Annotated in this window: 53 protein-coding genes and 7 tRNA genes; 23 read left to right on the top strand and 37 right to left on the bottom strand. The window is 29.0% G+C overall.

What is annotated here, in order from left to right; translation table 11 throughout:
* Window positions 1-38: 38 nt before the first annotated feature.
* The 8 genes from arfB to J2127_RS02130 all read right to left on the bottom strand — a co-directional run bounded on the left by arfB (window position 39) and on the right by J2127_RS02130 (window position 5,766).
* Window positions 39-824, bottom strand: a complete 786-nt coding sequence (gene arfB, locus J2127_RS02165) for a 2-amino-5-formylamino-6-ribosylaminopyrimidin-4(3H)-one 5'-monophosphate deformylase (protein ID WP_209731855.1) — start codon at window positions 822-824, stop codon at window positions 39-41.
* A 252-nt stretch (window positions 825-1,076) separates the two neighbouring features.
* Window positions 1,077-1,244, bottom strand: a complete 168-nt coding sequence (locus J2127_RS02160) for an RNA-protein complex protein Nop10 (protein WP_209731777.1) — start codon at window positions 1,242-1,244, stop codon at window positions 1,077-1,079.
* 48 nt (window positions 1,245-1,292) lie between these two features.
* Window positions 1,293-2,084 carry a translation initiation factor IF-2 subunit alpha gene (locus J2127_RS02155; protein WP_209731776.1) on the bottom strand — a complete coding sequence of 264 codons (792 nt, stop codon included), beginning with the start codon at window positions 2,082-2,084 and terminating at the stop codon, window positions 1,293-1,295.
* Between the two features lie 313 nt (window positions 2,085-2,397).
* Window positions 2,398-2,583 carry a 30S ribosomal protein S27e gene (locus J2127_RS02150; RefSeq protein WP_013180703.1) on the bottom strand — a complete coding sequence of 62 codons (186 nt, stop codon included), beginning with the start codon at window positions 2,581-2,583 and terminating at the stop codon, window positions 2,398-2,400.
* A gap of 62 nt (window positions 2,584-2,645) precedes the next feature.
* Window positions 2,646-2,927, bottom strand: coding sequence for a 50S ribosomal protein L44e (locus J2127_RS02145; RefSeq protein ID WP_013180702.1), 282 nt, complete (start codon window positions 2,925-2,927; stop codon window positions 2,646-2,648).
* Window positions 2,905-3,678, bottom strand: a complete 774-nt coding sequence (locus J2127_RS02140) for a DNA replication complex GINS family protein (protein ID WP_209731775.1) — start codon at window positions 3,676-3,678, stop codon at window positions 2,905-2,907. The genes J2127_RS02145 and J2127_RS02140 overlap by 23 nt, the downstream gene beginning before the upstream one ends.
* 101 nt (window positions 3,679-3,779) lie before the next feature.
* On the bottom strand, window positions 3,780-4,595 hold the full coding sequence (locus J2127_RS02135; RefSeq protein ID WP_209731774.1) for a DNA polymerase sliding clamp: 816 nt from the start codon (window positions 4,593-4,595) through the stop codon (window positions 3,780-3,782).
* A 280-nt stretch (window positions 4,596-4,875) separates the two neighbouring features.
* Entirely contained in the window at window positions 4,876-5,766 is an 891-nt protein-coding gene (locus tag J2127_RS02130; RefSeq protein ID WP_209590045.1) for a selenium metabolism-associated LysR family transcriptional regulator, read from the bottom strand.
* Window positions 5,767-6,105: 339 nt separating this feature from the next.
* Between J2127_RS02130 and J2127_RS02125 the strand changes: the two genes are divergently transcribed.
* Window positions 6,106-7,146: a hypothetical protein gene (locus J2127_RS02125; protein WP_245326412.1), complete on the top strand. Its 1,041-nt coding sequence runs from the start codon at window positions 6,106-6,108 to the stop codon at window positions 7,144-7,146.
* A gap of 37 nt (window positions 7,147-7,183) precedes the next feature.
* Here the strand turns inward: J2127_RS02125 and J2127_RS02120 are convergent, their stop codons facing one another.
* The 3 genes from J2127_RS02120 to J2127_RS02110 all read right to left on the bottom strand — a co-directional run bounded on the left by J2127_RS02120 (window position 7,184) and on the right by J2127_RS02110 (window position 11,902).
* A complete protein-coding gene (locus tag J2127_RS02120; RefSeq protein ID WP_245326411.1) occupies window positions 7,184-8,254 on the bottom strand; it encodes a class I SAM-dependent methyltransferase in 1,071 nt (356 codons plus the stop codon).
* A 4-nt stretch (window positions 8,255-8,258) separates the two neighbouring features.
* A complete protein-coding gene (locus J2127_RS02115) occupies window positions 8,259-8,576 on the bottom strand; it encodes a helix-turn-helix domain-containing protein (protein WP_209590791.1) in 318 nt (105 codons plus the stop codon).
* Window positions 8,577-9,184: 608 nt separating this feature from the next.
* Window positions 9,185-11,902 carry a hypothetical protein gene (locus tag J2127_RS02110; RefSeq protein ID WP_209731772.1) on the bottom strand — a complete coding sequence of 906 codons (2,718 nt, stop codon included), beginning with the start codon at window positions 11,900-11,902 and terminating at the stop codon, window positions 9,185-9,187.
* Window positions 11,903-12,195: 293 nt separating this feature from the next.
* Between J2127_RS02110 and J2127_RS02105 the strand changes: the two genes are divergently transcribed.
* Window positions 12,196-14,031 (top strand): hypothetical protein, encoded by a 1,836-nt coding sequence (locus tag J2127_RS02105; protein WP_209731771.1) that lies wholly within the window; start codon window positions 12,196-12,198, stop codon window positions 14,029-14,031.
* 130 nt (window positions 14,032-14,161) lie between these two features.
* Here the strand turns inward: J2127_RS02105 and J2127_RS02100 are convergent, their stop codons facing one another.
* The 8 genes from J2127_RS02100 to J2127_RS02065 form a co-directional block, all read right to left on the bottom strand.
* A complete protein-coding gene (locus J2127_RS02100) occupies window positions 14,162-15,385 on the bottom strand; it encodes an NAD(P)-binding protein (RefSeq protein ID WP_209731770.1) in 1,224 nt (407 codons plus the stop codon).
* 288 nt (window positions 15,386-15,673) lie between these two features.
* Window positions 15,674-16,720: a tungstate ABC transporter substrate-binding protein WtpA gene (gene wtpA, locus J2127_RS02095; RefSeq protein WP_209731769.1), complete on the bottom strand. Its 1,047-nt coding sequence runs from the start codon at window positions 16,718-16,720 to the stop codon at window positions 15,674-15,676.
* 228 nt (window positions 16,721-16,948) lie between these two features.
* Window positions 16,949-17,527, bottom strand: a complete 579-nt coding sequence (gene pdxT, locus J2127_RS02090; protein WP_209731768.1) for a pyridoxal 5'-phosphate synthase glutaminase subunit PdxT — start codon at window positions 17,525-17,527, stop codon at window positions 16,949-16,951.
* 240 nt (window positions 17,528-17,767) lie between these two features.
* Window positions 17,768-17,842 (bottom strand) — tRNA-His (locus J2127_RS02085).
* A 19-nt stretch (window positions 17,843-17,861) separates the two neighbouring features.
* Window positions 17,862-17,946, bottom strand: a tRNA-Leu gene (locus J2127_RS02080).
* A 20-nt stretch (window positions 17,947-17,966) separates the two neighbouring features.
* A tRNA-Glu gene (locus tag J2127_RS02075) sits at window positions 17,967-18,041 on the bottom strand.
* A gap of 16 nt (window positions 18,042-18,057) precedes the next feature.
* Window positions 18,058-18,132, bottom strand: a tRNA-Ile gene (locus J2127_RS02070).
* Between the two features lie 55 nt (window positions 18,133-18,187).
* A tRNA-Asn gene (locus tag J2127_RS02065) sits at window positions 18,188-18,264 on the bottom strand.
* 142 nt (window positions 18,265-18,406) lie between these two features.
* Here J2127_RS02065 and J2127_RS02060 point away from each other — a divergent pair.
* A tRNA-Phe gene (locus J2127_RS02060) sits at window positions 18,407-18,480 on the top strand.
* A 233-nt stretch (window positions 18,481-18,713) separates the two neighbouring features.
* Entirely contained in the window at window positions 18,714-19,922 is a 1,209-nt protein-coding gene (locus tag J2127_RS02055; RefSeq protein ID WP_209731767.1) for a bis-aminopropyl spermidine synthase family protein, read from the top strand.
* 206 nt (window positions 19,923-20,128) lie between these two features.
* On the opposite strand, the gene J2127_RS02050 is transcribed toward J2127_RS02055, so the two are convergent.
* Both J2127_RS02050 and pyrB read right to left on the bottom strand, forming a co-directional pair.
* Window positions 20,129-20,515, bottom strand: coding sequence for a 30S ribosomal protein S8e (locus J2127_RS02050; RefSeq protein WP_209731766.1), 387 nt, complete (start codon window positions 20,513-20,515; stop codon window positions 20,129-20,131).
* A gap of 248 nt (window positions 20,516-20,763) precedes the next feature.
* On the bottom strand, window positions 20,764-21,672 hold the full coding sequence (pyrB, locus tag J2127_RS02045; RefSeq protein WP_209731765.1) for an aspartate carbamoyltransferase: 909 nt from the start codon (window positions 21,670-21,672) through the stop codon (window positions 20,764-20,766).
* A gap of 145 nt (window positions 21,673-21,817) precedes the next feature.
* Here pyrB and J2127_RS02040 point away from each other — a divergent pair, with 145 nt between their 5' ends.
* Window positions 21,818-22,033 (top strand): hypothetical protein, encoded by a 216-nt coding sequence (locus J2127_RS02040; RefSeq protein ID WP_209731764.1) that lies wholly within the window; start codon window positions 21,818-21,820, stop codon window positions 22,031-22,033.
* Between the two features lie 61 nt (window positions 22,034-22,094).
* On the opposite strand, the gene cobM is transcribed toward J2127_RS02040, so the two are convergent.
* Entirely contained in the window at window positions 22,095-22,862 is a 768-nt protein-coding gene (cobM, locus tag J2127_RS02035; protein ID WP_209731763.1) for a precorrin-4 C(11)-methyltransferase, read from the bottom strand.
* A 218-nt stretch (window positions 22,863-23,080) separates the two neighbouring features.
* Window positions 23,081-24,355, bottom strand: coding sequence for an aconitase X catalytic domain-containing protein (locus tag J2127_RS02030; protein ID WP_209731762.1), 1,275 nt, complete (start codon window positions 24,353-24,355; stop codon window positions 23,081-23,083).
* Between the two features lie 284 nt (window positions 24,356-24,639).
* Between J2127_RS02030 and J2127_RS02025 the strand changes: the two genes are divergently transcribed.
* On the top strand, window positions 24,640-25,566 hold the full coding sequence (locus J2127_RS02025; protein ID WP_209731761.1) for a coenzyme F420-0:L-glutamate ligase: 927 nt from the start codon (window positions 24,640-24,642) through the stop codon (window positions 25,564-25,566).
* 148 nt (window positions 25,567-25,714) lie between these two features.
* Here the strand turns inward: J2127_RS02025 and J2127_RS02020 are convergent, their stop codons facing one another.
* Window positions 25,715-27,493: a hypothetical protein gene (locus tag J2127_RS02020; protein WP_209731760.1), complete on the bottom strand. Its 1,779-nt coding sequence runs from the start codon at window positions 27,491-27,493 to the stop codon at window positions 25,715-25,717.
* Window positions 27,494-27,933: 440 nt separating this feature from the next.
* Between J2127_RS02020 and J2127_RS02015 the strand changes: the two genes are divergently transcribed.
* From J2127_RS02015 to flaJ, 12 genes are all read left to right on the top strand, one after another.
* Entirely contained in the window at window positions 27,934-28,590 is a 657-nt protein-coding gene (locus J2127_RS02015) for a flagellin (RefSeq protein WP_209731759.1), read from the top strand.
* 643 nt (window positions 28,591-29,233) lie between these two features.
* Complete coding sequence (locus J2127_RS02010; protein ID WP_209731758.1) at window positions 29,234-29,890, top strand: flagellin; 657 nt, start codon at window positions 29,234-29,236, stop codon at window positions 29,888-29,890.
* A gap of 66 nt (window positions 29,891-29,956) precedes the next feature.
* Entirely contained in the window at window positions 29,957-30,607 is a 651-nt protein-coding gene (locus J2127_RS02005; protein ID WP_209731757.1) for a flagellin, read from the top strand.
* Between the two features lie 52 nt (window positions 30,608-30,659).
* Window positions 30,660-31,379: a flagellin gene (locus J2127_RS02000; protein WP_209731756.1), complete on the top strand. Its 720-nt coding sequence runs from the start codon at window positions 30,660-30,662 to the stop codon at window positions 31,377-31,379.
* Between the two features lie 10 nt (window positions 31,380-31,389).
* The gene (locus J2127_RS01995; protein WP_209731755.1) at window positions 31,390-31,956 is read left to right on the top strand and encodes a flagella accessory protein C; all 567 of its coding nucleotides are present in this window, start codon (window positions 31,390-31,392) and stop codon (window positions 31,954-31,956) included.
* Window positions 31,946-33,025 (top strand): FlaD/FlaE family flagellar protein, encoded by a 1,080-nt coding sequence (locus tag J2127_RS01990; RefSeq protein WP_209731754.1) that lies wholly within the window; start codon window positions 31,946-31,948, stop codon window positions 33,023-33,025. Before J2127_RS01995 ends, J2127_RS01990 begins: the two co-directional genes overlap by 11 nt.
* A 68-nt stretch (window positions 33,026-33,093) precedes the next feature.
* Window positions 33,094-33,501 (top strand): FlaD/FlaE family flagellar protein, encoded by a 408-nt coding sequence (locus J2127_RS01985; protein WP_013180676.1) that lies wholly within the window; start codon window positions 33,094-33,096, stop codon window positions 33,499-33,501.
* On the top strand, window positions 33,491-33,889 hold the full coding sequence (locus J2127_RS01980; RefSeq protein ID WP_209731753.1) for a flagellar protein F: 399 nt from the start codon (window positions 33,491-33,493) through the stop codon (window positions 33,887-33,889). Before J2127_RS01985 ends, J2127_RS01980 begins: the two co-directional genes overlap by 11 nt.
* A gap of 184 nt (window positions 33,890-34,073) precedes the next feature.
* Complete coding sequence (locus tag J2127_RS01975) at window positions 34,074-34,526, top strand: flagellin (protein WP_209731752.1); 453 nt, start codon at window positions 34,074-34,076, stop codon at window positions 34,524-34,526.
* Between the two features lie 164 nt (window positions 34,527-34,690).
* On the top strand, window positions 34,691-35,383 hold the full coding sequence (locus J2127_RS01970) for an ATPase domain-containing protein (RefSeq protein WP_209731751.1): 693 nt from the start codon (window positions 34,691-34,693) through the stop codon (window positions 35,381-35,383).
* A gap of 15 nt (window positions 35,384-35,398) precedes the next feature.
* Window positions 35,399-37,057 carry a type II/IV secretion system ATPase subunit gene (locus J2127_RS01965; protein WP_209731750.1) on the top strand — a complete coding sequence of 553 codons (1,659 nt, stop codon included), beginning with the start codon at window positions 35,399-35,401 and terminating at the stop codon, window positions 37,055-37,057.
* Window positions 37,058-37,066: 9 nt separating this feature from the next.
* Entirely contained in the window at window positions 37,067-38,743 is a 1,677-nt protein-coding gene (gene flaJ / locus J2127_RS01960; protein ID WP_209731749.1) for an archaellar assembly protein FlaJ, read from the top strand.
* Window positions 38,744-38,867: 124 nt separating this feature from the next.
* On the opposite strand, the gene J2127_RS01955 is transcribed toward flaJ, so the two are convergent.
* From J2127_RS01955 to glmS, 6 genes are all read right to left on the bottom strand, one after another.
* A complete protein-coding gene (locus tag J2127_RS01955) occupies window positions 38,868-40,568 on the bottom strand; it encodes a phosphoadenosine phosphosulfate reductase family protein (protein ID WP_348635402.1) in 1,701 nt (566 codons plus the stop codon).
* Window positions 40,569-40,793: 225 nt separating this feature from the next.
* A complete protein-coding gene (recJ, locus tag J2127_RS01950; protein WP_209731748.1) occupies window positions 40,794-42,200 on the bottom strand; it encodes a single-stranded-DNA-specific exonuclease RecJ in 1,407 nt (468 codons plus the stop codon).
* A 164-nt stretch (window positions 42,201-42,364) separates the two neighbouring features.
* Window positions 42,365-43,027, bottom strand: a complete 663-nt coding sequence (locus tag J2127_RS01945; RefSeq protein WP_209731747.1) for a metallophosphoesterase — start codon at window positions 43,025-43,027, stop codon at window positions 42,365-42,367.
* 51 nt (window positions 43,028-43,078) lie between these two features.
* A complete protein-coding gene (locus J2127_RS01940) occupies window positions 43,079-43,288 on the bottom strand; it encodes a class III signal peptide-containing protein (RefSeq protein ID WP_209731852.1) in 210 nt (69 codons plus the stop codon).
* Window positions 43,289-43,524: 236 nt separating this feature from the next.
* Window positions 43,525-43,639 (bottom strand) — tRNA-Trp (locus J2127_RS01935).
* Between the two features lie 147 nt (window positions 43,640-43,786).
* Window positions 43,787-45,688 (bottom strand): glutamine--fructose-6-phosphate transaminase (isomerizing), encoded by a 1,902-nt coding sequence (gene glmS / locus J2127_RS01930; RefSeq protein ID WP_209731746.1) that lies wholly within the window; start codon window positions 45,686-45,688, stop codon window positions 43,787-43,789.
* 354 nt (window positions 45,689-46,042) lie between these two features.
* Between glmS and J2127_RS01925 the strand changes: the two genes are divergently transcribed.
* Window positions 46,043-46,483 (top strand): UPF0179 family protein, encoded by a 441-nt coding sequence (locus J2127_RS01925; RefSeq protein ID WP_209731745.1) that lies wholly within the window; start codon window positions 46,043-46,045, stop codon window positions 46,481-46,483.
* Window positions 46,484-46,546: 63 nt separating this feature from the next.
* On the opposite strand, the gene J2127_RS01920 is transcribed toward J2127_RS01925, so the two are convergent.
* Complete coding sequence (locus J2127_RS01920) at window positions 46,547-47,407, bottom strand: TIM barrel protein (RefSeq protein ID WP_209731744.1); 861 nt, start codon at window positions 47,405-47,407, stop codon at window positions 46,547-46,549.
* 231 nt (window positions 47,408-47,638) lie between these two features.
* On the opposite strand from J2127_RS01920, the gene J2127_RS01915 reads away from it, so the two are divergent.
* Window positions 47,639-48,481: a UbiA family prenyltransferase gene (locus J2127_RS01915; RefSeq protein ID WP_209731743.1), complete on the top strand. Its 843-nt coding sequence runs from the start codon at window positions 47,639-47,641 to the stop codon at window positions 48,479-48,481.
* 56 nt (window positions 48,482-48,537) lie between these two features.
* Here the strand turns inward: J2127_RS01915 and J2127_RS01910 are convergent, their stop codons facing one another.
* The 3 genes from J2127_RS01910 to J2127_RS01900 all read right to left on the bottom strand — a co-directional run bounded on the left by J2127_RS01910 (window position 48,538) and on the right by J2127_RS01900 (window position 52,011).
* Window positions 48,538-50,115 carry a COG1361 S-layer family protein gene (locus J2127_RS01910; RefSeq protein WP_209731742.1) on the bottom strand — a complete coding sequence of 526 codons (1,578 nt, stop codon included), beginning with the start codon at window positions 50,113-50,115 and terminating at the stop codon, window positions 48,538-48,540.
* A gap of 110 nt (window positions 50,116-50,225) precedes the next feature.
* Window positions 50,226-51,395 (bottom strand): MMPL family transporter, encoded by a 1,170-nt coding sequence (locus tag J2127_RS01905; RefSeq protein ID WP_209731741.1) that lies wholly within the window; start codon window positions 51,393-51,395, stop codon window positions 50,226-50,228.
* A 79-nt stretch (window positions 51,396-51,474) separates the two neighbouring features.
* Window positions 51,475-52,011 (bottom strand): GbsR/MarR family transcriptional regulator, encoded by a 537-nt coding sequence (locus tag J2127_RS01900; protein ID WP_209731740.1) that lies wholly within the window; start codon window positions 52,009-52,011, stop codon window positions 51,475-51,477.
* 199 nt (window positions 52,012-52,210) lie between these two features.
* On the opposite strand from J2127_RS01900, the gene J2127_RS01895 reads away from it, so the two are divergent.
* The 3 genes from J2127_RS01895 to J2127_RS01885 all read left to right on the top strand — a co-directional run bounded on the left by J2127_RS01895 (window position 52,211) and on the right by J2127_RS01885 (window position 54,405).
* Window positions 52,211-53,221: an RNA-guided pseudouridylation complex pseudouridine synthase subunit Cbf5 gene (locus tag J2127_RS01895; protein ID WP_209731739.1), complete on the top strand. Its 1,011-nt coding sequence runs from the start codon at window positions 52,211-52,213 to the stop codon at window positions 53,219-53,221.
* 78 nt (window positions 53,222-53,299) lie between these two features.
* Window positions 53,300-53,509 carry a 4Fe-4S dicluster domain-containing protein gene (locus tag J2127_RS01890; RefSeq protein ID WP_209731738.1) on the top strand — a complete coding sequence of 70 codons (210 nt, stop codon included), beginning with the start codon at window positions 53,300-53,302 and terminating at the stop codon, window positions 53,507-53,509.
* A 131-nt stretch (window positions 53,510-53,640) separates the two neighbouring features.
* Window positions 53,641-54,405 carry a hypothetical protein gene (locus tag J2127_RS01885; RefSeq protein WP_209731737.1) on the top strand — a complete coding sequence of 255 codons (765 nt, stop codon included), beginning with the start codon at window positions 53,641-53,643 and terminating at the stop codon, window positions 54,403-54,405.
* Window positions 54,406-54,487: 82 nt separating this feature from the next.
* On the opposite strand, the gene comE is transcribed toward J2127_RS01885, so the two are convergent.
* From comE to J2127_RS01870, 3 genes are all read right to left on the bottom strand, one after another.
* Window positions 54,488-55,057, bottom strand: a complete 570-nt coding sequence (gene comE / locus J2127_RS01880) for a sulfopyruvate decarboxylase subunit beta (protein ID WP_209731736.1) — start codon at window positions 55,055-55,057, stop codon at window positions 54,488-54,490.
* 158 nt (window positions 55,058-55,215) lie between these two features.
* Window positions 55,216-55,950: a HisA/HisF family protein gene (locus J2127_RS01875; protein WP_348635401.1), complete on the bottom strand. Its 735-nt coding sequence runs from the start codon at window positions 55,948-55,950 to the stop codon at window positions 55,216-55,218.
* 321 nt (window positions 55,951-56,271) lie between these two features.
* On the bottom strand, window positions 56,272-57,579 hold the full coding sequence (locus J2127_RS01870) for a formylmethanofuran dehydrogenase subunit B (RefSeq protein WP_209731734.1): 1,308 nt from the start codon (window positions 57,577-57,579) through the stop codon (window positions 56,272-56,274).
* Window positions 57,580-57,671: the final 92 nt, after the last annotated feature.

Raw genomic sequence — 57,671 nt, 5'->3', positions numbered from 1 at the left:
TTATTTTAAGTTTTATTATATTTTTTATTTTATTATATCTATTCCTTTAAAAATTCTGTAATACACTCAATACTATCGTTAATCATGTGATCTGTTAATTCTTTACCATAATTAACATCTACGATTGCAGGTTTATTTTCAACCATTTCAGCTTCTTCATTAATATATTTATTATTTTGACGTGCTTCCACCAATCCGACCATTCCTATTTCTTCATAGTTTAAAGGATTATGTTTATCCATTTTTTTCTCTTCGTAGATTCCAATATATTTCCCAATCGATAATTCTTCACTATAGGCGTGAATGTATCCAAAGGATTTTATATCAATTTTTAATTTTTCGACATTTCCATAATCTTTAAAATTATGTTTTATTTTTTTAAGATGGCCTAAATCCAAATCTAAATATGACTCTTCGCAGTAATTGGTTTCGAGTCTTTTTTTGACATTTTCCTTTAAGAAATCTATTTTTTTGGAAATATCAGAATTACCGCCGTGGCAATTAATTATTAAAAATTTATTTACACCTATTTTCGAATATTTGATGATTATATATTCTAATTCAGAAGTTATGTCTTCTAAGGAGTTATGTATGCCATGTTTGACATAGTCATACTCTGTAGATGTACAAACAGTGCCTAAAAATTTTACACCTGTTTTCAATGCAACATTCAAAGCCACGTACGACGCTATTTTAATATCTGTATCGATAGGTAATGCTGAACCATGATTTTCTAGATAAGAACCAAGTGCAATAACACCTATTTCGTGAACTTTTTTGTTTTCTTCAAGTAACTTTCCAGAATTTAATCTTAATTCGAATATATCACTCATTATATCACAATGTTTAACGTATATCAAAAATTTAGATGTTTAAAGATTTAAAGATTTAAAAATCAAAAGTTTCAATTTTCAATTGAATTTTTAATTATTTTGATACTTAAATTATTTAACCTTAGTTATTTGATTTTATGAAATAATCTAAACTAAGTTAAAAATATATAAATTTTAAAAATAGGAAGTTGGGTTGTAATAAAATATTTGATTAATTCTGTTAATTTTATTTTTATTACTTTATTATTCGTTTAGGTTGGCTCTATCTTTAAATTTTAAAGCTCTTCTATATGTTCCGTATTTATCTAATGGCGAATATCTGGGTGGTTTAACTGTTATTGCTTTACCACCACACCTGCAGACATCTTGCATTGTGTATTCCCCACATAATGTGCATTTTTTTAGTTGCATCATCTCACCTTTGTGAGTATATTATGTATTATGTAGTTATCTACACAATTATTCTTCAATTCTTATAAAGTCGCCTTTTCCATCGGCATATTTAACAATATCTTTTATAGCTTCGTTAGCTACACTTCTTAAGACTTCTTCACCGCTTTTATAATCTGGAGCAATTACTTCAAGTCTATATTTTGGAGCCCCTATATATGATACATCAACTTGAACATCTTCATAAGGGTTAGCTTTTATTGCTTTTTTAATTACTTTTTTAATTACTTTTATTCCATCTGGTTCTGTTGTTGAAAGGGATAACATACCATCCACTTTAACATTTGAAAGTTCGATGTTTTCTTTTGCAATCTTATATAATTCTTCGGTCCAATCTTTTGGAATGTCCATATCTTCAAAAGCTTCTTCTCCTTCGATAACTAATGATTCAAATGCAACATATAATTCTCCGAATTCTTCTTCAATTGTGTATCCTACTTCTTTCCAAGCGTCTTCTAAAGATTTACCAAGTTTTTCTGATGCAAATTGTAATAATTTTTCAGCTCTTTGGAATCTCTTCCATTCTTGAACTTTTGCTCTTTTCTGCTGGTCGGTAACTCTTTTTAATGATAAATCAATCTGATTTTTATTAGGATTTACTCTTACAACCTTTGCAACAACTCTTTGTCCTTTTTTAATGTGGTCCCTTATGTTCTTGATCCAACCTGATGAAACTTCAGAGATGTGTACCATACCCTCTTTTTTAGGGTATTCTAATAATTCAACAAATGCACCAAATGATTTAACGTCACTTACATTTCCTATTACAATATCGCCTTCTTCTGGAAAATTAGATTTCATGATATTACACCTTAAATTTTATAATATATTACTAAAAAAGTTTAAGCTACTTTTCTTTTTTATTTTTTCTTTTTATCTTAACTTATTATTTTATGATATGTATTTTCCGAAATAAATAAGTAATAATATAAATTTAACAATTGATTACAAATTACAAAATTAAAATTATACTATATCAATATAATATTAATGTATAATATATAAAGTTATACAATAATTTTCATAATAGAATAAATGATTATAAAACAATGTTAAATTTCAATGATTAAAAAAGAAGAGTTTTATGATTACAAATATTATACGAATGTATAACTTATTGTAATACTTCGAGTATTTTAGCTTTTATTGAACCTTTTGAAGCTTTAGGTTCTGCAATTGTTTTACCGCATGCTGTACATTTAACAACTGTTGATGGGCAACCAAATAAAACTTGTTGGTTGTTGCAATCTGTACATTGTACTTTTAAAAATCTGCTTTTTGGTCTTGGTATTAATTCCATGTTTCTCACCTTTATTTCAATATCTATTAAAAAATTAAATGTAGAAATTTGTTGAATTATACTTATTCAACTAATTCAAACATTCTAGCTCTGAATCCACCGTTGCTTCTTGTGTGCATTTTTCCACATTCTGCACATTTGTATCTTAAATCCAATTTTTTAATTGGTTTTGCTCCACCAGGTAATGGTCTTGGGTAACCCCCGTAACCTGCAGTTACTCTTCTGAATAACCTTTGACCTCTTCTCAATTCACTTGCTTTTCTCTTTTTAGCTCTTTCTACTGTATGAACGGTGTGTTTTTTACAGTATGGACAATATCTTTTAATTTTCTTTTTCATTTTCATAAATAGTCACCTGTTCCACTATATTGTGTTTCTCTAAAATTTTTGAAAATCTCCCATCTAAAGAAATTAAATCATTTTTATTTAAACCATAAACACAATTCCCATCAGTAAAATATGGAAACTTGTGATTGACTCTTACAATATGAATATCTCTTTCAGTATTTATAACTTTTGGTATTTCATCATCTATATTTTTATAAACATTATCTTGAAAATCAGAGTCTAAATTTAAAGAATAATCGTTTTTAAGTTCATTTTTTCCAAAATTTTCACTTAATTTTTCAAAATTTTCTTTTAAATTTCCAGATAATTCGTTAGAACCATTCGATCTATCATTAGATTGCAATACGGTATTTTCGACCCTAATTTGCATACTTTTTTCACTATCAAGGCCATAATTTTTAACAGAAGCATCGATAATATTTTCAAAATTGTTTAAAAAATCAGAGTTGTCACTAAATAAAGTGGTATCTATAAGATTGTTAATAATCTTATAAATTTCCTTTTCATCTTCAATTAATAATTCGGGATTTTCATTTAAAATAATAATTTTATATAATCTTACCTTTAATAATGAAGACGAATAGTATTTTACACGATTGATTTTTTTTATATCTACATCGTTGACATTATCTTTTTTAGAAATGCTCTCCACATACTGTTTAATATCTGAATAAAGACTTTCAGGTATTTTAAGCAATTTTGGAGATGCTATTTCATCAAAAAAAGCATTTTTAGCTTTATTATACATATTTTCACTTATTTTAGTTATTATTTATTACTAAATTCTTAGCTAGTTATTGATTATTTACTAAAATTTTTAATTGAAGTATTTTCATGTATTAACTTCAATTAAGATTCAATTCTTGGTGCAAGTAAAAATACTAATTTAGCGCCACCAATATTGTATTCTATTTTAACAGGCATGTCTTCGCCGAGGTATATATCTAAAATATCTTCTGATGCAGTAGACTTTGTTATATCTTTTAAGTATGCAAGATTGAAAGTACTTTTTGAGTTTTCTAATACTTTATAGTCAACCATTACGTTGTTTATAACTTCTTCGCTTTCTCCAGCTCCTTCATTTTCCGCTTCTGAACTTACAACTTCAGTTTCTGATTTTGAAAGTGAGAATATTGTTTCGCTGTAGTTTAAATCTCCTTTTGAAGATATTACAAATTGGTTATCACTTGAATTAACGCTTAGGATAATATGGTCGTTTACCAATTCTGAGTCTTTTAAAGCTTCTACAAATGCACCTGCTTTGATAGATACTTTGTTTGGGTACTCTATCTCTGGAACTTTTAAATTATTTGATGAAATGTCGTACAATGCCATTGAGAAGTTTCTTGTAACATTGTTTTTAAACGTAGTAAGCAATTTATTTTTTTCTTCATCATATTCCATAATTATTTTATCGTTACTTTTAGACCTTGCCATTATCTTTTTTAAGGCTTCTAAATCTATACCTAAATCATGTATTCCGCTGATGTATTCTGAAAATACGGTTTTAGGAATGTTTAAACTGACTAAAGCCACGTGTGAAGGGTCCATAGCACTTGCCTTAATTCCTTCTTCATCTACTTCGAAACATATTTCATCTACTAAGTTACTTGTAGCATTGATTATTTTTTTGAAGTCTTTTGCATCACAAACTGCTTTAAACATTTGCTCACCACTATTTTTTTAAATAATATCTCTAAAACTATTTAGAAGTTAAGATTTAATTAATCAATTTAATATCAATTTAATTTTAAACATAATTAATTTTAAACATTTTTTATTATATTTTACTAACTATATGTAAATAACTATATGTACATAATGATTTGTTTTTAATTTAATTATTCAATTAAAAATACTAAATACATATTGAAAAAAAATAAATAATATAAATTAAGCTAATTTTAATTTATAATGCGTATACTTAAATAATTAAGTACTTAAATTAATCTCCTTTTACGAAATCCCAGAATGATTTTATAGCACTAGGGTTTTTAGGTCTTTTACCCCTAACTAAGTACAAGTATCTTGTAAGATCTAAGTCTTCTATTGGCACTATTTTTAAGAAGCCTGCTTCTGCTGATTTTTTTGCAGGAATTTCTGAAATGATACTTACTCCATAACCTTCTGAAACTGCCGTAATAATGGATGACGTACTTCCTAAACTCATAACAGTGTGTAAATCCATCATTGAATATCCTTTTTTGTTCAATGCATCTATTAATATTTCACGAGTTCCTGAACCAACTTCCCTATCGACATAATCTTCTTTTAATACATCGGATAGTTTTGCAATTGGTTTTTTAGCCAATGAATGGTCATTAGGTACTACTAAAACTAATCTATCTTTACCTATAACGATGTTATCGTAATTCTTGTCGTATATGTTTCCAACTGCGATAATATCAACGTTTCTTTCCTCAAGCAATTTAAAACATTTTTCTGAGTCTGTAATTTGAATTTCAAAGTTAACGTCTTTGTACTCTTTTTTATACTCTTTTATAATACTTGGTATCAAGTATTCACCTGGTGTGGTACTTGCAGCAATCCTAATAATACCTTCAGGGTTTTCATGTAACATTTTCATTTGCTGTTTTGAGTTATTAATGAATTCTAAAACTTTTTCCGCATTTTCTAATAATATAGTTCCTTCAACGGTTAAATCAACGCCTTCGGGAGTCCTTAAAAATAATTGCGCATCAAAAAACTTTTCAAGCACTGATATATGATTACTAACGGTACCTTGTGTAACGCCTAATCTTTTAGCAGCTTTTGAAAAGCTTTTAGTTTTTGCAGCATGTAGAAAAGTTTGAAAGTAACTTATTTTTGGGTCCATAATATCACTATCGCTATTCGCCATCATTATTATTTTAATTAAATGATTAAATCATGTCTTTTGTTATAATTTAAATTTAAATTTAAATTTTCATCATTGTTTAAATATGTATTACATTATAATATTCTATATACTAATTAATTCAATATTCAAGATATTATATTAAACTAATAATACATATTAAAAAAACTAATATATATAATTAATCTAAATATATGTCCTACCAAATAAATAAGTTAATACCTTGAACGTTAATATTGTATTTATTAATCACATTTGTAATAACTTTTGGAATAATATACCATTTATTAAAAATTTAAATTAGTCGAGGAGATTTTAATGATTGTATTGCCATATAGAAAACCATGTATGGAAGCGCTGACTTTAAAAGAAGGAGATGAACAAGAAACTTCGTTAGTTATTAATTCTATTCTCAAAAATAATTACCATATACATTATTTGCCATCTGGGGACGCTGCTATATACATGGCGTGTAATATCTTAAATTTTTATAATTCTCAAAATTCAAACCTTGAAAATTGTGTTAATGCCATAATACCCGATATGGGGGCATGGAATGGTTTTAAAAATTATTCTGAACTATTGAATTTCGACATAATTAGTTTGAAAACTGAGGATGGCGTAATAAATCCAAAGTATTTAAAAACATTTTTTGAAAATCTAGTTTATGAGCAAAGCAACGAATCAATTCCAAAGGATATATTAAATGTTTTATTTATTACTTCGTCTGTAGGGTACTTACAAAGCCAAAAAATAAAAGAAATAGCTGAGCTATGTAATGAATATAATGTCATACTCTTCGAAGACATTTCTGGGAAAGTTGGAGGTAATTGCGGTTATGGGGATGTAGTAGTATGTTCTACAGGTTCTCCAAAGATTATAAATTGTGAATATGGTGGTTTTTTCGGTCTTTCAAATGATTTCATGGAATTAGTTGATAAATCAGAAAATTCAAAAAAGATAAAGGATAGTGCTAAAAAAATATTAAAGACCTATAAAATTCCAAATATTTATGGCTCAATAAAGTACGAAACATTAAATGCAAAAAAAACTTATCAAAAATATGTAGAATATTGTATGTATTTAAAAGAAAAGATAAATGGTTCCGAATTCATAAATCAAGAAGGTATTTCGTTATTTATAAATTCAAAAAATCCGAATAAATTTTCAAAACAAATAAATGAACATATTAAATTATCAAATGGTAAATCACTAGTTACAAAATGCCCAAATCAAAATAGAATACTAAAAGACGGGGTGGTTTTAGAAATAAAAAAATTAGATTTAAATCATATCTCTATAGAAAATTTAGATGAAATATGTAGTATTATTAATGAAATTTCAAAACAGATACATTAAATGATTAAGGAAATGAATATCAAAATAAAAAAATAATTTAATTAATTTTTTCAATCAATAATCCGCAATTTCCCAAGAATTTATATTTAAATCCATAACCTAATAATTCTAAGGTATCTATAATTTCAGATCTTGATAAATACCCTATAAAGTATTTGTTTAGGCTTTGGTAGAATTCAAACAATTCTATGCTAACATTTGCTGAATCTTTAAAGAATTCTTCAATTATTATTAATTTTCCATTCTTTTTTAATGAATCCATCATTTTTCTTAAGAATACTCTTGGAGATTTTGCATAACTAAGCGTATGTGTACAAATTACGCTGTCGTATTTGGTTTTAGGTATAGTTTCGCTAAAATCTAATGTTTTTAACTTTGCACATTCGATTCCATTTCGTTCTAACCTACTTTCTGCCATTTTAATTAACTTTTTAGATATATCTACACCAGTATACTGACCATTTGGTGCTACCTTTGAGCTAAAGTACAATGGAGAGCGAGAACCGCAACCTATATCTAATACATAATCGCCTTTTTTGATATCCAATACTTCAAAAGCTGCAGTTCTTGTTATGTCCATAAATTCAGTATTTAATAACATATCCCAGATATCTGCATCTTTTTTGAAGTTTAATAGTATCTCTGGATGATTATATCCTATTAAAGCATATTGAAATAGACTTGTTCTGAAGTCGTACTGTGCAATATAGTCATCCATTAAATCTTGGTATTTTGGGTGAATAGATGAATACTTAAATTCATTATTTAATTCTAAGGTATTATCATCATAATTTTCTCTGATAAGCCCTAAGCTAACTGCGGTATTTACATATTTCAATATAAAATCTTTATTTGGATATTCTAGCATGGAAAGCAAGTTTTCTTTTGTAGGCATATGTAGATCTATTATTTTGTATATTCCAAATTTTAAACCTTGCCTAAAAAATGTGCCCAGTAATTCATTATTTAGATATTCAACTGCATAGTCCATGCATCTAAAATTTTTCATGTATTCTTCTTCCTCTATTATTGAAATATCGTTATAGTACCCAACTTCTGTATTCATCTTACCATCTTCTAAATCGCTTGTATAATCAAATCTATCCATGATTTCACCATTTATCAGAAGAATCATAATCTTTTAAATATTCTACAACAGTCTTTCCATATTCCGTCATTTGATATATTTTCATACCTTCTCTTCCATCGCAAGATACTAAACCTAATTCAATAAGCGAAGAACTGCCATTGTATCGATTTCCCATACCTTTTAAGCAACCTAATACGTTACTCGGATCTGATTTAACTCTTCGAGATAATTCAGATAAGTAAGTCCCGTGCGGATGAACATCATATAGGAAATATACTATTCTTTTTCGAAGTTTACTCTTGTTTAAAGACCTAATAATTGTAGGATTTATAAACATCATGTCATGAGAACCCACTTATGACACCTCGGAGGATTGTCTAAAACCCTTTTAAAGGGACATATATACTTATAAACTATTACTAAATTGTTACTAATTTGACAACATTATCCATAAAGATTTAAACATTATACAATGTTGAAACAATATCTATACTAAATATTTACAAAGGGTCGTATTACTAAATAAACTAATATATAGTTGTATTGTTTATTATATATAAATATAACCTACTTAAAAGAACTAAATATTAGATTTATTAATGGACAATATTTATAACATATATCGAAAGTAATATATAGTATAAATGTTGACGAGCAATCATTTATATAGTATTACTATAAAATTAGTTTGAAATGTCTATTTTTTAAATAATAGTAATTAAATATCCTATTTGATAATTTAATAACTTTTAATCGTTATAATATATAATTATCCTTTAATTACTGGATAAAAAGCATAATACATTGATAAACGCAGTTAGTTTTTATCACGTTTATCTATTTAGTAATATTTAATATTAAAAAAATTAAAATAGGTATTATTAAATCTCTTAAAAAATCTAAAAAAAATTAAAATATTATTAAATATAAATTAATTATGGGAGCTATTTAGTTTATAAGCCCCCCTATAATAGGTATCGATTTTATTGCCCCAGTTATCGAACCGAATATATTTGAAATCATATCATCAGAACCGTTGTCTTGATTTTCTTCGACATCAGACGTAGTTTTTATATCTGTATCTGCATTTTGATTTGGGGTATTGTCTTGATTGGCAATATCTTTGGCTTCTTCATCTTTATTATTTGCAATTTCATATCTATTATTTATATTGGAGGTTTCTTCTTCATCTTCCACTATTGAATTTTTCCCATTTTCGTATTTTATTTTAATGGATTTTTTCAATGTGACAGGTTTTAAAACACCATTTACACTAACAAAATCTGGTATTTTTGTATTTATTTCAATTTTATATTCGTTTCCGTCTTTTAATTTTTCATTGAATTTTAAAGTAATCGGTTTTACTTCCATCGAATGAAGATATATATTTTTAGGTATTGTTTCATGTATTTTTTCGTCATCTTTGTATATACTTATCCAGTATTCAAAGTTAAGGTCAACTGGATATATGCTTACTAATCCTGAAGATAACTTTAACGATAACCCATCATCCTGGGTTTCAAAGTCATATATGTTTATTGGTGCTAATACCGTAGTTGATTCTACAGTATTACTTTTTATTCTACCTAATACATCTATATTTGAAAATCTACCTATTTTAGCATTCATTTGAGGGTATATATTTGAAGTCGAGCCTACAAAGTAGCAATATTCAAAGTCTTTAAATTCGTTATGTGGCTTTATTCTTAGCAATGTATATCCACTAAATCCTTCCTCATAATTTATTTTAAAGTTGAAAGTTTCATAATCTATTGTCGAATAGCCCGGCTTTAATTGAGTATTTACTATATCACTTTGTGCTCTTAATTTTCCATTTAAATCATATGTTTCGATCTGCATTGTACAATCTACTGGAACAGATAGTTTATTTCTCAAAGTTATGAATAGTTCATTTTCAAATCCTGCAACAGGCTGAGGTATGAATAAACCTCCATTATTCCCTACAACAGTAGCTCTGGGCAATACCGTGTTGTTGTAGTTCATATCACCAAATTGGAATATGTTAAACACATTAAAGTGTAATTTTAATTCATGATCATCTTCAGTTATTCTTTCGGGGATTATTACTTTTGCAGATATATCTCCGTTTATTTCTCTGTTGAATTTAACATTCACCGTATATGTTTTCGTTTCATGGGCAGGTAGTTCGAATTTAATTTCCTCTTCACTGTAGTTAACTGCACCATCTATAAATTCATCAGAAAGTTCTAATGTACCGCTAATTGTTTTATTGTATATATTTTTAAGAGTAAGTTTTAAGGGATACGTTTTACCAACTAATATATTACCAGAGTGATTGGATACTCTTTGAACATCTTTATCATAAGGGAAATCCACATCTGTAATGGTAATTGGGGGTACTTCGATGTATTCTTCATCAGCATCTTCTTCTAACGTATTTATGTAGTAACCAGACAATGTTTTTAACTCTGTAATAATATCTATTTTGTTTTTATCGGGTAACATGTTTAAAAGTATATATTTTACAGTATAGTCTGACTCTTCAAATTTGCATAATTCATTATAGTGAATATTTTCATCTTCATCTTTAATTTTAACACGTACTTCTAAATCTTCATCATAATAATTAGTATAATTTAATTTTACAATTATGGGATATTTTTCATTTTTTAAATATGCCCTAGGTATTAATTCTGAATTTCCATATCTATCCTTATTTAAATAATCTAAAATTTCTTCGTCCTGTATTCTATATTTATTATAATAATCTCTTAATAAATCATCATAGCTATCGTTTATTTTAGTTAAAACTTCAAAATCATTTAATATAATAGGAAATGAGAATGATTTTTTAGTTTCTTTAAGATCATATGTTATATAATTACCTACTTTTTTCTTAATAGTTTCCTGTTCATTAGTAGTGTAACTGTGCAAACCCATTGTCTGAGTATGAACCTGTATTTTAAATTGTTCGTCTTCGGATTCTATTTTAGGAACTCTAAAACTCACTTCCTTTTCTGAATTTAATGGCATATATATAGTTTTTTTATCATTAACGCCATTGTAATATACATCTTCATTGTCCTCTTCCTCGGATTCACTTGAATCCTCATCATAATCAGTGGATACAGCACTTATCCAAGTTACAACCTCATAATCAGACTGAGCATAAGGATTGCTTTTTAAAGTGATAGTAAACCAATTTCCAGTACAATATTCGAGTGTTTTTTTATTTTCTTCTGTGTAGCTACCACTACAGTTAATATATTTTACATCCATTGGACTTCTTACATCAATAGTTATAGATTTAGATCCTACATTTTCGCCATCATCGTTGATCAAATCGATATCTACTTTATTATCCCCTATTTCCGTAAACTGGGGCTTAACTTCTACAATTTTTTCAATATGTGTATTTGGCGATAGTGGGATATAAGGCGATTCCCAAGTGGTATCATCCCATTTGGCCACTACTTTTACATTTTGTTGATACTCATCGTAATTTACCAAGCTTAAATAGATTATGGGGGAGCTTGTATCTATCATTGGACCCCCTTCCATAGGATTTTGACCTTGATTCCATATTTTGGTAATTTTTACACCTTCTTCATCTTTACAGAGTCCGGGGGTAATTGTGAGTAGCAGTAAAAAAAGAGTTAAAACTGTTTTAAATTTTATCTTCATAATATCCCATTTTTAACTTTTAAATATTTTAAGTCTATAATCCGTTATTTAATATTTTTTTGTGTAAGTGTTTATGTATATAGTTTTAAAAATTTGAATATCATATTTATTTATTGAAAAGCTATAAAAATTTAAAAAACAATATATTATAATAGATACAATTTAAACATTCTGTAAATTTTTTTAAATTAGCCATAGGCGATAAATAGTTAATTAAATACATAATAGATTATTGTTATTAAATTTATTAATACTAAAACGTTAGTTAGTACAAACTAAGTTTAGGTGGGCAAATGACCGTAGGCATTAAAAATAATTCAAAAAAATGTTCCAAAGTGCATAATAAAGCTTTAATGTTATCTTTTGTAATAATTACAATCCTTTTTGGACTAATGGGCTCTGTAAGTTCAGAAGTGGCATATAAGTGGGTTAGTGAAGAACCTATTAAGTTTATCGCACTTTCAAATGTTAAATCGACTTATGAGCTGGAAAAATACATGAATTCTGATGATTTAGTGATATTTTATTTAGATAAAAATTTTAAAGTGAATAATGAAGGAGAAAGTTTTTTGAAAAAGCTTGGTATTTACTCTAGAATTGACTATACAAAGTACATAGGGCGATCACGAGAGGAATATCCTTATTACATCTTTAAAATAGATAATGAAGAGTATTTTGCATTAGATACTTTTGATAGAAATAAGGTATATTTTGAAGAGTATGTAGAATTATCTCCAAAAAAGATATTTTTACCAAAGGAACCAGATTTTAGTAGTAAGGAATTCATGGATTTCTTAGGAACTTTTGTATCCAACAATGGGGGTAAATTTGCATACTTGAATAAAGTTCCAAATGGTTACAATGAAAGTTTGATTTGGGGTGTGGCAGTACAAAATATTATGCCAGATAGTACCGGTGACGGCGTTATTCAGATTTCTGGATATAATATGATTGTTGATGTAATTGATTCGGATTTAATATTGAAAAAATTGAAGTTAATAGATGATTATTCAAAAGAAATTAAATCAAACTATACATATATATCCACAGGTGCTGAAAATCTAAATGTTTTAGATGTAAACACAAAAGAATCAATTTCTAAGTATCGTGAATTTTATATCATAGAGGAGTTTTTAAGGCAAGAAACCAGGAATGATAATTTATATTCTAGATATGGCGATGGAAATGGCTATAATACTAAATATCTTAAAAATATGGATTTAATGGCTTTTAGCTTTTATCCTATGGTATATTTAGATAAAAGCCCAGATTCTATTAGAAATGACCCAATAGGTAGTTATTATCCTACAAGTTATGATTACCAATACTTATCAAATGGAGATTACTGGATGAAATCAAGAGCTTCAGAAACAGGATATTTCCAGTATGATAACGACGAGATTCTTGAAGATGTTGGGTATTCTGATATAAAAAGACAAACCTGGACATTGGGTGATGAACAACTTTCTTTAAGGGAAGAAAATGAACTTAAAAATAAATATGATGCATTTAATTATTGGTATTGTAAAAATTACGGATATTTAACTACAAATGGGGTAAATGCAATTATATTACCGTCTTCAGATGAAAACTTAACAGATATGATATTTGATAATACGGATAATGAAGATATAATATGGAAATCTACCCTGGTTAATCCAAATAATGGAATTTCATACATTGTAGTACCTGGTGATAATAATTACTATATTAAAAACAATGTATCAATATTACAAGTTCCTAATTTCTTAAGTACACAAAACTCAATGTCGTACGTAAGAAGTTACTATAAACAACCAGAAAATGAAGAATTTGGTGTTTACGTGACGGATACAATTTATTTCAATAAAAGTGTATTGAAAAATTTAACCGATTCAAATAGGGTGTGGGTCTGCTCTTTCGAAGAGTTTTCAAACTGGAATAAGGACTACACTAGGACTAATATGGGTTTAAACAATGGAAATATTGTATTAACTACAAATATGAATGAAAAACCTAAAATTACATATTATGACAATCATGTTAGATACTCCGATTCTCCAAAATACGAGAATGGAAAATATTATTTAAAATTCGGCAGTACTTCAAAATATGGTAATAATACAATAGTGGGACCTAATACTTATTAAAAATCGTATTTATGCACTAAAATAATTTTTTTCTATTTTCTATTTACTATTTTTATTCATATTAGTTTATTTATTTTAATTTTTTAATTCTATTTTTATCGTCTATTCAAAATATATTAAAAAAAGTATATTATAATTTATTAATGTGATTTAGTACTTCAATAACACTTAATGACACACCTTCTACTTCAATACCGCCTTTTCCTTTTACGCCGTCACCAACCAAGTATAATTTATCATTAATCACTGGTTTTAAATCTGTTCCATTGGACGCATGGTTAACCGGGCATTCATCACGATATGTTTGTATTGCAAGTATTTTATAATCTTCTTTTTCATGGCCAGTAAATTCTTCAGAAAATAAATTATCAATATCTTCTAAAACTAAATCTATTTCATCGTTTATGTTATTTTTTATCTGAGTAGCATGCGCCATTATTAAATTATGTCCTTCTTTAGCTAATGATTTATCAACATTCGATGGTTGGTTAAAACCGTTCAATCGTTCCGATTCAGTGGTGAATACTACGCTATTATGTGTTATTAATTTATGCCTAGAACCAATACTAACTTTGATACCTTTAGATGGTATTGGCATTTTATTTTTATTAATAAAGTTTAAATTACTAATTTTTTGAGTTATTATTGGTGAAGCATTGCTTATTATTATATCAAATTCATTTTCGTCATTTATTGTACATTTTTCTTCGGCATTTTCAGGTATGTATATTTTATCCACACTGTAATTTTTATGGATTATTCCACCATTTTGTAAGATAACCTGCTCTAGGGCATCAATTATACCTTTACAGCCACCTAATGGAATACCCGGGCCTCCAAATTTATGATAGTATTTACTTATTGCTATAACTTCATCTATTGGAGTTTCGTACGAAGATAAACTTAAAGCCCAGCCTGAAAATGAATTACCTACTTTTTCAGCTATGGGTATCCCTTCTAAAAAGGTTCCAAATGATATATCTTTATCAACAGTGCCTAATTTCAAATCTGCCAACATCTTTAAAGCTTTTAATTTATCTTTAAAGCTTACAAGCTTTTTCAGCTCTTCAAAACCATAATTTGTATTATTAATCCTAAAAAGTCCATCAGGATTTGAGTTGATTATTTTTGCACCACAGTTTGATTCTTGAACTAATTGTCCAAAAAAACCATTCGCACCGTGAGGTATCATGTGCAGAGCACCAGTCGTTAACTGATAGCCCTTATAGTCTAAATTTGTAAATCTACCTCCGATATATGGAAGTTTTTCGTAAATTGTTATATCATGTTTTTTTGATAGTATTGCTGCACTAAATAATCCCCCTAATCCAGCTCCAATAATCCCTATTTTCATAATAGCACCTTATAAACATCTAATACTTTAAAATTTTTAAATATTTTGTAAAAATTATTATTATAATTATTGTATGGCATATTCTTTATAAATAGCTTATACATTCTGAAGTAAATAATCCCAAAATAAGGATTTATATAAAAAATAAAGTATTAATTTAACAAATTATTTAAAAAATAATTCAACAAATTTTATTAAATTTTTTTAGGTTTTAAAATATGGTTATCAACTTAAAACATCGATAAAAGAAATAAAAAAGAAAAATAAATATTATGTTTATTATTTGAATTATGCAGCCATTTCAACTAAACCATCGTAGTCTGCTGGAACATTTCCGTTTCCAATTGCTGGTTTAATAACAGGTTGTCCTGCATTTTCAAATATTTGTGGGTTTTCTAGAACGAATTTAACAAATGCTATACCTGCAGCTTTGTTTTCTGCATTTGTAGGTACTGTAACACCGTATACGATTGGTGCAGCAGCAATTGTTTTATTTTGACTTTCAATTAAGATACTTGCTCTAGCGTAGTTATCAGCTTGGTCGTAAGCACCTAAGTTGATTTCATCAGGTAATTCCACATATTCTAAATTGTGTTGGTTTGCAACACTCTTATATATGAATAAGTAATCGTAAGCACCAGATTCAAGAGGGCCTAATAAATCTACTTCTTTACTTCTCATGAAGATTTTGTCGGTATTAACTGTTATTTCAGCAGGGCTTTTAACTACAAAGCTACCGTCTTTTTCTTCAACGTTGAAGTTTGAGTTTTTCTTAATTAAGTTTTCATATATTGTACTGTCATTGTATGTTTTTTCAGCTAATTTAATAACCATTTGGGTTCTGTAACCACATGGGTCATCGTTAGCACTTGAGAAACCGTATTTAACTCCATCTTTTTGGAATATTTCATACCAGTTGTCAGAAGTTATTTCATTGGTAAATTTACTTTTGTTAGTGTATGCAATAACAATTTCATTTTTAGCTATCATTAAGTACCAGTCTGCGTAATCAGGGTACATCATTTTAGGTATTAATGAGTAGTCTGCTGAACCTAAAACATCAGCTTTTTTATTTAATTCTACAATATTTCTAACACATGCAACACTGCCTGCTGATTCTCTTTGAACGTCTGTACCAGGGTATTTTTCTTCAAAAGCTTTTTCGTATCCTTCGAAAGGAACTGCTAAACTTCCAGCGTGGAATATTTTAACAACGCCTTCTATTTTTTCTGTATCTGTACTATCAGCAGGTGTTTGCTGATCTGTACAGCCACTAAAAGCTAATACAAGAAAAATCCCTAAGATTGAAGTTAATAAAAGGGATTTTTTATTCAAATTATCACCATATATAGTATAGTATTTAATAGAATTTTAGTTTGATATAATATATAATAAATAATACATCTATATGGTTAATATATAAATATTACGATATTATTTTGATGTAATATATGTTAATAAACATTTTAATATCTCGATAAAAGTGTAATAATTAGTATGCTGATTTGAAAAAAGTGTTTAAAACAATAAAAAATTAAAAATAAAATAAAAATAGAAAATATTTTATTTTAAAAATTTATCAAAGAAGTATTTGTAAACAATAATTCCATCTTCGGACAATTCAGGGTGGAATGAAATTGCCATACAGTTATTTTGGATAATTCCTACAATTCTATCTTCATTTTTAGAAATTATGGATATATCATCACTCATTAATTCTTTTACAAGTGGGGCTCTTATAAATACGGCATGAACTACGTTTCCCTCCAGTTCTATTTCTTTTTCGAAACTTTCAACCTGGCCACCATAAGCATTTCTATCGATTGAAACATCCATTAATTTTAAAAGGGGCTGTGCTATACCAGTTTCTTTAGATAAAAGTACCATCCCTGCACAAGTTCCCAATATTGGAATATTTTTTTCAAGATTTAGCTCCCTTATTTTATCAATAAATCCATATTTATCCATTATTTTGCCCATGGTGGTACTTTCGCCACCTGGAATTATTAAAGCATCAATATCTTCTAATTCTGAAATAGTTCTTACTCTTACGGCTTCATAACCTAATTTTAAAACTGAATCAATATGTTCTTCTACATCGCCTTGTATTCCTAAAATTCCTATTTTTTTAGTTGCAGTCATAATTTAACCTTTATTTTGCTTAATTTAATTATAATCTTTACAATAATATGTTTATTTTACAAATATTCATAATTAATAATACTATAAAAAAATATGCAGGAATGGATTTTATAAATTTTTAAAAATGCGCTGAGTTAACATATAACTACAATTAGAATTGTAATATACCTGTATATTAAAATATATAAATATATTTAGCTAATAAAAAGAACGACATACTACAAGTTAAATTTTAAAAAATGGGGCCGAGACCGAGAATTGAACCCGGGTCGAGGGATCCACAGTCCCTCAGGATAGCCACTACCCTACCTCGGCCACATAACATATCCAATAATGCAGGGGCAGGGATTTGAACCCTGGAACCACTACTGGACAGGATTCTAAGTCCTGCGTCTTTGGCCAGGCTTGACAACCCCTGCACACGATATAAAAAATAAAGTGCTCCAGCCGGGATTTGAACCCGAGTCGCGGGCTCGAAAGGCCCGCATGATTGGCCGGACTACACCACTGGAGCAATTTTAATAAACAAGTGGGCCCGATGGGATTTGAACCCATGACCACTCGGTTATGAGCCGAGCACTCTAACCAGCCTGAGCTACGGGCCCATAATGTAATGTCCGTTACTATGCAATTAAAATGAGTTAATAATTTTTAGAAAAATGGCGCCTCCTGCAGGGCTCGAACCTGCGACCTACGGATTAACAGTCCGTCGCTACTACCTACTGAGCTAAGGAGGCTCTGTATTATTCTTTGCTTACATCTTGTCAGCACAATAACAATACACGTTATACTATATAAAGGTTTCTATCACTCTATCAACGAAACATTTATATACTATAAACCCTATCCTTATTACGTGACTTAATGAAATAGAATATTGCCAAGGTAGTTCAGCCTGGGAGAACGCTGGACTGAAGATCCAGTTGTCGGGTGTTCGAATCACCCCCTTGGCATGTTTTTTATTTTAGGCAAATTAATTCATAAATTTAAATGTATTGTTTAACTTTTTTTATATGAAATATAATTTTAAATACTTAATCCTTTAAAACATAGTATTGATTATAATTTATTTTAAATCATATTAATCTATCAAATCTACAGTTTGTATTTTTATAATTGATATTTATTATAAATTATTTTGTTTATTTATAAATTTTTATAATTTACACATTATCGGAGTGAAATTTTGAACGTAATAGGAAAAATGGGTAAAAGAAATAACCAAAAAGCTAAAAAAAATATGAAAGAAAATGTTGATGATTCAGCATCTAATAAAGAATTTAAAATATTAATAAGAAGAATAGTTCAAAAAACAAAAATAGCTGAAGGAGAATTGGCAATTTACGATATATTAAGATGTATATACCGTAATCAACCAATATCTACAAAGAAAATAGGTCAATACACTAAATTACCACTTCCAATAGTTTCAAAAGTTAGAACAATGTTAGAAGGGGATAAGATATTAAAAAGAGACGATAAAGGAGCTCATTATTCAAAAGAAGGTTTAAATTTTGTTGAGAAAAACCTAGGTTTATCTTTAAAACATGATTTAAAATGTCCGATGTGTGCTGGCAAAACTGTAGTCTTTGATGATAAATTTGAAAAGATATACAAAAGACATAAAGACATAGCTAAGGAAAGACCTGCTGTAAACACATTAATTGACCAATCATTTGCTACACCTGAAACTGCTACTTATAGGGCTACTATAATGGCAGATAGGGGCGATTTAGAGGGTAAAAGAGTTTTATTTGTAGGCGATGATGATTTAACGTCCATACCTGTAGCTATGAGTGGCTTGTGTAAGGAAATTGTAGTTGCAGATATTGACGAAAGATTGTTGGATATGATAAAATATTTCTCAAAACAGAATAAACTTAACATAAAAACCATAAAACACGACTTCAGAAATGGTTTACCTAAACATTTAATTGATAAGTTCGATGTAGTATTTACAGACCCTCCATATACCTTAGAAGGTGTAAAATTATTTATGAATAGGGGTGTTGAAGCTTTAGGTTCAGATGGTGTTCTATATTTGGCAGTTTCTCACAAACCTATCGATGAACATATACAACTACAAAAAAACATACTTGCCATGAACTTTTTAATAGCTGAAATGTTACCTGGTTTTAATTTTTACGAAGGTACTGAAATCATTGGAAACACAACATTTTTAGCAAGACTCGTTGGTAAAAACCTTGTAAAATTGGAAGAAAAAAGTGATAAAATATATACTGGACAGGTAAAACCTGTATTAAGGTATTATAAATGTCAAAAATGTGGAAAAATTTATGAAATCGGAGGCAAAATTAAAAGAATTGAAGATTTAACCTGCGATTGTAAAGGTAATAAATTTTACATGATTAAAAGGAGTAAATTAAAAGATTAATTATATTTTTTATTTATTAATATTTTTTAATATTTTTTTTAATATTCATTCTATTTTTTAGTTTTTTACTATTTTTTTTAGTTTTTTTTTGTAAAATATAAATTGATAGTACCCTAAATAAATAGCCGAATAAACGATAATTGGATAACATTATAAAGAAAATAAGTTTAAAACTAGAAAAAAGAAAATTTTTTTGAATAATTGAATTATTCTTTGATTAAAATAGCGTTTACGATACCGTCTTGACCAGGTCTTGAGGTAACTTTAGCTTTACCCATTTCAGTTTCAACGATAGCTCCTTTTGTAACAACGTTTCTTCTGATGTAGTGTTTGTTTGCTACGTTATCAATTACGTTTGTAATTGTAACTTTTTTACATACTTTTGCTTCTTGGTCGAAAACGTTAGCGTAGTTTGTTCTTTCTAATTTAACTTTTTTGCTTCCGCCTCTACCTCTTAATATTTTAATTTTAACTGAATCAGTTAAGTGGGTTTCTACAGGTGAGTTACCCATTTCTCTTTTGTGTTTTTTAACGATTCTTCTTAATTTTGCACCAGTAGATTTTCTACCGCTTCTTCCTTGCCATACTGCCATAATTACACCTTATTATTTATTATTTTTAAATTTATTTTTAGTTTATTTTTAATTTTTTAAGTTTTAATTATTTTAATCGTTTTTTGTTATTTATTACGTTAATCATCCCTTCGTAATAAATTAACTCTTAACATTTTTAAATAATTACAATACTTCCGATAATAATGAGAGAGCATGCGAGTATCTATACATTGTTAATACATTATGATATAAAAAATTATCTATGATAATATATTTTATTGATTAATTTATTGATTATTGGATTCATATAACAATTTTAATATTGCCATTCTAACGGGTATTCCATAAAATGACTGTTTAAAGTATACTGACTGTTCTAATGAATCTAATTCCTGCCCTATTTCATCAACACGAGGTAAAGGGTGCATTACGATAACTTTTTTATTTTCAACTTGTGATTTATTTAATTTATAAATTCCTTTAACTTTGTGGTATTCGTTAGGGTCTGGGAATCTTTCTTTTTGAATTCTTGTCATATAAATACAATCAATATCTTCTAAATCCATTTCTTCCATTTCTTCTAATTTTACACTTGATTTGATATCTTCTATTATTTCTCGAGGCATTTTTAATTCTTTTGGCGAGATTAATCTAATATTTACGTTTTCAAATAATGATAAAGCCTGACATAGTGAATGAACAGTTCTGCCATATTTTAAGTCGCCGATAAAAGCAATATTCAAATTATCTATTTTTCCAATTTCACGTTTTATCGTGTATAAATCTAAAAGAGTCTGTGTAGGGTGTTGATTAGAGCCATCTCCTGCATTTATAACAGGGATTTTTGAGCATTCGCTTGCAAGTCTCGAAGCTCCTTCGTATGGATGTCTTATAACTATTAAATCGGCATATCCTCCGATTACAGATATTGTGTCTCTTAAAGTTTCTCCTTTTGTAACGGAGGTACTTTTAGCATCTGTAAAACCTATTACATTTCCCCCAAGCCTTTTCATAGCAGTTTCAAAAGATAACCTTGTTCTAGTAGATGGTTCGTAAAATAACGTTGCTAAAAGTTTTCCTTTCATAAATTCGCAAGGCTTTTTTTCTTCAAGTAATTTCTCCATTTCTTCGGCAATTTTCAAAATATTACTTATTTCATTCTTGTTTATATCTCTTGTAGAAATTAAATGGTCCATAAAATCACCAAATTACCAAATTATCATCAGCATTTTTTATTTTTAAAATATATAATATAATTTTTATATATAGCTATGGATATATTTATGAGTATATAAGATGATTTAATACTCGGTATTTAATATTTAGTATATTGGTGATAATATGATAACCGAAGAGCAAAAAGAAGATATAAAACTTTATGTAATGCCTTATATTCAAAATATGGGCTATATTTCTGAATTAATAAATAATTCAAATGACTTAGATGATTTAATTAATAAAGTATCAAAATTAATGAATGAAGATACGGATTTATCTACAAAAACAGATTTAAAAATATTGTATGAAAAATTAACTGAACAGTTAAAAAATAAATAATAAGAAATAAAAATAAAATAATAAATAAAATAAGTTAGATATAATTAGCTAATCTGTCAAATTAATCAAGTTTAGCTTTTCTATATTCATGTTCAAATTTTTTATCGTATAATTTTGAATATGCATAATTTTTAGGGCTTAAAACATCCCCTACAATTATTAACGCTGTTTTTGTAATTCCTTCATCTTTAACTTTTTGAGCTATATTTTCAAGATTTCCTATGATTTTTTTCTCATCAGCCCATGAAGCATGGTATACAACGCCTACTGCAGTATCTTTTGGATAACCGCCTTCTATTAATTCTTTACATACTTTTTCAATCATGCCAGTACCTAAATATATGGCCATAGTCGCTTGATGTTTAGCTAATGATTTTAAGCTTTCTTCGCTTGGTTTTGGGGTTCTACCGACTGGACGTGTTATGATAACAGTCTGTGAAACATCCGGCAATGTTAATTCAGATTTCAAGGTAGCTGCTGCAGCAAATAATGAGGTTACACCAGGTATTATTTCTACACCAATATTCTGTTTTTCTAATTCATCAATTTGCTCTTTTATGGCGCCGTATAATGAAGGGTCCCCAGTATGTACCCTAACTACCTTTTTATTTTCTTTAATTCCTTTTACAATTACTTCTATAACTTCTTCTAAATTCATTGAAGCACTATTATATATTTGCGCCCCACTTGTATTATATGTTAAAACTTCTGGATTAACCAACGAGCCAGCATATATTATAATATCTGCGTTTTCAATTGCTTTAGCCCCTTTAACAGTTATTAATTCCTTATCTCCGGAACCTGCACCAACTATTGTTAATTTATTCATAAAAACACCTGTTACACTACATATTATATTTTTATTCGCATATGAGTTTAATTTAAAATTATCTAATAAAAATAACCTAATTTAATTAAACTAATCTTGTATTAAATTCAACATATTTATATTATTCATATGTATAAAAATATTATATAAAAAGATTATAGATATAATTTTGATATTTTTAGCAACTTTTTAGCAACTAAGTGATTAATTGATTTAAATTATTGATTTAATCCTTTTCTAATTAATTCTTCGATAGAACCGTATATTACTTCACTGCTACAGAAGTTAGGCAAATAGGTGGCTGCTTTTCCGGAATTTGTAGCTACGTATTTATAACCCATTTTTTCAATAGGCGCAACAACCATACATGTATCTACGACTATTTTACCGCCTGCATCTTCTATAATTTTTGTATACCCCATTCTATCGGCTATTGCTTTTGTATATATTGAGGTACAAACCCATAAATCTGTTTTAAGCGGTTTTTTCTCTTCCAGAAGGATATCAACAATTGTCTTTATTTCACTTATTCCACTGTGTGGGCAACCAATACATATTAAGTCTATTTTTTGGTCGTTATTGAATTTTGAAAGTTCTTCTTCAATCATTTCATTTGTAATTGTAATTTCATCGTCAAATTTTAAATTACCCTTATTAAATTCATTATCATAAGTACAGATGGCTTCGGGAGTTATTCCATTAAAATGGTACAATGCAACACCACCACTCGCAGCCAATGCAGCTCCAAGTCCTTTTAAACACTCACTTTTGATATTCAATCCATCGTTTTTTTGTCCATTGCTAAAATTAAAGTATGGTATACCGTTTTTTACAATTCTTCCTACATATCTACCTATTAATCCATAAGACGCCATGTTATTAATTTTATTATCGCATTTTAGACCAATTTTTTCAAAGTCCAAATCTAAATTAACTTTAAAATTAGGTATCCTATTTTCATCTAGGTGATAACCGTAGTATGAAGTTTTACCCAATATTGCACTAGCTAAGGCAGAGGGCCCCCCTTCTCGGTTAGTATAGGCGCCGAGAACGGAATTTGAGTAGCATACTGCAGAGGATTCAGCCCAGGATATATGGTCTCTAAATCTTGGAACATTGCCCGATAAGTAAGGAGTACACGTACAACCTAACTCAATTCCCATTTTTTCAAAATAATCTATGATTTCAAGCTGTTTTTTTGCGAAATCTTCTGGAAATCCAATATTTTTATAATCTATTAAATCCATACCTGCAGGGTTTAAGGTTGTAGGTACTGAAACTTTTAAGCCACTATCTGACATATCTCTTAAAAATTCTAGTCCTTTTTCGCCGATAGTTTTATAGGAAACTCCGGAAACCTGGGCTGACGTAACGTCAATCAATTTTTCAGCTCCATAAATGTCCCCAAGAGATACAATTAAATTCATACACATTTCGAGAGTTTCTCCGTACTCCCCATTATATATTTTTTCTTCTTCAGTAGTTAAATACAAAATTACACCCTTAATCTTTTAGTAAATTTATAAACTTTTATTTATTTGATTCATTAAATTTTCATGTTATTAATTATACATTTGTATTATATTATAGTTATGTTATTAAGCACTTTTAAATATTATTTATACAAATATTTAGAGAAATTTGGAAAACTATTAAAGTATTATTGTAATGTATTATTATAAAGTATTATTACGTACTAAAATATCGTATAAAATTAAAAAATAATCAAAAAATAATCCTAATTTAGAGAATTTTGTTAGTTAATATCGATGATAATATGGTAAAAGTAAATTATAAGATAAATTCTGAAATTTCTGACGATTTAAAAAATAGAATAACTGCTAAACCAATACAAACTAATTATTTGTACAATGGCGATGATTTCATATTTGAAACACTTCATTCTCTACGAAGAGAAGTAAATGCAGGTACGTTATTACTAAAAGACGGGGATATCCTGGTAGTCAGTGAAAAATTTGTATCCACAAGTCAGGGTAATTTTGTAGATGAGAATAAGTCTAAGCCAAAATTAGGTGCTTATTTTTGTTATTATTGGAGTAAATATATTTGGGGTTACATATTAGGTCCATTGTTAAAAACAAGACCTGACCGAGTATTAAATCTTAGAAAAATGCCCGAAAGAGAAACTCTAAAACATAAGCAAGTTGTAATTGATAACGTGGGACTCATATATGCCTTAAAACCTGCTTCTGAAGGAGGAATCGATTTAACAAACGTACCCGGTACTTATGCTTCTTTATTGCCTTCCAAGCCCAAAGAAACCATGGATAAGTTATACAATGCAATAAAAAAGGAATTCGACGTAGATTTAACGATTATGTTAATTGATACTGATGCAACCTATAAGTTTTATAAGTGGTATGTAACAGCATTACCCTATGCTACTGAAGGTATAATATCAGGAATTGGAGTTTTTGGTTATATTTTAGGTAAAATAGGGAATTTATTAAATTTGGGCGGTCTATATGGCGCTACACCATTGACAATAACTGGAAATAATTGTTATAAAAAATATTCCATGGAATTATTGTTATATATTGCAAATCTTGCAGATACCTCTCAAGTACCTTATACTAAGTCAATACACGATTTGATGAAAAAATATAACACCTATATTATAACTGAGAAAATTTTAAGTGATATGGAGCATAGTCCTATAGTACTTGTTAAAATAGACGATTAAAACGAATTAATTGAATTATTTAAAATAAAATGATATAAAACAAAATTTTATGATATTTAATATTCTTTTAATATATTTACAAGGTGCATTCAATTAATAGAGGTTATATTTAAAGATTATTTTCAATATTTAAAAGTATAATTTTATACTATACTCTCTTATCTTTTAAAGTGGTTTCAATCAATGATTGTATCATTATTTCATGCGATAATTTATACAAATCAAATTCATTATCTTGATTATTGTCTACAAATTCCAATAATTCATTTGATAATATTGTTTGCATAGATTTATCTTTCGGGACAATATATACCTGCCTGCCGTCTTCAAGCTCTACTTCCATACATTCGGATTTAAGTGCGAGCACAACACATTCTTCATCTGAAATTTCCAAAGTTTGACCAAGTTTTATGTTTCTATTGTTTGTATTTTCGTATTCATTCAACCTATATTCTGCTATTGATATCAATTCTTCAAAATTGTCCAACATTTCAGAATCGTAGATGTCCTGAGACGTAATAACTTTTTCACCATTTTCATTGGCATTTATTAATTTATTTTTGGCATTCTTTAATTTTAGAGATACGTTATCTCTTATTTTTATCGTGTGTTTTTTTAAATCTTCCAATAATTCATAAGGATATTGTTCAAATACACACTTTAAGAATTGTATTTCTAAATTAATATTCTTAATACAGTTAAATATTAATTCTACAATTTTTTTATCCACATATCCTAATTTAATTAATGATATGGTAGATTCTTTTTTATATTCCGAATTTAAAAATTTAGATTTTAAAATAGGAATATATTTATCTTTACAATATTTATCGAATTTTCCAAAGTTTCCCATAATGGCAATTGATTTTTTAATAATGCTGTCATTATCGTCATCAACGGTTTTTTCGACAATTTTTTTGTATTTTTTAGCCGTTTTAGATTCTAAATTGGATAATGTCTGTAATAATGTCATTGCAGAATATTTTAATTCATAATCTGATGTATCTATGTAAACTTCTAAATCTAATTCATTTACGTCACTTGGGCTTAGATGACATATGTTATTTAAAGTATCAATAGCAGGGATTTTTACGTCCCTTTCTTCGTACTTTATAAATTCAATAATTTCGGGCATTATATCCTGAAATTTTTCAGGTTCTAATTTAGATAATTCTGCTATTGTATTAAGTGCAGAAATTTTAATATCTTTATTACTAGAATCCATTTTTAAAATTACTTTTTCGGCATTTGTATATGAAATATTTTTGGGTTTAATATTATATATTATTTCAAGGGCTTTTATTACTATTTCAGGGTTTTTGTCGTCCAAATATTCAAAAAGATTATTTGAACTATCTTTGAGTAATTCGGGATTTATATTACTCATATTTTTTAAAATTTCAATCAACAATAATTTAGATTTTATTTTGTTATTTAGTAAGTTTATAAGTTTTTTAGGATTATTACATTTTGGGTTCAATGATATTTTTGAAATTGTGTAAGCTGATGAACATACAACGTTAGGGTTCTCATCATCTAACATTGCTATGATATGGTCCATATATTCATTAACAAGCTCATAACATACTAATCCTGCATCACCAAGAAATTCAAGAGAATTTTTACGAGTTCTCCAATCAGAATCTTTTAACATTTCAACTATCGTGGGCATCAATGGTTTCAAATGTTCTGGATATGCAGTAACTATTATGGACATGGCTTTTAATGTGGCCCATTTGAATTTAAAGTCTTTTTGTAATGATTTTTTGTATTCTGGTATCAGTTTATTTATTATTTTCGGGTTTTCAATACTGAATTTACCTGAAAATAATATTTCTCTGAAATTTTTAAATTCGCCAATATTATTCAGATTTAAATTAACCTTTATATCAAAATACTTTTCATCATCTTTGTATCCATTCATCATACTATCACGCTTACACTTAAATTATGGTTATCTTATATAATATAGTTTTTTTGCATATGCTTATGTAGGTTATTTTTAAATTTTACCTACATAACTACCTGCTTACATAAGTACTTAATTAAATACTTAACCAAGTGCTTAATAAACTACAAAAAAAGTATATTATTAGAAAAAGACTATTTTAGTATATTCAGATGTAACGCCGGTTGATACCATCCATAATTTATCGCCGGTAAATTTAATGAATTATCTTTTTATCAATCTAATTACTTTAAAACGTATCTATTATTACGATCTTCCAAGTTATGCCTTTAAAACATACGTTAATAGGTATATCTTATTATAATGTTTACTTATTCGATTTAATAATTTTAGTAGGGCACTACTAATTTTGAATTTAAGTTATAAGACTTTACTTTTTACATTGCTGGAGGGAAATCATGAAAGTAAAAGAGTTTATGAATAACAAAAAAGGTGCAACTGGTGTGGGTACCTTAATAGTATTCATAGCAATGGTATTAGTTGCGGCAGTAGCTGCAAGTGTTTTAGTAAATACAAGTGGCTTTTTACAACAAAAAGCTTCAACAGCAGGAACAGAAAGTACGGAACAAGTTTCAACAGGATTAAAGATTGTTCAAACATGCGGTAAGTTAAATGGGCCAATTATTGATAAGCTTACAATATATGTTACACCTTCACCCGGTAGTAAACCTGTGGATTTAAAAAATACTAAAATATTAATGACTGACGGAGATTCAACAGCTGCTATATCCTATGATAGCACTTATTTTGAAAACGTCAATGAACAAATATTTGATTTAACTGGTTCAAAAGCTTGGAATAACGGTGGGATATTGCCAGATTATAATTTTGGAGTTATTGTTATTCAAGATGACGATGGTTCCTGTACTGCAGCATCTCCCGTACTTGGAAAAGGCGACATGGCAGTAATAACAATAAATTGTACAAACTTAGACTTAGCACCTAGGACAAGATTAAATGGATATTTACAATCAGAAATAGGTTTTAAAACACAATTTACCTACATTTTGCCAACTGCGTATGACAAAACTGAAGATGTAGTTATATTACAATAATGACTAAAATATTTAGCAAATTAGTTATTATTCTTTTTTTTATTATTTTAGCATCTTATTTTTTTATTTATTTTTTTATTTTATTATTTTTTTAATACATATATCATGTATTTTAATTACATTTTTAAGCTGATTAATTCACAAGTTTATGAATTACACCTTTACATTCAGTCAAATATACTAAGTAATAACTTAAAAAATAAATTATTTTTTTAATTAAAGGGGATAATTTTAAATAATAGGGCTATATTCAATATAGATTTTTAAAGCTTTATATTATAATATATAGTATACTAGCATGTATTTTTTGTAAAAAATTATAAAATTGGTTTTAAAAATAATTTTAAGTTATTTTATCTATTTTTTTTAATTTATTTTCTTTTTTAGGTCAGTTATTACCTACATAACTATGTACATGTTTAAATACATATTTACCTACATAACTACATACCTAAATAGTTACATAAAAAACTACATATTTAACTACAATAGTTACTACATAACCATATACAAAACCATATGCTTAAAGAAGTGCAAAAAAAGTATATAATAACAAAAAACAACATATTTATTCGGGAACATCCCCCAGGGGTAAATACAACTATGCATAAGTAGACTTACTAAAATACCTCGGAGGTATAGTATGAACATAAAAGAATTTTTGACTAACAAAAAAGGTGCTTCAGGTATAGGTACCTTAATAGTATTCATAGCAATGGTATTAGTTGCGGCAGTAGCTGCAAGTGTTTTAATCAACACAAGTGGCTTTTTACAACAAAAAGCTTCAACAACAGGAAAAGAAAGTACAGAGCAAGTTGCAAGCGGTTTACAAATAACTGGTGTAACTGGTGTTAACAGTACAACAAGTGAAAACATTACACACATCGTAGCATACATTACTCCTAACGCAGGAAGTTCAGCAATTGACTTAAGTCAGGCTAAATTATTTGTTACATACAATGGCGTAAGTGCTGTTTTAAAAGCAAATGAATCTGCAATAGATGGTACATCAGGAACACCTGACGTATTAAGTGCTACCTTATTATCAAATACATCTGCTACCGAATATCAGGTAGTTTCATTACAGGACTTTGACGGTTCAGTAGCTAAAAACCAAGTTATCAACAAAGGTGACTTAGTGGCTATTGCAATTAACACAGGAGCTGTTTTCTCAACAACAAATGGAGTACCTACCAGATCACACGTTTCAGGTAAATTACAACCAGAATTTGGTGCAGCAGGTATCATCGAATTTACAACACCAGCTACATTCACAACAAAAGTTGTTGAATTACAATAATTAAATTAATAATAATTACTTCTAATTACTATTCGACTAAATTATTAAATTTAAGAGGTTATTCTTATGAAAATAAAAGAATTCATGAGTAACAAAAAAGGTGCTTCAGGTATAGGTACCTTAATAGTATTCATAGCAATGGTATTAGTTGCGGCAGTAGCTGCAAGTGTTTTAATCAACACAAGTGGCTTTTTACAACAAAAAGCTTCAACAACAGGAAAAGAAAGTACAGAACAAGTTGCAAGTGGTTTACAAATATCACAAGTTATGGGAATGCACAACAATGCTAACATAAACAAAACTGCAATTTACATTTCACCTAACGCAGGAAGTTCAGCAATTGACTTAAGCCAAGCTGTAATCATGTTATCAGATGGCTCAAACAAAAGAGTTTATAAATACAATCAATCTTCATACAAAGACTTAACTAATGGTGGAGACATCTTTGACAACGATAATGTAAACTGGACTAACGCAACTGCAACAAAATTCGGTATTGTAGTTATTCAGGATGCTGACGACTCATGTACTGCAGCTAACCCAGTTATCAACAAAGGTGACTTAGTAGCAATTACACTTAACACAACATCATTCTCAACAACTCCAAGAACATCAATCACCGGTTCAGTTCAACCAGAATTTGGTGCACCAGGTATCATCTCATTTACCACCCCAGCTACCTACTTAAACGATTCAAAAGTAGTTCAATTACAATAGATAAATTAAGGTAATACTTAATTTATTTTTTTTATATTGAGGTGGATGGCGCATGTTAAAAAATTTCATGAAAAATAAGAAGGGTGCCGTCGGTATTGGTACGCTGATAATTTTCATAGCTCTTGTTTTAGTAGCGGCCGTAGCTGCTTCAGTTATTATAAATACAGCAGGTAAATTACAACATAAAGCTGCAGTAGTTGGGCAAGAAAGTACTCAACAAGTTGCAAGCGGTTTACAAGTAGTTAAAATAACAGGTCACAGCATTGACCAATACAATTTAGATAAAATAGCAATATTGGTATCTCCCAACATTGGGGATGAAATTGATTTAGCAACCACCGTCGTTACATTTTCTGCAGGCGATAGAAAAATGTCTCTACTTTACGATTCCAGCAATGATAGTCGTAGTGGGATAGTAAGATTATCAAAAGCAAATGGTACATGCGATATCTTTGAATATGATGATGTATACGCATTAGGTGCATGGCCTTTTGAAGATCCAAACTATGGTGACAGTGCTGAAAATCCTAACGAGAAGAAATTTGGTATTGTAGTACTCCAAGATATGGATAATTCAATTTCTGGATATCACCCTACAGTTAATTACGGAGATAAGGTGTTATTGGCTATAAATATAGGTAACATTGTCGGAGAACCTATCGGCAACAGAATAAGAATTCAAGGGGAAGTAGTTCCTGAATTCGGTGCACCTGGTATAATAGATTTTACAACGCCACCAGTATATGCAAACAGAGTTGTAGCACTCCAATAACGGTGATAGTATGCCCAATATCTCTGAAATAATCGATGATATAAAACAGAAGATCAAATTGGGCAAGAAGAATGATACTACACCTCTTGAAGATGATTCTGAAGACGAATTCAGCTTCGTATTAGATGAGGAAACCACAGCCGAATCAGATAATGATTTAGTAGCTGCAAATGAAGAACTTCTTGCCAAAATGGGTGAACTTGAATCCAAGTTTCCGAAGATTGAAATGATGGTCACCAACCTAAGAAAAGAAAATGAAAATCTTAGAAGTGACATTCATAACATAAACGAGAATTTTCAAGACATGATGGCTCTCTATGAAGTGGTTTCAAATCAAATAAATCCATTTATTGGAATTTCCAAAGTTACTGCAACCAGTATGGAAAAAGTGGAAAAAATTGAACATGAATCTACGAATCTTAAAAAAAGAGTTGAAGAGTTACAAAATGATGTAGTAATTCTTGCAAATGTATACTTACAACAACATGATATTGACTTAGATGGAGTAATTAATGAAATACTCGCAGAAGAAGAATTCTCCAAAGCGATATTAGGAGAGGATTCCGATGATTGGTAAAGTAGATATGGATTACGCTTCTCTTGAAGAAGAGTATATGACAGAAAGTGAAATGGAAGACTATCTCGATGAATTAAGACATAAGATTCCATCATTTATTGTAGAATTATTGAAAAATAATTTAAAAAACAGAAATTTGACCCGAAATCAGTTAAATAAAATCGTAAATAGAGTTTCAGACCTTTACTTTGGTAAGAGACCAGAAGATAAAAAAGCTGCTGAATTAACTAATAAAATCAATGATTTAAGCCATAAATTAGATGCATTGATGAAAGTAGCCACTGTTTCATCTGCAACAAAGGTTTCGGATGATATTAAAAAGGAAATTGATAATTTAGATGAATTGGATTTAGCTGTCGAATCTCCGAAAATACTAGAAAGCCCAAAAACTTTGGAAGATGTTCAAAAAATTGAAGAAATAGATGAAATAGAAATTTCTGAAATTGATACTGACGACGAATTACCAATTTATGAAGAAGAATTGATTCCTGAGATAGAATTAATTGAAAATCCAGAAATTAATACAATTGATTCTGAAAATTACAATAGTGATGTAGTAATAAATAATTCAGCAAAAATCGAATCCTTACCTGAGCCTAAAAAAGAATTAGATAGAACTACAGGTCTTGAAAATGAAGTTAAAATTCCTATGGATTATGTGGAGGTAAAAAATATGGAGTCAGAAATTGCTAAAATCAATGAAAATACTAGACTTCACGAATTGCCAGAAGATACATTGTCAACAATGCTTATATTCAAATGGTTAGAATTTTTAATCAGCAGAGTTGGTACAAACAATTTAGTAGATGTTTTAGACTACTACTATACATTAAAATGGATTTCTGGTAAATCAGTAAATAAATTATTAAAAATCTCTAAAAATATGAAATATTTCCACGAAGATATGGAGTGGAAAGCAAGTAAATCAATGACCCCTGAAGATCACGTAGTTTCTTTACTCTACATTGAAAAATTGGCTGGAAGACCAATTTCAATGGATGAACTTGAAGAAATGGAAAGAGAAATTACAAGAATCAAAAAATGGGCAAATGAATTACAAACATTGTAATATATTTGATTATATCTTATAAATTGTATAATTATTAAAAAATAATAGGAATTAATGGAGTGAATTATATGAACACTGCTACATTATCGTCAATCTTGCTTGAAAGCCACAAACCTGCAAAATTAGAAACAATCCCTGAAGACTCATATTCCTCAATCTTTGTATTCAAATGGTTAGAGTACTTATGTGAAAGAGTTGGTCATTCAAACGTTCCAGATGTGTTAGAATTCTATTACAATTTAGGATGGGTTTCAGATAAAGCTATCGCTAAATTATTAAAATTCTCAAAAGGAATCGGATTAGATGACGACGACATTGAAACATCAGTAGGAAAATTAACTATTGCTGACCACTTAGTATCTTTATTATTTATCGAAAGATTAAATGGTAAAAAAGTATCTTCTGAAGCATTAGATAAATTAGAATGGGAAATCAGAAGAATTAAGAAAGGAGCAGAGCAATACTATGGGATTTAGTTCTACTGTAGGGTCGGTTTTGATACTAACAACATTGCTGATCTGTTCTGTATATCTTTACAGCTCAGTGGATGTTGTATCCTCTAAATTTACAAATGCTTATTCTCAGCATGCTGAAAGTTTGCAGGGTAAGATGAATGAAAATTTAGAATTTGTTGAAATAACAAAATTAGGTGATGATATAGTTTTGAAACTGTCCAACAATGGTACGGAAACGTTAAGTTGTGAACATTGGACTGTTATGTACAATGGGACGCCTAAAGCCTATATTGCAAATCAAAGTTATGTAGCACCACTAGATACGGTTCAAATATCAATAAATGGATCGACACCTTGTAGAATTTCCATAATTTCCGAATACGGGAATAAATACTATTATAAATTGTAATATACAACAGTATTATATAATTTGATTGTGGTCATACAAACAAATATATATTAATATTATAGATTTGTATATGCCAAGAAATTAGAAAATATAAGATTTATAAAAATTTATAACTACTCAAATATTTGATTAAATATAAATTAAAAAATAATTATTTTGTTTGACTGCTGTCAAAGGTGATTATATGGCTTCGAATGTATTTTCAGAAATCATTTTATTTGTTAGTGTTTTGATAATCACTGCAGCAGTATCTGGAATTCTTGCAACGAGCACTCATAAAATTTCATTAGGGTTAGAACAAAGAGGTGATGCTCTTTCGTCTCAACTTACGAAGGATTTTGAAATAATAAATGATCCTGGATATGTTCTCAAGAATGGAACAGATACTACAATGATATATCTAAAAAATACGGGTAAATCTCCTATAACTTTTGATAAAGAAGTTATAAGTGTATTAGTTGATGGAAATCCTGTAGAAATATCCAATACTTATGTTGACGGCGATAGCTCTGTTAGGGTGCTAGGTAGCTCTAAAGTTGGTAAGTTACACATAACCTACAACACAAGTGGTTACCATAGGTTTAAAGTTGTAACTAGTGAAGGTATTGCAAGAACTTTTACCGGAGAAATAGTTTAAATTAAATTTATACTTTACAATACAATTATTAATTATTATCAGTTTCATACTGATTAATAATATTCATTTTGTTATTATATTGAATTGCAAATGTGCAATGTTTATTATGTTTATGAATTAGAAAAAATTATTTTTATTAAAATTTACACATATCGGTGGTCCTAATGAAATATGCTAAAATAGAGCTTGAAAGAGACGATGTCCATAAGCGTTTTGGGGGAGGTATCCCTTATGGTAGTATTATACACATAGAAGGCGAGGAATCTTCTGGTAAATCCATACTTTCCCAAAGGCTTAGCTACGGCTTTTTACAAAATTCATATTCATTATCTTATATTTCTACACAATCGACCACCACAGAATTTGTTAAACAAATGACTTCTTTGAAATATATGATAAACAAGAAATTATTAAATGGTAATTTATTATATATTCCTGTTTATCCTTTAATTTCAGATAATACTCAAAAGGATGATTTTATAAAAAAATCAATGACCACAAGAGCATTTTATGAAAAAGATATTATTATTTTTGATTCTCTTTCCACATTAATATCTAATGACGCAAGCGAAGTCCAAGTAGGCGATTTAATGTCTTTTTTAAAGAGGATAGCGTCAATGAATAAGATTATTGTATATACAATAAATCCAAAAGAACTTTCCGACCAAGTAGTGACAATGTTGAGAACTGCTGCTACAATGGTTATAAAAACTGAAACATTCTCTTTCGGTGGCAATCTTAAAAATTCTGCCAAAATAGTAAAATATAACATGGCTGCAGGACCATTCCAAAAAGTAATGGTATTTAGAGTTGACCCAGGACTTGGAATTGCAGTAGAGATATCCTCAGTGGCATAATAAGTAGGTGAGATAATGGCTGATGATTTTAACACTGCACAAAAGAAAAACCCCCATTTAAAAAGATACGTTGATAGATTTAAGAAAACATACATGAAAGTCCCAGATTATATTACCGATATTGGAGGTTTGGGCGATTTAAAAGGTATTAAGTATCCAAATGTTATTTATCCAATTGGTGACCCCTTATTCATCCATGTTTATGGCTCACCTAATCAAAGAACAAGATATATTGCAATAGAACCTAAATTGGATACTGCTACAGAAAGGGCAAAATATTTTGAAATTTTGGATAAAATTTTAGAATATGCACCTTATAGTGAAATTCCTGAAAGTGATGATGAATTTTCAAAAGTTTTAATTGACATTTTTGATACTGTAACAAAAGTTGATAAAAATGCAAATAATCCTAATAAAAAATCTAAATTTGGATTAGTGGATAAATTAAAAAATTCAAATTCGATTGCAATAACAAAAGTTCAAAGGGATAAGTTTGTTTACCTTTTAAGACGTGATTTAATTGGTATTGGTAACTTAGAACCTATTAAAAGAGACCCTACAATTGAGGATATTCACGTTATCGGTCCAAAGAATACGCAACTTGTCCACAAAACTTTCGATATGTTACCTACGAACATCGTATGGGAAGACGATGGAGACATGTCAAATTACTTAAAGAACTTATGTGAAAGGATGGGTAGGCCAGTATCTGATGCTACGCCAATTGTAGATGGTTCAATGCCTGATGGTTCAAGGATTAACATCCTATACTCTAATGACGTTTCTTTAAAAGGTCCTTCTTTTACAATAAGGAAATTCTCCGATACTCCTACAAGTATAACCCAAATTATCAGCTGGGGTACTATGTCTCCAGAGATTGCAGCTTATTTGTGGTTATGTCTTGAATATGGTATGAGTATTTTCGTATGTGGTGAGACAGCTTCTGGTAAAACTACGACATTAAATGCCATAATGCCATTTATAAAGCCTAAATCTAAGGTATTTTCCTGCGAGGATACTGCAGAGGTTAAACCCCCTAACCCAGTATGGCAGCAGTTACTTACAAGAGAAAGAGGCCCTGAAGAAAGTAGGGTTACTTTATTTGACTTGTTAAGAGCTGCACTAAGATCAAGACCAAATTACATCATTGTAGGTGAAATTAGGTCCGTAGAAGGGGCAGTTGCTTTCCAAGCTATGCAGACAGGTCACCCTGTACTTTCTACATTCCACGCTGCGAACGTAAGGAAAATGATTCAAAGGCTTACTGGGGACCCTATTAATATTCCTCAAACATTCATGGATAACTTGAATATCGCATTATTCCAGTTAGCTGTTTATACACGAGGTAGATTTTTAAGGCGTGTAGTAGCTGTTGAAGAGATAGAAGGGTACTATAAGGAAGTTGACGGTGTTATCACAAGAGGTGTTTTCGAATGGGACCCTCAAAAAGATATTCATAACTTTACCGGTTTAAACAACAGTTACATTTTAGAGGATAAAATTGCAACTGTGGCTGGTTATGAAGACCCAAGAGAAATTTATGATGAATTAAACCTTAGGGTTAGAATTCTTGAAGAGATGATTGCAAGAGAAATTTACGATTATCACGATGTATTAGATATAATTTGGAAATTTTATGAAAATGGATTGGAGGGATTACCTTTCCCAATATAAGGTGGTTAAATGATTTTAGATATACTACCAAGAGTAGGATTAAAGCCAAAGGATTATTTCTTAAAATTTGTACTTCCTGCAGTAGTGGCCTCATTATTTATGGTAGTTTTGGGCTTCGTATATTTTGAGGGAATTACAAGGCTTTTGGTTTTAGCATTACCCCTACTTCTTTTGGGCGGGGCTTTAGGATATCCCTACATTGAACTAGATTCCCAGAAGCAAAAAATAAATGAAAGATTGCATGTGTATATTACTAAATTTGGAGTATTGTCCATAACTGATTTAGATAATAAAGCACTCTTAGAATTACTGTCTGTAGAAAAAGAAGAATTGGGTCAACTTGCAGAGGAATCACGTAAGATATACGTGTTAGTTAAACGATGGAATCAATCATTGGCAGAATCTTGTAGATTTTTAGCAAATAGGACTCCAAGTAGCCAATTTGGTGATTTTTTAGACAGAATGGCTTATTCTATAGATAGCGGTCAGGAGTTAAAAGAATTTTTAGCAGGAGAGCAAGATATCGTAATGGACGAATATGCAGGGTTTTATGAAAGGGCTTTGTACTCATTAGATAACTTTAAAGAGATGTATGTAAGCGCTATAACCTCAGTATCGTTCTTTGTAACATTTGCAATTATTGCACCGTTTTTGTTACCTTATGATTTTGTAACAATGGTTACTGTTGCAATTTTTATATTTATGATAATTGAAGTAATTTTAATATATAGCATAAAAAATAAATTACCTTACGATAGATTGTGGCATACTGGCGAAAAGCCGACTGCCATAGATAGAAAATTAAGAAAATGGCTCATAACTTCAGTAGGTTTAACAATATTCGCTTCAATCGCACTGTTCTGGGGAAAATATATTTATGAGGCACCTCAGCTATTAAACATACCTTATGAATTAATATTTTCAATAGCTATGACTCCGTTAATGTTGGGCGGTTACATGGCACAACGTGAAGAATCGCTGGTTATTCGTAAGGAAAACAACTTCCCTGACTTTTTAAGATCTTTGGGAGATTCAGTAAGTGCAAAAGGTGGAGGTACTCTAGAATCTTTAGGTTACTTATGTACTAATGACTTTGGGCCACTTACTAAGGACCTAGTTGCATTGCATAGAAGACTGTCCATAAGAATAAACGGTCAAAAATCATGGAAATACTTTGGGCACGATACTTGTAGTTACTTGATACAGCTCTTTTCTGAGATGTACGAGAGATGTACTTACTTAGGTGGTAACTCAGGTCAGGCATCCCATATCATAGGTAAAAACTTCCGTAAAATTTTAAGATTAAGACGTTCTAAATATCAGAATGTAAATCAGTTTGCAGGAGTTATGTATGGTCTTTCAGGCGGTATGGCGTTAACTTTGTTTGCATCTTATGGGGTTGCTTCAATGGTTAATGGATTATACTCTAGCTTAGATATTCCAGATACAATGCTAAGTATGGTACACGTAGTAGCACCTTCGGACTTTGGATTTATTTCCTATATGATGTATGGAACTTTAATAATATACGCGTTATGTTCGTCTTATCTTATAAAATTAATGGATGGTGGACATTATCAAGTTTCACTACTTCACTTTAGTACTATGGTTTGGATATCTTCTATAGTGGCAGTAGTAACTGAAATGGTAACAAACAGCTTATTAAAAGCTACAATACCAGTTTAAAATATTGAAATTTTGTAAAATTACAATCTTATAAAATTAAATAATGAAGTAAAAAATAAAAAGTAAAAAAATAAAAAAGTAAAAACTTAAGATATTGGAATATTTATTTGATTAATTATTTGATTTAATTATCCATTTCTTTTTTTAATTCTTTCATTTTGGGTGGTAATTCATCCCATCTCCAAAATCCACGGTCTATTTCATCTTTACTATATCTTTTGGACAAATATTTGCTCCAACGTTTATAGTAATCAGGATGTAATTCTTTAACCCTATTAAACTCGCTGTTTAATGCTGAAGGGCATAAGTAACAACCAATTCTCTCGAATCCTTCATCATAAAGTGGGTTGTACGGTATGTCATTTTTATAGATGTATGTCCAAATATCTAAAGCATTCCAGTCTAAAATTGGGAATGCAGTAGTTTGGAAGTCTATAAAGCTACTATTTCTCTCATAATCTAGATTTGAACGAGTAAAACTTTCAAACTGTCTAGACCCATCTATTGTCAATATTTTTTTACCCGGATACTTCTTTTTTAAGTAACTTCTCAATGGATTTAACTTACAAGAGCTATTGCACCAACGATTATCTTTGGTAGGTACCCCATTTCTTAATATGTCCTCCCAGAAATTATCTCCATCGATTATGTCCATATTTAAATCATATTTTTTTGAGAATTTTTTAATATATTCTATAGTTTCAGGGTATTCTAAACCGGTATCTATTGAAATTACTTCGATATCGGGCATTACTTCTTTAGCCAATAGTGTAGATACCGAACTATCTTTTCCACCACTGAATGAGGCATTTATGACATATCCTTTTTTCTTATATTTTTCAATCATATGTTTTAATATTTTCAATGAATTATTTTTCAATATTTCAACATATTTTGAACGTTTTTCAAGATATTCACTTAATTTTTCTTCTTCAAAATCAGATATTTTTGATAAATCTTTTAATTTTATCCTATCGCCTGATTTAACACCGTGACCTGCAAAATTACCCATTTTTATGCCCACATCTTTGACTTGTGAGTCCAAATCATTTTCAGGAGCATTTACAATGGTGTTATAGGCTTTTAAATTATCTTTCTCTTCCACTAAGTATTCTTCTTTTATCCATTTTCCTTTCAATCTCATTTTACTTGGCTTTAATTCTATATTGTACTTGTTGAGATACATATAATACTCTGGATTAGGTACAAATTGCCAGATTAATTCTTTTAAATCATATTCTAAAATTCCAAGCTGTTTTTTACCATAGATTACTCTTTTTCTATAGTCCATACCACTTAATCGTTCCAATATGACTACATTGTCCTTAAAATCTATGTTGGTGAGCTTAGATAGTATATTTAATTCATGAGGTGACGCGAATTTTGCATCTTGTTTGTAGTAAAATTCAGGGTACCAACTTTCTAAATTAGTTTTTAAATTTAACTTCTTTTGTAACGATTCTCTTGGTTCAATATTACTATTATCAATATAGCTTTTATTTTTACCATCTTTTTTAATATTCTTATTATTTTTATTATTTTTAGCATCCCCATTTTTATTCGGATTTTTACCTTTAAATTTAGGGGATGTTTTACCTTTATTTTTTGGATTGTCGCTCTTTTTGGATTTATCAACATAATCTTCCAAATCAAAAAGATTGCTTTTCGGCTTTGATTTATTATTTTTTTCAAATTTATTATTCTTTTTATATTCTCCTTTTTCATCCGCTGATTTTTTATCTTCTTTTTCCCATTTTCTTGAAGAACCGCGCGTTTCAGAAACTTTTCTGGATATATTTAATACACTACCAAATCTTTTGTTCATAATATCCCTTTTAATTTATACATTAATATCTATAAAATTGATAATTTAATTAAAAATACAAATAAAATATTTTAATTAAAATAGAATGAATTTTTAAATATATATTTTTATTGTTTAATTATATACTGATATACTAGTCTCATAATATATCTAATTTTATCTAATTCTATTTAATTTATTTAATTTATTTAGTTTATTTAGTTTATTTAATAATATTTCCATAATTTATACTTTTTCAACCAAATATTTCACAAAATCTTTTTTATCTGGTATATATGCCCCACAAGCAAATTTGTGACCTCCTCCAGTACCGCCTACTTTTTCAGAGGCATAATTTATTGCTTTTGCTAAATTAATATCTTCAGCAAAGGATAATAGCTTAGGACATCTTGCAGATATCTTATAACCTTCATCAAGTTCAGATATTGCGAAAATTGGCTTTTTCCAATCCACTTTTTCTATAGAATATGACATACCAGCAATGATACCTACGATATTACCTTGTATTTCATTATTTGATACCTCAAAATACTGGAATTTATCTTTTTGAACTACTTCTACGTTATTTTTAATAGTATCCATTGATTTTGCAAGATTTCTTTTGTGCTTTCTTAACATTTTAAGCATTTTAGATTCGTAACTCATATTGCCTTTTAATATTTCAAGGGGTACTTCATATTCGTTATACCGAGAGCAGGCATTTATACATGTCGAATATTCTTCTAAACTTCTAAAGCTAGTACCTGATTCATGATTTAAAAGTTCGTAACTTTCTCCAAATATTACCTTTGGAAGATATGATATCCATTCTTTTGGTACATACCTTACGCATTTTTTAAAAAATTCAGAACCAACGGCTCTCTTTTGCGATTCTGTCAATTGATAAATGTAATTCGTATTTGTTATTTCTGAATCATATTTTTTATTAACATGGTTTATAAAATTTATAATCCTAGAGTCATTATCTGTTAAATCAGTTCTTACGTCTGTAAAATATTTTATTGAAGTAAATAGTGGTCGTGTGTGTTTTCCATAGAATTGTAAATCGGGTGAACTAGATACTAAATTCAACTCTAAAGCATCCTTTAATATTATTTTTCTATTTAATCCTTCTAATTTACCGTTTAAATTTTGTACGTCACCTATGGCGCCAAGTAGTGCATATTTGGATAAATCTTTATTATTATCGTCTAATTCACGCGCAAATAAATAACAAACGCCCGCACCACAAAGTTCTATACTACCGTTTAATCCATCCTGTGAGGGGTTAACGTTCGTTATATATTCTGGCATTTTTGTAAATTGACAAATGTGATGGTCAAAAATCACTATTTTCGGAGGTTTTATATTCATAGATTTTATTTGTGTATCAATCATATCGATTTGACCACTTCCTAAATCTGCAAATATAACTAAATCATAATCGCCAAAAGGAATATCTCCTATGGTTCCATAATCAATTTGCCTTAAAAATCTATATTCTGGAAAAATACCCTGTCGGGATAATGTTTCTTCCAATACAACGCGTGAATTAAGCCCATCGGTATCAATGTGCGTATAAACAATAATATTGTCGTTTTTATGTTTTAAGATTTCGTCGATTGCTTTTTGCATATTTGATAAATATTCCATGAAAACACCACTAAATACTTTACGATATTAATATAGGGGTTACTATTTTTTATATCTATTCAATTTAGTCAAATAATTTAAAAACTCTAAAAAAACTCTAAAAAACTGGATTAAAAATAGGTAAAAATTAAATTAAAAAAAGAAAATAATAAATTTTTGCCAAATTAATATAAATCATACAATTCTAAATCTTTTGAAATTGTATCGTATATATAAAAGCCATTATACGAAGGATTAACTATCAATGTATTCCCTATTTTATCAATAACTTTATTCTGATGGATATGTCCACAAGCACATAGGAATGGTTGATATTCCTCAATAATTTTTCGTATACTGGAACTACCAAGATAACCAACTTCTGTTAAATCAGCCATCGTATATTTTGGAGGCATATGCGAAAGCAATATGAAATTCCTTTTTAAATTTTCAAAATTATTCATTTTTAAATTGTTAAGTTTACTATTATGCAATGTATTTAAAAAATTAGAGTATATTTGTTCTTCTGAGTATTCATTGGGCGTATTAAATGGCGTATATGTGCTACCACCTAATCCAACAACATTTACACCCTTAAAATTAACTAACCTTCCATCAATATTTATTCCATAGTCTGTCATAAGTTTGGAAGATAATTGACAATCCCAATTACCACAAATCGTAAATATGGGACTTTTTTTACTTACTTCTTTCAATACATTTAAAATTCTATAATCGTTAGTTTTAACTATGTCTCCAGAAATTAATATTAAGTCGGGTTTTAACTTTAAAATTTTTGAAAAGTTTATAATACGATTATGCAAATCAGTTAATCCGATAATTCTCATAATTTCACAACCATGGAATAAAATAAAAAAATTTAAAATATTATTTATTATTTATGCAGTGGTATTGTTGGCACCTGCATTATTAGCAGCGTCTGTAAATTCATCTATAACGCCACTAGCAGTGTTACCAACATCGCCAGATACGTTCTTTACGTTTGTTAAGTAGAAGTATCCTGCAACTGCTGCTACAGCAACTGCCGCAGCAATTAAAATACCTACTTCCATTGAAATTTGCCCTTTTGTTGATTTTAACTTTTTCATTAACATGCTCATCACCCGTTTGTTGGAGTAATCATCTATGCCTCATAGTATTTTTTATAAAATACTTTATAGTATATATAAAACATTTATTTCAATATTATTTATATTTATTGTAGATAGTTTACATAACTCTGTATATATTTATGACATATGACAATATATATAATTAATTATTCGATACCATATTAATCTATCAAAAGAAAACATTAGTTAATAAACAAATTTTGTAAAAAAAGTGGGAGTACTGGGATTTGAACCCAGGTCCAGGGATATCTCCTGCATCGGGTTTCGGTCCAAGCCCGTATAGGCACTTGGAGTCCCCGATGATAGACCAGACTACACCATACCCCCATGGATATATTAAATATAATAATAAAGTAAATTATTAAGTATATAAAGGTTACGGTCATTATTAATTAATAGACTAAATTAGATAGTAAAAATATTAAATATTAAATTTAATATCGGATTATGTTTATTATGTGTAAATTCCATATATTATTCCACAGTTACACTTTTTGCAAGACCACGTGGTTTGTCAACATCTCTACCCATTGCTAAGGCTTTATAATATGCTAACAATTGGCAGGCAGGCGCATACACGAAAGGACTTACTTCTTCAATTAAATCTGGAACTTCAATCAACGTATCCGCTTCTATATCTACTTTTTCAGGACCTACTGCTATTACTTTACCACCACGGGCTTTTATTTCCTCTACATTTGCAAGTACCGAATTTAACAACGGTGATTTCGTAGGTGGAATCAATGCCAAAGTATCCATATTTTCATCTATTAATGATATTGTACCGTGTTTCAAAAATCCACTACTCATACCTTCTGCGTGTAAATAGGTTATTTCTTTAAATTTCAACGCCCCTTCGTAAGCATTTGCTAAGTTAATCCCTTTAGAAATAAATAAATAATTTGAAGCAGTTAAATTTTCAGAAATTCTTTTTATTACCTCTTTATGGGCTATGGTTTTTGAGATGTATTCTGGTATTTTCTTTAATTCTTGCTCGTATACGCTCATATCTTTATTCGTTAGTTTACCATATTCGATAAATAATCTGTAAAGAATTACTAATTGAGACATAAACGTTTTGGTGGCACATACGGATATTTCCAAGCCTGAACCTATCATAATTGTTACATCAGATTCTCTTGTTGCAGTACTTCCTATAACATTAACTAATGAAGCAGTTTTAGCACCTTTACTCTTAGCGTATTTAATCGCTTTGATGGTATCATACGTTTCACCACTTTGGGTGATTCCTACAACTAAAGTTTTTTCATCTATAATACCTTTTATTAAAAATTCGGATGAATCACAAGGAATTACAAGTTTCCCTAACTTTGAGAACCAATATTCTGCAATCATTCCCGCATGTAGTGATGTACCCATTGCTATGATGTATATTTTATCACAATCATCTATTAAATTTGCAAGTTTTTGAATTTCTTCTTGAGATATTTTCATAGAATTTTTAATGATTTCTGGCTCTTCCATTATTTCTTTTAACATAAAATGTTCGTAGCCTTTTTTCTCAGCATTTTCAATATCCCAGTCTAAATTTAATATATTTTTTGAAATATCTACTTTTAAGCAATTATTTTTTAAATTAAAGACTTCAAAGTTGTATGAATTATGTTCTTTATTATTTTCCTTATTTTCATTAATTTTATCAATGATTATCATGTCCCCGTCTTCTAAAGGTAGTGCTTTGTTTGTATACTTTAAAAATGCTGAAACATCGCTACCAATAAAGTATTCTAAATTATCCTTTCCAAATCCAACAACCATAGGGCTTTCGTTTCTGAGTCCAATCAAAGTGTCAGGGAAGTTTTTATTGATTATAACAACTGCATAGGTTCCTTCAATTTTCGCAAATGCTTTTTTTACGCAATCAATGTATTCTTCTTTTGAATAATTATAATTCGGCGTATCTTTTTTTAATTTTATCAATTCTTTTAATTCATTTAATTCTTCTTCTATTAGGTGAGGTATAACTTCCGTATCAGTTTCAGATTTAAAAATATGGTCTTTTTTTATTAGTTTGGACTTTAAATCTTTATAATTTGATATAATTCCATTGTGAACAACACAAATTTCATTTTTACAGTCCGTATGGGGGTGTGAATTTTCTTTAGTAATCCCACCATGAGTTGCCCACCTACTATGGCCTATACCAGTATTTGAGCAGAATTCTTCAAAATTTTCCGATTCTGAAACTTCTTTAACTTTACCTATATTTTTTTTAACTAAAATATTGTTAGAATCTACGAGGTTTATAATTCCAATACCGCAACTATCATATCCTCTATACTCTAGTCTTTTTAGACCTTCTAATAGTATTTCCGAAGCATTTCTAAACCCGATGTATCCAATTATACCACACATTTTATTACACCTTTGTTGTAACCATTTTTTAGCCAATCATTAATATATAATCATTATTTTCTAATAAATTGTATATTATGTTGATGATTTAAATCAATTGCCATTTTAAATTAATTTGAATTGAAATCAATAGTGCTTATTTAAAATACTATTGGCAAATATATTATCTTTTATGATATTTATTATGAAATATTTTAACATATGTAATATCAACAAAATAAAGTCGACAAAATTAAAATTAATATATTACTTAAACAATAGTAATATAATATTTAATATTATAAAATATTAGATAATTATAATATATACTATAAAAAATAAAATATAAATAAATTTATTATTATCGGTGACAATATGACCAAAATAACATTAATAGGAAACAAATTAGCAGTAACAGACAATGAATTTGTATACATGGGCCCCGTGGCAGAGTGTGACGAATGTAAGTTTAAAAAAATGTGTCATGGAAATTTGGAAAAAGGAGTTAAATATAAAATAACGGAAGTTAGGGCTACAACGCATCCTTGTAGTATTCATTCCGAGGGTGTAAAAGTAGTTGAAGTAATACCTTCTGAATTAAACATTAATATAGAATCAAAAAAAGCATTGGAAGGTTTAACGATTTCCCATAAGGATGTATCTTGTGATAATGTATTGTGTGAAAATTACTTATATTGCAAGCCACAAATTGAAAGCGGAAAATATAAAATATTAAGTGTTTTAAACACTAAAGTAAAATGTCCTCTTGGAAATTCCTTAAAAAGAGTATTAATAAAGCCAATTAAGGAAGAATAATTTAAAAATTAAGTTACTTTTTTAAATAATACATTATTATAACTTTTATAAGTTTTATAACATTTATAAATTTTCATAATAATTTTTTAAAATTAAAGCGTCATGTTCTAAACAAGGACTTTCACAAATTATAGTTCCAGAAACTTCAAAATCCTTCAAAACCTTTATTAAGTCTTTATAATTAAACTTTGAGGATGAATTATCTAGGGGGTAGTGTTTTTTTTCCCCAGAATTTCCAAAGTCAATACCCGAAACGTGCATATGCATATTTTTTATACATTTTTTTCCAATATTTGCATCCAAATACTCAATAATTTTATAAAATTCATCGTAATTGTTTATTTTCCCTAAGCTACGGGCATATATATGCGAAAAGTCAATGCAAGGTAGTATATTTTCATTGCCCAATTCATTTGATAAGTTAACTAGCTCCTCAACGGTACCAAACTGTGTAATCTTACCTGTAGTTTCGGGTCTTAATATCACATCGTAGTCCATTTTATTTTTTAATTCAATTATTCTTTTGGTATTTTCTTTAATTTTTTGGTAAACTTCGTTTTTGTCTTGTTTTAAATAAAATCCTGGATGATAAACTATTCCAATTTTAGAATCCATCTTTTTATTTTTTGAAGTGATATTTTTTGCAAATACATCCATTACTTCACAACTTTTTAAAATTCTTACAATACTTGAATTTACTTTTTCTTCTTCTTTAGCGTTTAAATTTATATAATACGGGGCGTGAGCACTCAATGAAATGTCTTCTGTTAATTTACTCAAGTATTTAGCTTTTTCAACTTTTAAATGCACACTTCTAACAAATTCTAGTTCCATAGCATCTAAATTTAGTTTTTTTAAGTATTCAAAAGAATTTTCCGTGGTAGTGGCACCTATTGGGATTCCTGCAGTTCCAAATTTTATCACAGTATCACGCTTTAAATCAGTTTGATATTATTTCGATATAAAATATTTGTTTTAACTTAATATATTTTAATCAATTTAATTTTTAGGTTTATTAAATAACTTATTTTATAATATTGAGTAAATATATATTATAAATAGTATGGTGTAGTAATACAATTATAAAAAAATATAAAAATATAAAAAATAAGGATTAAATTTTTAAATTAAAAAATATATTATTATGGTGCTTTTATGAATATTTTGGCATATTTTGAGCTATTACGGGCTAAAAACTGTATATCTGCATCAGTTGGTGCTTTAATAAGTGCTTTAATAGCTTCGAACTTTCAATTTACCTACCTGACCGAATTAATCATAATATTTTTGGTTGTATTTTTAATTTGTGGCTATGGAAACGCTATTAATGATATTTACGACTTAGAAATTGATAAAGTAAACAAACCAGAACGTCCTATTCCTTCTGGCAGGATTAGTTTAAAATCTGCTAAAATATTTTCCGTAGGCATTGTTGTATTGGGGCTAATATTATCCTTTTTTAATATTTATTGCACTATTTTAGCAATATTTAACGCATTTATACTCTTTATGTATGCAAAAAAATATAAAAAGAACAAAATAGTTGGAAATATATTGGTAGGTTATCTTACAGGCTCAGTATTTTTATTTGGCGGAATTGCAGTAAACAATATTTATGATATAAGTATTTTGTTTGTAAGTGCTATGTTAGCAATTTGGTCTAGAGAGATTATTAAGGATTATGAGGATATTAAAGGAGATGAATTGGAGGGTGTAATGTCACTTCCTATCAAGAATAAGTCTTTGTCTTTAAAATTGGCTACATTATTATTAATTTTGGCAATTTTAGTAAGTCCTATACCTTATTTAATTGGAATATTTGGTATATATTATTTAATTGGGATATTAGTTTGTGATTTATTATTTGTATTGGCAATATATCCAATAATAAAGTCCAAATTTGGTAAAAAAGATGTCGATGCCAAAAAAATTTCAAAAAATATTAAATTGACTATGAATTTAGTACTTTTAAGCTATATAATTGGTTCAATAGTCTAAAATTCTAAAATTCTAAAATATTTAAAAAATAAAAGGATATATTAAAATATTTATTTTTATTTTTCATCATCTTTTTTCTTTTTTCTTTTTTGCAGTAAATAATATCCTGAGCCTAAAACTATTAGAATTAAAGCTATTGTGCCAATAAATTTAAGTTCGGAATGTCCGTTAATTACATTAATTTTTAAGGGTATATTCGAAATATATACTTGTTTATCGCCAATATCCGAATCTCCTACTGCCCTAACTTCTAAATTTATAATGTACTGTTTTTCAACGCCATTATCTACATCTATTATCAATAAACCTTCTCCTGAATCATTAATATCCAATGTACCTACGGAATCAGTTTTTGTGGGGTAATCAAATGGTTGAGCCGTGTTTTTAACTGCGGTAATTTTTACATTTTCCGCTTTTTCATTACCTACGTTTTTTATTTTTAACAATACTTGATTTCCTTTTTTATTTTCAATGGTTATTTCATCAGATTCTAGTTCTAATATTGGTTTAGGTTTTACATAGATGTCTATATATTCAACTTCGTAATGTCTTTTGTTAAATATGTCTAAATAAGACACATTAATAGGTATTTCGTAATGTCTAGCTTTTGCATCTTTATCTACATCAATATAGAATGTAACAGATTTAGAAGCCCCTGAAGTTAATGTTCCAATGTTTTTTATGTTAGAACTACTCCAACTGTCCCTAAATGGGTAATTGGCTATTAATTCTAAGTTAATGTCTTTTGCTTCACCATGTCCATTATTTGAAACACTAGCATCTATTCGAACGTAAGTGTCTTTAGGTTTTATTTCCTTAGGTTCTGTGATTATATTGGAAATTCCAATCATTAAATCCCCTTTTACAATCAAACCTAAGTTTATTGTATCTTGTTTTTCCAAACCTTCTTGGTCAATCCAAGTTATGGTTACGGGCACCGAATAAGAACCTTCTGTAGCTTTTTCATCAGTATGTAGCGAAATATATGTTTTAGTACTTTCCGATGCTGCCATACCGCCTATGTAAAATTTGGTCGTTTCTACAGGATTTACAAATTCTGTATTGCCTACTGAAAAAGTAACTTGCTTTGCTGAACCAGTGCCTTTATTTTGTATAGTTATCGGTATTTTTTCGGTTTTAGATGGTGTAAGTACATCTCCTTCAGAGCTTAATTCAAAGTTGGCATCTCCATAGACTGTGACATAGAAGCTTCTTGAAACGCTTCTTGAATATCTATATTCTTCGTCGCCATCTTCATATCTTACTACATAATATTTTACATTTACATCTATTTTATACTCGTTAGACCTTGCATCATCATCTACGTGAAATTTAAAGTGCATATCTTTCGAAACACCATCTTCCAAGTAATTATATGTTACTTTACCTTTTGAAGGATTAACCTGTATTAATTCAAAAGGATAAGATGGATTTATTTCTACGTAAACATCTTCTACTCTTTCATTATCGCCTAACAATTCGTTATTGTTTAATTTGAACCATATATCTACATCATCACCCGGATGAATTACTTTCGGGGTAGTTTCTGGTTCTTCTATTGCTAAAGCAGAGCAAGAATTTATAACCAATAGTATTAATCCAATAATTGAAACCATTTTTAGAATTCTGTTCATGATTTCACCGATTTAATTTTTAATCATTCAATTTAATTGATTTTATGCAATTTTAATTATTTTCTTAAATTTATTAAAGTATTTATCCACAAATTGGGATTATAAATTAATTATTCACGTTTTAAGAACTTAATTTTTGATATAAGCTTTTTATTGAACGGTTCTATATATTTATCATTCAACACAATTAATGATGGCAATAGGATTATAACCGCTAGCATACAGTATATTATACCCAAAGAACAACTTTTACCCAAGTTTTGCATTGTAGGTAACGGAGCAAGTATTAAAGCACCAAAACCAACCGTTGTAGTAGCAGTAGTTGCCAAAACTGCCGTACCGGTATTTATAACAGCTGTTTCAAGGGCTTCTTCAATCGATTCTCCTTTTTTTCGCTCTTCATGGTAACGGTGCATAAGGTGAATTCCATAGTCAATACCCAGACCTAAAAGCAATGAAGCAATAGCCGTGGTAGCGAAGTCCAAGGGTATGTCTAATAATGTCATAGAACCTCCAGTCCAAATAACTGCTAATATTACGGGTGCTAATGGCATCATTGAGGATAAGAAATTTCTAAAGTAGAATAAAAGTACTAGAAATACGCCCAATAAACCAACAACAGTTGTTATATATTGACTTTCATTCATAAGTCTTGAAACTAAGACTCTCAAAGATGGAGTTCCCGTTAATATTACCTTAGTTCCGGGAGGTATCGGAGCTTCTTTAACCCTATTTTCTATTTCAGTAATTAGTTGAGTATTTTTGATTGAATCAGAACCTGAATCTGACGTAATATATAGTGTGGCCATTGTATAATCATTATTGAATATTTTCCCCTGAGATTCTTCAGGTATTTGATTATAAATATGGTTCACCGTATCGATATCATTGGGTATTATGCCATTATTTTTTTCTTTAAATACGTCAGTCGGTGAAGATACCGATGTGACGTACTCTACACTACTTATATCCCGTTCTAAAAAATCTATAAGCTCTAGGACCCGCGGGTCTCGAATATCTGTAACTTTTTCAGAACTTTCCGAAGGGACTATTTTAATAGCTGTGGTTACTATATCAGTTCCACCAAAATTGTCTCTAACTTCATAGAGTGTTTTGATTGCTTCGTCATCTTGTGGTAGCATCTTTTCAAATGCAGTTTCCATCCGAATATTGGATGCAATAGAACCCATGACGATTGTCATAATTAATATGGTAATTACCACTAATAACGGTCTTTTTTCGGAAAATCCTGCTATTTTTTTAAGTATTTCTTCAATCATCGTATCACAAACTTGATAATTGATAATAGTTCATATTATTGATTATTTTTAGTTTATTAGTTGCTAATAAAATTTTATTTCATTTTACTATTTCTTCTTTCTTTTTTTTAGAATTTTCGATTAATTTTTTGTGTAATTCTTCATAATCAATATTTTCATACTCTCTGAGAGTTTCCATAACTTTTTCGGAAATTTCTTTAAGAATAATTACTCCATAAAGTTTTTTTTCCGTAAATTCTTTAGTTTCTAGGTCAATATCTTTATCCATCAAGGAATTTAATTTATAATAAGCATTGGATACAGCTTCGTGTCTTTTAAATACTAAATCCATAAGTGGAATAACTCCGCTAATCTTGTAGTAGTTTTTACGATCTCCTTCTACCCAAACTTTTTTTATTGCCTTTATTTCTTCAAGTCGCCTTATCATAGTGCTTGCATTACCTTTGCTTATCTTAAGGGTTTGTATAATGTCATCCATACATAACGGCTTTTCAGATAAGTATATGGCAGAATAGACCTCTCCCATCGATTTTGGTAAATTTGTAAGCCTTGCGATTTCATTAAATAGTTCCATAATTGTTTTTTTAACTTCTTCTTTTTCATTATCACAATGCATAGTAACACCATAGTTCAATTATTTCTGAACATAATGAACTATGTTATAAAATTATATAAACCTTTTGATAATAACATTATTGAAAAAAGTATTCTGATTTTATAAATTTATATACTTTAAATGACTATGTACATATATTATATATTTATATTAGTCAATTAAGTTAAATTAGTATCATTTATTTTTTATTTGGTGAATTATGAGTATGGAAAGAGAAATGTTAGTTAAGGAAGAGTCAAAAACAAACTATGAGTTTGGGACTAATCCATATAATCGTGATATAAAATCCTTACTGGAAACGGGAATCGTGATAATCGATAAACCATCGGGTCCAACGTCTCACGAAGTTTCTGCATGGGTAAGGGATATTTTAAGAGTTTCAAAAGCTGGACACGGGGGTACACTTGATCCAAAAGTAACAGGTGCATTGCCTATTGCACTCGGTAATTCAACAAAGTGCGTACCGTACTGGCACATCCCTCCTAAAGAATATGTATGTATTATGAGATTACATAGGGATATGAAAGAATCAAAAATTGGCGAAAAAGAAATATTGGAGCTTTTTGATAATTTCATCGGAAAGATGTACCAAAGACCTCCCTTAAAAGCTTCTGTAGCAAGAAAGTTAAGAGTAAGAAAAATTTATGAGTTAAAACTTATAGAAATAAATGACGAATTGAATTCGGTGCTGTTCTGGGTAAGATGTCAATCAGGAACTTACTTAAGAAAATTAGTTGATGATTTTGGTGAGGCTTTAGGTGTCTCAGCACACATGCAGGAATTGAGGAGAGTTAAAAGTGGTCCATTCTTTGAAGAAGAAGCAATTTATTTGCAAGATCTTGTAGATGAACATATCTATTGGAAAGAAACTGGGGACGAACAATATATCCGTGAAATCATAAAACCTGTTGAATATGGTTTGCAACATATGCCAAAAGTTGTAATTAAGGATAGTGCAGTAAATGCAATATGCCACGGTGCAGACTTATATGCAAATGGTATCACTAAAATCGAAAAAGGTATCGGTCCAGAAGAATTGGTATTGATTGAAACATTAAAGGGTGAAGCTGTAGCTATTGGTAAAACTCTTGCAAATACCAAAACGATTTTAAAGTCTGACGAAGAAATGGTCATAGATATAGAAAGAGTAATTATGGATAAAAATGTATATCCTAAAATGTGGAAATCATCCAAAAAGAAAAAATTTTAACGAAGTATTATTCTTAAAATAGTATTTTCTTAACATAGTATTTAGATAACATTAATTAATAACGCATATGGTGAAATTATGAAGATTACAATAAACGAAGAATACTGTAAAGGTTGCGATATTTGTATCCAAGTATGTCCAAAAGATGTATATGAAAAATCAAAGCAATTAAATAAAAAAGGTATTTATCCTCCAAAACCTGTAAATCCAAATGAATGTACACATTGTAACTTATGCGTTTTACAATGTCCTGACCAAGCTATCGACGTAGATTTAAATGCAGAATAACTCTTAATTAATACTTATTAACTTTAAAATTAAGTTTTATTTTTAAATTTTAGAATTATTATTTTATTACATTTATTTTTATATTTTATTTTTTACTAAGTATTTAATTTATTAGTTTAACGAGGGGTATTTTGATAGGAATTGCAACAAAATTAAGCAAATTTGATTATGACATGGATAAATTAATTAAGTTAAACAAGTTAATTACTAAAAATTTTGACATACACGTCATTGATGCTGAAGAAATACAATTAACGGATGAAAGCATACTAGAACAGTTAAATAAAAATTCTCAACTTACTATACAATGTAGAAGAGAAAATTCAATGGATTTATTAAATCTCTACAGTAGTTATGATTTCCATATTTGCTTTGTGTATGGGAATAAAAAGTATATGGACAAATATGAAAAAGATAACTCAAAATCATCCGTATTATCTTTATTGAACGAAGCTAAAAAGAAGATGGATACTAATAAGGTTTGGATAGGTACAGAAGGAATTGAGAATTTATTAGTATGTAATGAAAATATTGAGGAAATTGTAAATAATTCTATAAAATACTATGTTTATGGATGTAAAAAGTCAAATGCCGAATATAAAACATTATATGATAAAAGAACCGCAGTTTATATTCCCTTCATGGAAAATATCACCAATGAATTGGTAGATTCTATGGGGAATTACCTAAAAAGGCGAGAAAATTATGCAGGGGATTGGGAAAATTACCTTTTAAACATAGATAATGTATTTAATAAGGCTAGCCACTCTAAAAATAATAGTTTGATAGACAAATATAACAATAAAGACAAAGATTTTTCTGTTATTGGATATCCAATTAATCAAGATTATGGTCTTAAAAATTTAATGTTATTCAAAAATTACTTTGAAAAATAGAACTAATCCAAAAATAACTAAAATAATCTAAGAGCAAATTAAAAAATAAAATATAATAAATATAATAAATATAATAAAAACATTATTTATTTGCAACAGCGCCCATAAATCTTTCTTTAATAACTACAGGCTCTAATTCAATATTTTTAACTTTTTCATTGTGTGGACGAGTTTTTATAACTAATGCTTTTGTTTCTTTTTCATTCATTAGCTCAGAAAACATTTTTCTTATTTCTTTCTCTTTTACAAGTGTTTTAGCATCAATTTTGCAACCTTTAGCTACCATTTCCAAATCTGTGCTTATACATTGCGTTGATTGATTACCCGTAGAGCCATATGCGCAATTATCGATAATGATTAAAAGCATATTTTTAGGTTTTGTATATCCAATCGTGGATAAAGAACCCATATTCATCAAAACAGACCCATCTCCGTCGATAACTATTGTTTTTTTATCGTTTTCATATGCTTTTCCCAATGCTAATCCAAGTCCAATTGAAGAAGCTAGGCCCATGGAACCAAGCATATAGAAGTTTTCACTTCTATCGTTAATATCGTGTAATTCTTTACTTGGTATTCCTATGTTGGATATTATGTATTCGTCTGTTACATATTCCATTAGTATTTTTAGGACCTGATACCTTGTTAACATATTATCACTTTTTTAATACAATTTAATAAAATTTAATACAATTATAATTTAATCCGATAAATTGAAGAATGAATTGTAAATACAATTTTAAGATATATAATACAATCTTTATTATATTATTTATAATTTTATGGAGTATAATTTTAGCACAGAATATGTTAATATTTTTCAATTAAATTTTTTAAGTTTAATGTTCCATTATGCAACGAAGTTCCTATTAAAACACCAGAAACCCCTAAAGATTTACATTTATCTATATCGGAGATATTTTTAACCCCTCCGCCTACGTAAACCGCATTTTTAATACTTTTTACTACTTTTTCAATTAACGGATAATTTAAACCTTTTAAGGTGCCCACAGAAGAAATATCCAATACTATAACGGGAATATCAGGATTTTGGTTTAATTTTTCAATCAATTCCTTAAAATTATAGCCTTTGCTTAATAATTCTCCATTTTTAAAATCTAAGCTTAATATTACGTCTTTTTTATTTAAAAGTTCCAAATCAACAAGTGTTTCAGTACCTATGATTAATTTTGTATTCCTAAAGTCAAAAGACTTATAGTATTCATAATCAAATAGTGTAGATATTCCAAAGTCAATAATCTTATCACATTCAATTTTTTTAATAATTTCTAAATTTTTTTCAGAATCTATATTTAAAAATTTACCAGTCATTTCACTTTGATTTTTAGCAATAATTGCGTTTAAATCTGCTATGTAAATTTTTTTTACACCATATGACATATAAGCATTTGATAAGTCCACTGGATTACTGGATTTACAAATAATTGATTCTACAGGATAGTATGATTCCCTATTTCCACTTTTGCCATGAACCGCATTTTCCCCTAAAACATCTAAAACAGGAATTATTTCCAAAATAACCACCTAAAAAATTATTATGATAATTTACAATATCTGAATATCTATGAATAACAATAATAAATAATAATCTACTAGTTTATAACTTATATGGATTATATAAATTATCTAATTATATGCCATATAACTAGCAATAATATGTTTAAAATAACACTTTTAATTAGTTTAAATTAATAAATAATATTAAAAAAAGATTTGATTATATTAAAGGGTCCAAAAGGTTCCCCTTTAACAAATTACTTAATTCTTCAAGACGTATTTCGTAAGCATAAAAGGGGAATTTTATAACTTACCTGTTATTTATTCAATTATCTAATTTCTAATAATTTATTCCATTTTTTTAACTTCTTTCAATAACCCACTGATAATTTCAGCATCTGAAAGTAAGCCTTCAGGAACATCTACAACTTTTCTAAGTTCAATTGGTACACCATCCATTCTATATGCGGTACCTGAAACTTCAACACCGGTTAATGCAGTAGGCATAACGATGTTAGCTAATTCTGATGTAGGTGTTTGGTGAGGGTCGATACATACCAATGGGATTTTAACCATGTGCTGCAAAGCTTTTTGAGGGAAGTGTGCACCAGGGTCTGACGCAATGTTTAGCATCATGTCGGTTTCTCCTCTCTGTAACAAGTCATTTGAAGCGGTTTCTCCAGGGTTGTATCTTGGATATCCTCTTGAGAAGTCTACACCGTATGGGTAACCAGTTATCCAAGTGCTAACTTGGTTAAATCCGTTAACGTTATAGTGACCTCTCATAGGCATTAAGCTAAATTTGGTGTGTGCATTTAAATCAACGATTAACTGAATAGCGTTATCGATAATTCTGTGCTTTCCTCTACTCATGGTTACACCCATTGAGAAGAATAATGTACCAAATTGAGCATTTTTACAAAGGTCCACAGCTTCGTAAACTGTTTCCGTAGGAATTCCTGCTACGTAATCAGATTCAATTTTGAAGCCTTTTAAAGCTGCCCTCATAGCACTTACAAGTTCATAATCTTTATGAGGTTCAACTTGAAGGTGAACATCTGCTAATTTTGCAGTATCTGTTTTTCTTGGGTCGACAACGATCATTTGTCTGTCTTTTCTTCCTCTCTCACGGAAGAACCCTCTTGCAAATACTGAGTATCTACTCATATGTCTAGGGTGAGCGTGCATTGGATTGCTACCCCAGAATAGAACTGTGTCAGCTCTGTTTTTAGTTTCCCCTAATGTGGCTACAGGATAGCCTACGTCTTGTACTGCCAATAATGATGGTCCGTGTCATACACTCGCGGTGTTATCTAACACGCCATTAACTTTTTCGCCTAATAGTACACCCAATTGTTGAGCGTGACATTCTGCAGAACTCCATCCATAGATTAATGGAAGTTTTGATTCTACAAGAAGCCTTGCGGTTTCTTCGATGGCTGTTTCATAGTCTACTTTTTTGAATTCGTCCTTTTTATTTTCTCTCATTAAAGGACTATCGTATCTTACAGAACCTTCATAATGCATAAATTTAGCATTTCCGATTCTACAAGCGTTTCTTGTACCTACGATATGACCATCTTCTACAAGAACTTCAATATCGTCACATAGAGTTCCACAAAATGGACATACTACGTTTTTAACCACTTTTACCATTGTATTCACCCCTTGGTGGGATACCAGATATACGGTAATTTATATCGTATTTTTATTTTATAATTTGAATTTATTTAGTTGATAGATGAAGA

Source organism: Methanococcus voltae (assembly GCF_017875395.1).
GTDB lineage: Archaea > AGJL01 > Methanococci > Methanococcales > Methanococcaceae > Methanococcus > Methanococcus voltae_C.
The sequence above is the reverse complement of the archived record's forward strand: the minus strand, read 5'-3'. Positions and strand labels throughout refer to the sequence as shown.

Bases quoted from the DNA above. Each gene is read 5' to 3' on its own strand.
- J2127_RS02160 (WP_209731777.1), bottom strand. From the start codon at position 1,244: ATGCAACTAAAAAAATGCACATTATGTGGGGAATACACAATGCAAGAT.
- J2127_RS02155 (WP_209731776.1), bottom strand. From the start codon at position 2,084: ATGAAATCTAATTTTCCAGAAGAAGGCGATATTGTAATAGGAAATGTA.
- J2127_RS02150 (WP_013180703.1), bottom strand. From the start codon at position 2,583: ATGGAATTAATACCAAGACCAAAAAGCAGATTTTTAAAAGTACAATGT.
- J2127_RS02145 (WP_013180702.1), bottom strand. From the start codon at position 2,927: ATGAAAATGAAAAAGAAAATTAAAAGATATTGTCCATACTGTAAAAAA.
- J2127_RS02140 (WP_209731775.1), bottom strand. From the start codon at position 3,678: ATGTATAATAAAGCTAAAAATGCTTTTTTTGATGAAATAGCATCTCCA.
- J2127_RS02135 (WP_209731774.1), bottom strand. From the start codon at position 4,595: ATGTTTAAAGCAGTTTGTGATGCAAAAGACTTCAAAAAAATAATCAAT.
- J2127_RS02130 (WP_209590045.1), bottom strand. From the start codon at position 5,766: ATGGACCCAAAAATAAGTTACTTTCAAACTTTTCTACATGCTGCAAAA.
- J2127_RS02125 (WP_245326412.1), top strand. From the start codon at position 6,106: ATGATTGTATTGCCATATAGAAAACCATGTATGGAAGCGCTGACTTTA.
- J2127_RS02120 (WP_245326411.1), bottom strand. From the start codon at position 8,254: ATGGATAGATTTGATTATACAAGCGATTTAGAAGATGGTAAGATGAAT.
- J2127_RS02115 (WP_209590791.1), bottom strand. From the start codon at position 8,576: ATGATGTTTATAAATCCTACAATTATTAGGTCTTTAAACAAGAGTAAA.
- J2127_RS02110 (WP_209731772.1), bottom strand. From the start codon at position 11,902: ATGAAGATAAAATTTAAAACAGTTTTAACTCTTTTTTTACTGCTACTC.
- J2127_RS02105 (WP_209731771.1), top strand. From the start codon at position 12,196: ATGACCGTAGGCATTAAAAATAATTCAAAAAAATGTTCCAAAGTGCAT.
- J2127_RS02100 (WP_209731770.1), bottom strand. From the start codon at position 15,385: ATGAAAATAGGGATTATTGGAGCTGGATTAGGGGGATTATTTAGTGCA.
- pdxT (WP_209731768.1), bottom strand. From the start codon at position 17,527: ATGACTGCAACTAAAAAAATAGGAATTTTAGGAATACAAGGCGATGTA.
- J2127_RS02050 (WP_209731766.1), bottom strand. From the start codon at position 20,515: ATGGCAGTATGGCAAGGAAGAAGCGGTAGAAAATCTACTGGTGCAAAA.
- pyrB (WP_209731765.1), bottom strand. From the start codon at position 21,672: ATGGACCATTTAATTTCTACAAGAGATATAAACAAGAATGAAATAAGT.
- J2127_RS02040 (WP_209731764.1), top strand. From the start codon at position 21,818: ATGATAACCGAAGAGCAAAAAGAAGATATAAAACTTTATGTAATGCCT.
- cobM (WP_209731763.1), bottom strand. From the start codon at position 22,862: ATGAATAAATTAACAATAGTTGGTGCAGGTTCCGGAGATAAGGAATTA.
- J2127_RS02025 (WP_209731761.1), top strand. From the start codon at position 24,640: ATGGTAAAAGTAAATTATAAGATAAATTCTGAAATTTCTGACGATTTA.
- J2127_RS02020 (WP_209731760.1), bottom strand. From the start codon at position 27,493: ATGATGAATGGATACAAAGATGATGAAAAGTATTTTGATATAAAGGTT.
- J2127_RS02015 (WP_209731759.1), top strand. From the start codon at position 27,934: ATGAAAGTAAAAGAGTTTATGAATAACAAAAAAGGTGCAACTGGTGTG.
- J2127_RS02010 (WP_209731758.1), top strand. From the start codon at position 29,234: ATGAACATAAAAGAATTTTTGACTAACAAAAAAGGTGCTTCAGGTATA.
- J2127_RS02005 (WP_209731757.1), top strand. From the start codon at position 29,957: ATGAAAATAAAAGAATTCATGAGTAACAAAAAAGGTGCTTCAGGTATA.
- J2127_RS02000 (WP_209731756.1), top strand. From the start codon at position 30,660: ATGTTAAAAAATTTCATGAAAAATAAGAAGGGTGCCGTCGGTATTGGT.
- J2127_RS01995 (WP_209731755.1), top strand. From the start codon at position 31,390: ATGCCCAATATCTCTGAAATAATCGATGATATAAAACAGAAGATCAAA.
- J2127_RS01990 (WP_209731754.1), top strand. From the start codon at position 31,946: ATGATTGGTAAAGTAGATATGGATTACGCTTCTCTTGAAGAAGAGTAT.
- J2127_RS01985 (WP_013180676.1), top strand. From the start codon at position 33,094: ATGAACACTGCTACATTATCGTCAATCTTGCTTGAAAGCCACAAACCT.
- J2127_RS01980 (WP_209731753.1), top strand. From the start codon at position 33,491: ATGGGATTTAGTTCTACTGTAGGGTCGGTTTTGATACTAACAACATTG.
- J2127_RS01975 (WP_209731752.1), top strand. From the start codon at position 34,074: ATGGCTTCGAATGTATTTTCAGAAATCATTTTATTTGTTAGTGTTTTG.
- J2127_RS01970 (WP_209731751.1), top strand. From the start codon at position 34,691: ATGAAATATGCTAAAATAGAGCTTGAAAGAGACGATGTCCATAAGCGT.
- J2127_RS01965 (WP_209731750.1), top strand. From the start codon at position 35,399: ATGGCTGATGATTTTAACACTGCACAAAAGAAAAACCCCCATTTAAAA.
- flaJ (WP_209731749.1), top strand. From the start codon at position 37,067: ATGATTTTAGATATACTACCAAGAGTAGGATTAAAGCCAAAGGATTAT.
- J2127_RS01955 (WP_348635402.1), bottom strand. From the start codon at position 40,568: ATGAACAAAAGATTTGGTAGTGTATTAAATATATCCAGAAAAGTTTCT.
- recJ (WP_209731748.1), bottom strand. From the start codon at position 42,200: ATGGAATATTTATCAAATATGCAAAAAGCAATCGACGAAATCTTAAAA.
- J2127_RS01945 (WP_209731747.1), bottom strand. From the start codon at position 43,027: ATGAGAATTATCGGATTAACTGATTTGCATAATCGTATTATAAACTTT.
- J2127_RS01940 (WP_209731852.1), bottom strand. From the start codon at position 43,288: ATGAAAAAGTTAAAATCAACAAAAGGGCAAATTTCAATGGAAGTAGGT.
- glmS (WP_209731746.1), bottom strand. From the start codon at position 45,688: ATGTGTGGTATAATTGGATACATCGGGTTTAGAAATGCTTCGGAAATA.
- J2127_RS01925 (WP_209731745.1), top strand. From the start codon at position 46,043: ATGACCAAAATAACATTAATAGGAAACAAATTAGCAGTAACAGACAAT.
- J2127_RS01915 (WP_209731743.1), top strand. From the start codon at position 47,639: ATGAATATTTTGGCATATTTTGAGCTATTACGGGCTAAAAACTGTATA.
- J2127_RS01910 (WP_209731742.1), bottom strand. From the start codon at position 50,115: ATGAACAGAATTCTAAAAATGGTTTCAATTATTGGATTAATACTATTG.
- J2127_RS01905 (WP_209731741.1), bottom strand. From the start codon at position 51,395: ATGATTGAAGAAATACTTAAAAAAATAGCAGGATTTTCCGAAAAAAGA.
- J2127_RS01900 (WP_209731740.1), bottom strand. From the start codon at position 52,011: ATGCATTGTGATAATGAAAAAGAAGAAGTTAAAAAAACAATTATGGAA.
- J2127_RS01895 (WP_209731739.1), top strand. From the start codon at position 52,211: ATGAGTATGGAAAGAGAAATGTTAGTTAAGGAAGAGTCAAAAACAAAC.
- J2127_RS01890 (WP_209731738.1), top strand. From the start codon at position 53,300: ATGAAGATTACAATAAACGAAGAATACTGTAAAGGTTGCGATATTTGT.
- comE (WP_209731736.1), bottom strand. From the start codon at position 55,057: ATGTTAACAAGGTATCAGGTCCTAAAAATACTAATGGAATATGTAACA.